The 57,671-nt window shown below is 39.3% G+C and carries 47 protein-coding genes (2 of these 47 cut by a window edge); 22 read left to right on the top strand and 25 right to left on the bottom strand.

Going from position 1 to position 57,671, the window contains the following annotated elements:
* Window positions 1–159 carry the 3' portion of an endonuclease III gene (nth, locus tag H3T57_RS01815; protein WP_230880509.1) on the top strand. It extends 525 nt beyond the left edge of the window, so only the last 159 of its 684 coding nucleotides appear in the window; its start codon lies off the left edge, out of view; the stop codon is at window positions 157–159.
* 1 nt (window position 160) lies between these two features.
* Here the strand turns inward: nth and H3T57_RS01810 are convergent, their stop codons facing one another.
* Entirely contained in the window at window positions 161–2,209 is a 2,049-nt protein-coding gene (locus H3T57_RS01810) for a ComEC/Rec2 family competence protein (protein WP_198192866.1), read from the bottom strand.
* Between the two features lie 180 nt (window positions 2,210–2,389).
* Between H3T57_RS01810 and gltX the strand changes: the two genes are divergently transcribed.
* The 8 genes from gltX to H3T57_RS01770 all read left to right on the top strand — a co-directional run bounded on the left by gltX (window position 2,390) and on the right by H3T57_RS01770 (window position 13,810).
* A complete protein-coding gene (gene gltX / locus H3T57_RS01805) occupies window positions 2,390–3,793 on the top strand; it encodes a glutamate--tRNA ligase (RefSeq protein ID WP_198192858.1) in 1,404 nt (467 codons plus the stop codon).
* Window positions 3,786–4,721: an aspartate carbamoyltransferase catalytic subunit gene (locus H3T57_RS01800; RefSeq protein WP_155565670.1), complete on the top strand. Its 936-nt coding sequence runs from the start codon at window positions 3,786–3,788 to the stop codon at window positions 4,719–4,721. Before gltX ends, H3T57_RS01800 begins: the two co-directional genes overlap by 8 nt.
* Window positions 4,718–6,010, top strand: a complete 1,293-nt coding sequence (locus H3T57_RS01795) for a dihydroorotase family protein (protein WP_198192856.1) — start codon at window positions 4,718–4,720, stop codon at window positions 6,008–6,010. Before H3T57_RS01800 ends, H3T57_RS01795 begins: the two co-directional genes overlap by 4 nt.
* Window positions 6,007–6,651 (top strand): glycerol-3-phosphate 1-O-acyltransferase PlsY, encoded by a 645-nt coding sequence (gene plsY / locus H3T57_RS01790; RefSeq protein ID WP_155567090.1) that lies wholly within the window; start codon window positions 6,007–6,009, stop codon window positions 6,649–6,651. The genes H3T57_RS01795 and plsY overlap by 4 nt, the downstream gene beginning before the upstream one ends.
* A 5-nt stretch (window positions 6,652–6,656) precedes the next feature.
* The gene (dprA, locus tag H3T57_RS01785) at window positions 6,657–7,835 is read left to right on the top strand and encodes a DNA-processing protein DprA (protein ID WP_198192854.1); all 1,179 of its coding nucleotides are present in this window, start codon (window positions 6,657–6,659) and stop codon (window positions 7,833–7,835) included.
* Between the two features lie 171 nt (window positions 7,836–8,006).
* Window positions 8,007–10,577: a type I DNA topoisomerase gene (topA, locus tag H3T57_RS01780; RefSeq protein WP_198192845.1), complete on the top strand. Its 2,571-nt coding sequence runs from the start codon at window positions 8,007–8,009 to the stop codon at window positions 10,575–10,577.
* 220 nt (window positions 10,578–10,797) lie between these two features.
* Complete coding sequence (locus tag H3T57_RS01775) at window positions 10,798–12,354, top strand: S41 family peptidase (RefSeq protein ID WP_232349707.1); 1,557 nt, start codon at window positions 10,798–10,800, stop codon at window positions 12,352–12,354.
* A gap of 298 nt (window positions 12,355–12,652) precedes the next feature.
* Window positions 12,653–13,810 (top strand): OmpA family protein, encoded by a 1,158-nt coding sequence (locus tag H3T57_RS01770; protein ID WP_198192842.1) that lies wholly within the window; start codon window positions 12,653–12,655, stop codon window positions 13,808–13,810.
* Window positions 13,811–13,878: 68 nt separating this feature from the next.
* Here the strand turns inward: H3T57_RS01770 and cysK are convergent, their stop codons facing one another.
* A complete protein-coding gene (gene cysK / locus H3T57_RS01765; RefSeq protein ID WP_198192840.1) occupies window positions 13,879–14,856 on the bottom strand; it encodes a cysteine synthase A in 978 nt (325 codons plus the stop codon).
* 196 nt (window positions 14,857–15,052) lie between these two features.
* Between cysK and H3T57_RS01760 the strand changes: the two genes are divergently transcribed.
* Window positions 15,053–15,502, top strand: coding sequence for an Rrf2 family transcriptional regulator (locus H3T57_RS01760; protein ID WP_110438269.1), 450 nt, complete (start codon window positions 15,053–15,055; stop codon window positions 15,500–15,502).
* A 21-nt stretch (window positions 15,503–15,523) separates the two neighbouring features.
* Here H3T57_RS01760 and H3T57_RS01755 read toward each other — a convergent pair whose 3' ends face one another.
* A complete protein-coding gene (locus tag H3T57_RS01755; RefSeq protein ID WP_198192838.1) occupies window positions 15,524–16,102 on the bottom strand; it encodes a hypothetical protein in 579 nt (192 codons plus the stop codon).
* 376 nt (window positions 16,103–16,478) lie between these two features.
* On the opposite strand from H3T57_RS01755, the gene H3T57_RS01750 reads away from it, so the two are divergent.
* Complete coding sequence (locus tag H3T57_RS01750; protein WP_110438271.1) at window positions 16,479–17,036, top strand: hypothetical protein; 558 nt, start codon at window positions 16,479–16,481, stop codon at window positions 17,034–17,036.
* A 67-nt stretch (window positions 17,037–17,103) separates the two neighbouring features.
* Window positions 17,104–19,125: a DNA topoisomerase IV subunit B gene (gene parE / locus H3T57_RS01745; RefSeq protein ID WP_198192837.1), complete on the top strand. Its 2,022-nt coding sequence runs from the start codon at window positions 17,104–17,106 to the stop codon at window positions 19,123–19,125.
* 112 nt (window positions 19,126–19,237) lie between these two features.
* Here parE and fumC read toward each other — a convergent pair whose 3' ends face one another.
* From fumC to H3T57_RS01695, 10 genes are all read right to left on the bottom strand, one after another.
* Window positions 19,238–20,683, bottom strand: a complete 1,446-nt coding sequence (gene fumC / locus H3T57_RS01740) for a class II fumarate hydratase (protein ID WP_198192836.1) — start codon at window positions 20,681–20,683, stop codon at window positions 19,238–19,240.
* Window positions 20,684–20,802: 119 nt separating this feature from the next.
* The gene (locus H3T57_RS01735; RefSeq protein ID WP_198192835.1) at window positions 20,803–22,344 is read right to left on the bottom strand and encodes an NADH-quinone oxidoreductase subunit M; all 1,542 of its coding nucleotides are present in this window, start codon (window positions 22,342–22,344) and stop codon (window positions 20,803–20,805) included.
* A 131-nt stretch (window positions 22,345–22,475) separates the two neighbouring features.
* Window positions 22,476–24,299 (bottom strand): DNA mismatch repair endonuclease MutL, encoded by a 1,824-nt coding sequence (gene mutL, locus H3T57_RS01730; RefSeq protein WP_198192834.1) that lies wholly within the window; start codon window positions 24,297–24,299, stop codon window positions 22,476–22,478.
* A 60-nt stretch (window positions 24,300–24,359) separates the two neighbouring features.
* Window positions 24,360–24,878, bottom strand: coding sequence for a DUF3035 domain-containing protein (locus tag H3T57_RS01725; protein WP_230873079.1), 519 nt, complete (start codon window positions 24,876–24,878; stop codon window positions 24,360–24,362).
* A gap of 80 nt (window positions 24,879–24,958) precedes the next feature.
* Window positions 24,959–25,465 carry a signal peptidase II gene (gene lspA / locus H3T57_RS01720; protein WP_255549903.1) on the bottom strand — a complete coding sequence of 169 codons (507 nt, stop codon included), beginning with the start codon at window positions 25,463–25,465 and terminating at the stop codon, window positions 24,959–24,961.
* A gap of 20 nt (window positions 25,466–25,485) precedes the next feature.
* A complete protein-coding gene (gene ileS / locus H3T57_RS01715) occupies window positions 25,486–28,362 on the bottom strand; it encodes an isoleucine--tRNA ligase (RefSeq protein ID WP_198192827.1) in 2,877 nt (958 codons plus the stop codon).
* Between the two features lie 116 nt (window positions 28,363–28,478).
* Complete coding sequence (locus H3T57_RS01710; protein WP_198192825.1) at window positions 28,479–29,420, bottom strand: bifunctional riboflavin kinase/FAD synthetase; 942 nt, start codon at window positions 29,418–29,420, stop codon at window positions 28,479–28,481.
* Window positions 29,421–29,476: 56 nt separating this feature from the next.
* On the bottom strand, window positions 29,477–29,734 hold the full coding sequence (locus H3T57_RS01705) for a twin-arginine translocase TatA/TatE family subunit (protein ID WP_198192823.1): 258 nt from the start codon (window positions 29,732–29,734) through the stop codon (window positions 29,477–29,479).
* Between the two features lie 165 nt (window positions 29,735–29,899).
* The gene (locus H3T57_RS01700; protein ID WP_232349706.1) at window positions 29,900–30,367 is read right to left on the bottom strand and encodes a CHAP domain-containing protein; all 468 of its coding nucleotides are present in this window, start codon (window positions 30,365–30,367) and stop codon (window positions 29,900–29,902) included.
* A 6-nt stretch (window positions 30,368–30,373) separates the two neighbouring features.
* The gene (locus tag H3T57_RS01695; protein WP_155567105.1) at window positions 30,374–30,958 is read right to left on the bottom strand and encodes a regulatory protein RecX; all 585 of its coding nucleotides are present in this window, start codon (window positions 30,956–30,958) and stop codon (window positions 30,374–30,376) included.
* Window positions 30,959–31,076: 118 nt separating this feature from the next.
* Here H3T57_RS01695 and H3T57_RS01690 point away from each other — a divergent pair, with 118 nt between their 5' ends.
* The 4 genes from H3T57_RS01690 to H3T57_RS01675 all read left to right on the top strand — a co-directional run bounded on the left by H3T57_RS01690 (window position 31,077) and on the right by H3T57_RS01675 (window position 35,573).
* Window positions 31,077–32,267 carry an aspartate aminotransferase family protein gene (locus H3T57_RS01690; protein ID WP_198192821.1) on the top strand — a complete coding sequence of 397 codons (1,191 nt, stop codon included), beginning with the start codon at window positions 31,077–31,079 and terminating at the stop codon, window positions 32,265–32,267.
* Between the two features lie 9 nt (window positions 32,268–32,276).
* Window positions 32,277–33,260 carry an ornithine carbamoyltransferase gene (gene argF, locus H3T57_RS01685; protein WP_122123811.1) on the top strand — a complete coding sequence of 328 codons (984 nt, stop codon included), beginning with the start codon at window positions 32,277–32,279 and terminating at the stop codon, window positions 33,258–33,260.
* 84 nt (window positions 33,261–33,344) lie between these two features.
* Window positions 33,345–34,265 (top strand): Hsp33 family molecular chaperone HslO, encoded by a 921-nt coding sequence (locus tag H3T57_RS01680; RefSeq protein WP_198192820.1) that lies wholly within the window; start codon window positions 33,345–33,347, stop codon window positions 34,263–34,265.
* A gap of 435 nt (window positions 34,266–34,700) precedes the next feature.
* Window positions 34,701–35,573 (top strand): hypothetical protein, encoded by an 873-nt coding sequence (locus tag H3T57_RS01675; protein WP_198192816.1) that lies wholly within the window; start codon window positions 34,701–34,703, stop codon window positions 35,571–35,573.
* Between the two features lie 2 nt (window positions 35,574–35,575).
* Here the strand turns inward: H3T57_RS01675 and H3T57_RS01670 are convergent, their stop codons facing one another.
* The 4 genes from H3T57_RS01670 to H3T57_RS01655 all read right to left on the bottom strand — a co-directional run bounded on the left by H3T57_RS01670 (window position 35,576) and on the right by H3T57_RS01655 (window position 40,542).
* Window positions 35,576–36,154, bottom strand: a complete 579-nt coding sequence (locus tag H3T57_RS01670) for an LUD domain-containing protein (RefSeq protein WP_110438285.1) — start codon at window positions 36,152–36,154, stop codon at window positions 35,576–35,578.
* Window positions 36,147–37,622: a lactate utilization protein B gene (locus H3T57_RS01665; RefSeq protein WP_198193462.1), complete on the bottom strand. Its 1,476-nt coding sequence runs from the start codon at window positions 37,620–37,622 to the stop codon at window positions 36,147–36,149. Before H3T57_RS01665 ends, H3T57_RS01670 begins: the two co-directional genes overlap by 8 nt.
* Window positions 37,619–38,362 (bottom strand): (Fe-S)-binding protein, encoded by a 744-nt coding sequence (locus tag H3T57_RS01660; protein WP_198192813.1) that lies wholly within the window; start codon window positions 38,360–38,362, stop codon window positions 37,619–37,621. Before H3T57_RS01660 ends, H3T57_RS01665 begins: the two co-directional genes overlap by 4 nt.
* A 98-nt stretch (window positions 38,363–38,460) precedes the next feature.
* On the bottom strand, window positions 38,461–40,542 hold the full coding sequence (locus H3T57_RS01655; RefSeq protein ID WP_198192811.1) for a protein-disulfide reductase DsbD: 2,082 nt from the start codon (window positions 40,540–40,542) through the stop codon (window positions 38,461–38,463).
* 88 nt (window positions 40,543–40,630) lie between these two features.
* Between H3T57_RS01655 and hrpB the strand changes: the two genes are divergently transcribed.
* The 4 genes from hrpB to H3T57_RS01635 all read left to right on the top strand — a co-directional run bounded on the left by hrpB (window position 40,631) and on the right by H3T57_RS01635 (window position 46,861).
* The gene (hrpB, locus tag H3T57_RS01650) at window positions 40,631–43,093 is read left to right on the top strand and encodes an ATP-dependent helicase HrpB (RefSeq protein WP_198192803.1); all 2,463 of its coding nucleotides are present in this window, start codon (window positions 40,631–40,633) and stop codon (window positions 43,091–43,093) included.
* 40 nt (window positions 43,094–43,133) lie between these two features.
* Window positions 43,134–44,306 carry a S1C family serine protease gene (locus H3T57_RS01645; RefSeq protein ID WP_155568306.1) on the top strand — a complete coding sequence of 391 codons (1,173 nt, stop codon included), beginning with the start codon at window positions 43,134–43,136 and terminating at the stop codon, window positions 44,304–44,306.
* Window positions 44,307–44,569: 263 nt separating this feature from the next.
* Window positions 44,570–45,637 carry a hypothetical protein gene (locus H3T57_RS01640; protein ID WP_110438291.1) on the top strand — a complete coding sequence of 356 codons (1,068 nt, stop codon included), beginning with the start codon at window positions 44,570–44,572 and terminating at the stop codon, window positions 45,635–45,637.
* A gap of 150 nt (window positions 45,638–45,787) precedes the next feature.
* Entirely contained in the window at window positions 45,788–46,861 is a 1,074-nt protein-coding gene (locus H3T57_RS01635; protein WP_198192801.1) for a hypothetical protein, read from the top strand.
* Window positions 46,862–46,866: 5 nt separating this feature from the next.
* On the opposite strand, the gene H3T57_RS01630 is transcribed toward H3T57_RS01635, so the two are convergent.
* The 6 genes from H3T57_RS01630 to H3T57_RS01605 form a co-directional block, all read right to left on the bottom strand.
* The gene (locus H3T57_RS01630) at window positions 46,867–47,259 is read right to left on the bottom strand and encodes a DUF3293 domain-containing protein (protein ID WP_110438292.1); all 393 of its coding nucleotides are present in this window, start codon (window positions 47,257–47,259) and stop codon (window positions 46,867–46,869) included.
* A 2-nt stretch (window positions 47,260–47,261) separates the two neighbouring features.
* Complete coding sequence (rodA, locus tag H3T57_RS01625) at window positions 47,262–48,419, bottom strand: rod shape-determining protein RodA (protein WP_110438293.1); 1,158 nt, start codon at window positions 48,417–48,419, stop codon at window positions 47,262–47,264.
* A 12-nt stretch (window positions 48,420–48,431) separates the two neighbouring features.
* Window positions 48,432–50,357, bottom strand: a complete 1,926-nt coding sequence (gene mrdA, locus H3T57_RS01620; protein WP_198192799.1) for a penicillin-binding protein 2 — start codon at window positions 50,355–50,357, stop codon at window positions 48,432–48,434.
* Between the two features lie 13 nt (window positions 50,358–50,370).
* Window positions 50,371–50,952: a hypothetical protein gene (locus tag H3T57_RS01615; protein WP_230873081.1), complete on the bottom strand. Its 582-nt coding sequence runs from the start codon at window positions 50,950–50,952 to the stop codon at window positions 50,371–50,373.
* 2 nt (window positions 50,953–50,954) lie between these two features.
* Entirely contained in the window at window positions 50,955–51,863 is a 909-nt protein-coding gene (gene mreC / locus H3T57_RS01610; protein WP_155568308.1) for a rod shape-determining protein MreC, read from the bottom strand.
* Between the two features lie 136 nt (window positions 51,864–51,999).
* Window positions 52,000–53,046, bottom strand: coding sequence for a rod shape-determining protein (locus H3T57_RS01605; protein WP_110438296.1), 1,047 nt, complete (start codon window positions 53,044–53,046; stop codon window positions 52,000–52,002).
* Between the two features lie 479 nt (window positions 53,047–53,525).
* On the opposite strand from H3T57_RS01605, the gene H3T57_RS01600 reads away from it, so the two are divergent.
* Window positions 53,526–53,855 carry a hypothetical protein gene (locus H3T57_RS01600; protein ID WP_198192796.1) on the top strand — a complete coding sequence of 110 codons (330 nt, stop codon included), beginning with the start codon at window positions 53,526–53,528 and terminating at the stop codon, window positions 53,853–53,855.
* Between the two features lie 31 nt (window positions 53,856–53,886).
* Here H3T57_RS01600 and H3T57_RS01595 read toward each other — a convergent pair whose 3' ends face one another.
* Both H3T57_RS01595 and H3T57_RS01590 read right to left on the bottom strand, forming a co-directional pair.
* A complete protein-coding gene (locus H3T57_RS01595; protein ID WP_155568309.1) occupies window positions 53,887–55,461 on the bottom strand; it encodes a 2-isopropylmalate synthase in 1,575 nt (524 codons plus the stop codon).
* Window positions 55,462–55,753: 292 nt separating this feature from the next.
* On the bottom strand, window positions 55,754–56,659 hold the full coding sequence (locus H3T57_RS01590) for an N-acetylmuramoyl-L-alanine amidase (protein WP_198192794.1): 906 nt from the start codon (window positions 56,657–56,659) through the stop codon (window positions 55,754–55,756).
* Between the two features lie 507 nt (window positions 56,660–57,166).
* On the opposite strand from H3T57_RS01590, the gene H3T57_RS01585 reads away from it, so the two are divergent.
* Window positions 57,167–57,671, top strand: the beginning of a protein-coding gene (locus H3T57_RS01585; protein WP_232349705.1) for a ribonuclease E/G. Its footprint extends 2,015 nt past the window's final position; the window shows 505 of its 2,520 coding nt (coding positions 1–505); the start codon lies at window positions 57,167–57,169; its stop codon lies off the right edge, out of view.

Here is a 57,671-nt window from a genome sequence, read left to right as displayed (position 1 = left end):
AATCTAGTAACAAATATTCCCCGAGAATTGATTGCGAAATCACATCATTGGTTGATTTTACATGGACGCTATTGCTGTAAGGCTAAAAAACCTGAATGCTGGCACTGTCCTGTTGTGCAAATATGCCATTACCAAGATAAAAACATAAGTCCGTTTTGATTTATTCACTCAAAGCTTCGGGTAAATTCGGAATACCACGTTGAATTGGTTCCATAACCCATGGACGATTGCCTCTTAATGACAAATCATTTTTGATCTTGTTTGAATTCAACCATATGCTATGTGATCCATATACCCAGTTTTTTTCTTTATCAACGAATGATATATCAGGACATAAACGCTGTTCCCATAATAAAGAAATTTCCAACCGCATAGCATGACATATTTCAGCTTGGGAAAAGAGATTCTCAGGTTTTTTTAATATGATCAAAACATGTTCATCCAACAATTTGCAATAAAAATCCTTGCAAAGAATATTTCTGTCATGATTGTGAGAAAATTGAATTCTCACTTTTGATACACCCAAGTATTGTTTCCATCCCTCAATCGTATATTTGTTACATCCATGCTGACAAATTACCCATATAAACCCAGTTCGTCGAATGGCAATCATTTGTCCATCCGCAGAGGTTACCAGATCAGGATTTTTACCCCATAAACAGGATATAATCCCTATCGTAATCAGAAGAATACCGATACTTTTTAATCGTGTCACGCATAAACAGATAATACATAATCCAATAAAATAGCATGTCAACCCCCATCCAGGCATATCCTTAACCCATATAATCGCATAAGGGAAATCATTAACAATTCGGGCTGTATTAATTACCAAATTAATTCCATACGCCATCAAATGTAAAAAATAATAATCAATTCCTGTCCCGATAGTTACCAGAGATAGTAATCCAGTTGGCATGATCAAAAACATTGTTACAGGAACCGCAATCAAATTTGCCAAAATAAAATATAAATTCAGTTCATGAAAATGAGCCATAACAATTGGACATACTGCCAAGCCAGCCAAGAAACTGATCCATGCAGCCTCCAAAATATAGAAAAAAAATTTTTTTAAACCACAAGTGTTCTTGGATTTTTTCAAAAAACGGTCATATCCCCAACCATATCCTGCAATTATAGCCATCACAGCTGCCATAGACATTTGAAAGGATACGTTCATGATCGATGAGGGTGAAAAAATCAAAATCATCAATGCTGCCAGCATCAAATTATGCATTGATAAACTTCGACGATCCATAGACAGGGCGAAAACGATCAAACTTGCCATTATCAGACTACGAATTGCCGGCAAATGAAATCCTGTAAGAAGAAGATAGATACAACCTGCAATCCATCCAATTGATAACGCGATCATTTTCACTGGCCAATGCAAGGCAATATATTCACTTCGCAATAAAAGCCAGCGTACTGTACCGCCAACAATCAACATCACCGTTCCCAGATGCAGACCAGCAATGGCCAATAAATGGGCAAGTCCGGCCACAGCAAAAACATGTCTGTTTTCTTGAGATAAATTCGCATCAATTCCGGTTAATAGAATTTGCGCAATTGCACCAGTCTCACCAGGCAATAAAATCCTGATACGACAGGCTATTTTTTCACGTATCAATTGTATTGAGGTTTTATCGCTTTTTCTAATTACGTTAATAGGAGCGATAGCATATCCATAAGCACCAATATTTTTAAACCAATCATGAAATTGCAAATCATAACTCGCCATTCTAACTGGAGGGAATGGATGCTTCAGCATCGCTTTAACCTCTATCCAATCTCCGACATTAATTTGGGAATTATCGGTACGGAATAATGTAATTTGAATATATCGATGCCATTCTTTCTGTTCAGATTCTGGATATGATAAAAAATGAACATGATGTACTAAAATGCGGGTTTTTCCACTTGATAAAATCTCTATTCGACGAATTTTTCCTTTCATTGTGGCCGCATGCGTTGGCAAACGGTAAAAAGGTTCCTGTCGATGTGTTTGTAACCATGCAAGACAAAACCCTGATCCCAATAAAAAAACAACACAGTGAAAAATATAGAGATTCAGTTGAAGGGGATAACGCCATCGAATGACTGCCATTCCTATCAAACCGAATATTGAAAATATAAAACCATATGATAAATCTGGTTCGCTCGTAAGAGTGAAATAAATCAGACTTCCAAGACCCAATAACACAGGCATCCATAATTTCGAATGGTCAGTTTCCCTTGCCAACAGAGCAATGACATTTTTTATGCTGTCTAAGATAGTTCAAAAACTCCATAAAAATATTTTTTTTCTAGACTTCATATCTTTATTTTTAATAATTAATATAAACATTATTTCAATTCACTTTTCATTCTACGTGCAAGAAAGATACCCATGACCGTTCGTACACGTTTTGCTCCAAGTCCAACGGGATTGCTTCATATTGGCAATGCTCGCGCTGCACTATTCAACTATCTTTATGCCAAACATCATCATGGCGAATTCTTATTACGGATTGAGGATACTGACAGAGAGCGTTCCACTCAAGAAGCTGTTGATGTTATTCTTGATGGACTGGCATGGATGGGGTTAACGCCAGACGAACCGCCTGTTTTTCAATCGACAAGAATTAAAAGACACCAGGAAATCGCTCTTCATCTTCTCGAGACAGGAAAAGCCTATAAATGTTTCTGCACACCAGAGGATTTGGCTCAAATGCGTGCCAAGGCACTGGCTGAGGGAAAACCTCCCCGTTATAACGGATACTGGCGTGACCGTGATCCATCCGAGGCACCCTCCAATGCACCTTATACCATTCGCATCAAGGCCCCCAAAGAAGGTGAAACCGTTATTCAAGACCTTGTTCAAGGAGAGGTCACCGTCGCCAATATCGAAATGGATGACATGATTATTCTACGCGCTGATGGAACCCCAACATATCAACACGCTGTTGTCTGTGATGATCATGACATGAATATCACCCACGTCATTCGTGGCGATGACCATTTAACCAATAGTTTTAGACAATTAATGATCTATCGCGCGATGGAATGGAATATTCCCAAATTTGCCCACCTTCCCCTTATTCATGGTCCCGATGGTGCGAAATTGTCCAAACGACATGGTGCAAGTTCGGTTGTTGAATTTCGTGATGAAGGATATTTGCCTGAGGCTTTATGTAACTACCTGCTTAGATTAGGCTGGGGTCATGGAGATGAGGAAATACTTAGTCGGAAAGATCAAATTAGGTTATTTGATCTGGATGGTGTTGGCCGTTCTCCATCTCGAATGGATTATGCCAAATTAACACATGTTAATGGATACTGGTTAAGACAGGCAGATGATGTAAGACTAACCAAAGATGTATTGTCTCGTTTGAAGGGACGGAAAGACCTTGATTTAAGCCAGAATAATGAACAGAAAATCAAACTGTTAATGCCTGGATTGAAAGAACGCGCCAAAAATCTGAATGAATTGGCTGAAAATGCTTCTTTCCTTTGTATGTCAATTCCATTAAATTTTACGGACAAGGCACAAAAATTATTGAATGAAAATAACTGTGCCTTGTTAAGTAAACTTGTCGTGGAACTGAATAAACTACCTGAATTCACAAAAGAATCTATCAATATCTGTTTACATGCATTTGCTGAAAAGGAAAACCTGAAATTGGGTAAAGTTGCCCAGCCTTTACGGGCGGCTGTAACGGGAAGCACCATGTCGCCAGGAATTGATGACACACTTCTCGCATTAGGCAAAAATGAGGTTTTGGCTAGATTAGGAGCCGTAATTAATGGTTAATTCCTTTGGACAGCATTTTCTTGGTATAGAAGGACTTCCCGAAGACCAAATTGAAATATTACTGGACCGGGCAGAAAACTATGCCTTACTAAACCGTTCTCGCAAGACCCCTCGCAATCTGTTGAGAGAACGTACGTTAATCACCCTGTTTTTTGAAAATAGTACTCGCACTCGTACATCTTTCGAACTGGCGGGGAAACGTCTGGGTGCTGATGTCATTAACATGTCCGTTTCCACTTCTTCGGTCAGCAAGGGGGAAACATTACTGGATACGGCCTATACCTTAAACGCTATGCGAGCTGATTTGCTTGTCATTCGACATGCACAATCTGGTGCCCCTGCGCTTCTTGCCCAAAAGGTCGATGCCAGTGTCATCAATGCCGGCGATGGAACTCATGAACATCCCACCCAGGCTTTGCTTGATGCATTAACAATTCGTCGCCACTTTGGAAAATTGACAGGTTTGACTGTTGCAATATGTGGAGATATAGCTCATAGCCGAGTTGCCCGTTCAAACATAATCCTTCTTAACACAATGGGTTGCAATGTAAGGGTTATCGGTCCAAGAACCTTGTTGCCTTCAACAATCGCTAAAATGGGTGCCACCCCTTATTACTCAATGGATGAAGGGGTTAAAAATGTTGATGTTATCATGATGTTGCGTCTTCAAAGAGAAAGAATGAGTGCTGGATTAATTCCAAGTACCCGTGAATATTTTCGTTTCTTTGGACTGGATCGAAGACGGTTAAACCTTGCAAAGTCAAATGCATTGGTCATGCATCCCGGACCATTAAACCGGGGAATAGAGATTGACAGTCATGTTGCCGATGATCCACATCAAAGCGTCATACAGGAACAAGTCGAAATGGGTGTTGCCGTAAGAATGGCAGTTCTTGAAAAATTCTCTCACATAAAGGCGCAGCCATGAAACCAATTCTTTTCACCAATGTCCATTTAATTGATCCTCAATCAGGATTGGATCAACCGGGAAAACTTCTTGTCAAAAATGATAAAATTGCCGGGATAGATCTTCCGGAAACAGAAGGGCAACCATCAGATTGCGATGTCATTGATGGAAAAGGAGCCATTCTTTGTCCTGGTCTTGTTGATATGCGGGTAACCGTGGGAGAGCCTGGATTTGAATATCGGGAAACCATTGCTACCGCAGCAGAAGCGGCTTCTGCAGGTGGGATAACCACCATGGCGATTCTACCCAATAGTAACCCCGCCATCGACAATCCCGCGTTGGTAACCCTGCTAAAGGCCAAGGGTGAAATAACAAAATCGGTGTCCATTCTTCCTTATGGTGCATTAACTGTTGGTTGTGAGGGAAAGGAACTTGCAGAGATAGGCTTGCTTCAAGAGGCTGGCGCCATTGGTTTCACGGACGGGGACAAGGCGCTTGCAGATACCCGCTTGATGATGCAGACCATGGCCTATGCAAGTGGATTTGACGGATTGATCATTCAGCATCCCGAAGATCCCAGTCTGGCCAAAAATAGCAGTGCTACCCAGGGAGAGCTGGCAACAAGACTTGGTTTGCCTTCTGTTCCAACTGCGGCTGAAGCAATTATGATTGCCCGTGATTTACGATTGGCGGAACAAACAAATTGTCGATTACATTTTGGACATATTTCCACCGCGGAGGGACTTAATCTAATTCGACAGGCAAAATCAAAGGGATTGAATATCAGCTGTGATACCGCCCCGGTCTATTTTGACTTGAATGAAGAGGCCATTGGTGATTTTAGAACCTATGCCAAACTTTCCCCACCACTCCGTTCCGAAGCGGATCGTCTTGCAATCTGTCAGGGATTGGCAGATGGAACCATTGATGCAATCGCCTCGGATCATCTTCCAAGAGATGTGGATGACAAACGTTTACCCTTTGCAGAGGCGGCTCCGGGCGGAACAGGGCTAGTTACCCTTTTAAGTGTTACCCTTATTCAAGTCAAAAATGGCAATCTGCCCCTCGCAAAGGCTATTTCACTTTTAAGTAACAATCCCGCGAAAATCCTGCGTCAACCTATCGGAACGCTTGCCAGAGGAAATGTTGCAGATTTATGCTTGTTTGATCCGGATCAAACCTGGCAGGTTGAAGCGGGAAAATTACCAGGACGGGCTCAAAACACCCCATTTGACAATCGTGTCCTTCCAGGTGTCGTCCTTGGAACCTGGAAGATGGGACACTGTATTTACAAAAGAGAGACCCTATGATTTGGCATATACCCCAATATGCATGGACATTAATGGCAGGCATTATCTTTTTGTCCTATCTGATTGGCAGCATTCCTTTTGGAATGTTGGTTAGCTATATTGGTGGAATGGGAGATATTCGCCAAATCGGTTCAGGCAATATTGGCGCCACAAATGTTTTACGTACAGGCAAAAAAAAACTAGCGGTTTTAACTCTTTTACTCGATATGGGAAAAGGTTCTTTTGCAATATGGTGTGCCTATATTTTTGCCATTAACTATACAGTTCAGGCCGAATCACTTGCCGCAATTTTTGTAGTAGTCGGCCATTGTTTTCCCGTTTGGATAAATTTCAAAGGTGGAAAAGGTGTTGCTACGGGGTTAGGTGTCAGCCTTGCCTTAACCCCTATTGCTGGTCTATTATCATGTATTGTATGGTTACTTGCCGCCAGACTGTCCCGAATTTCCTCTATAGGAGGGTTGTCCGCATTTGTTGCATGGCCTTTATTCATTATGATTTTCAATCATCTTGATCTTAAAACCCCTCTTTTATTTCCCGCCCTTCTTATAAGTTTACTGATATTTTTTCGTCATAGAACCAACATATACCGTCTCAGCAACGGTACAGAACCTCGGATTGGTGAAAAAAACCAAAAAAATTAAGTTAAATGTCCAAGAAACCATTATCTTCCACCCTATCTGTAAAACAATTACTTCCATATTTAAAAATTGCCAGAACGGAAGGGATCGGTGGAATCCGTTATCGACAATTACTTGACCATTATCAAACCCCTGAAGCTGTTTTGGAAATTTTACCAAAATTAAAACGTTCAAAAGATTCAACAAAAAAATTTCAAGTTCCTGATAATAAAATACTTCATAGAGAAATTGATCAAACACTTGAATTGGGGGGACAATTCGTTCTTCGTGGAACTCTGGAATATCCGCCCTTGCTTGATATGCTTGAAGATGCCCCTCCTATTCTGATTGCCATGGGCAATATCGAGTTATTAAAAAAGAGAAATGTTGCTATTGTCGGGGCGCGTAATGCTTCTATACATGGCATTAAAATGGCAGAAAATCTTGCGGCTGATCTATCCGTACATCAAATTGGCATTACCTCTGGTCTAGCCAGAGGTATTGACAAAGCAGCTCATAAAGGGGCCTTATACACAGGTTTCACCATTGCCGTAATTGGTTGTGGAATCGATATTTTTTATCCAACAGAACATAAAGACCTTCAAAAATCAATAGCAGAAAAAGGGGTTGTTTTAACTGAATTTTCTATTGGAACCCAACCTCAAGCCATGCATTTCCCACGCAGAAACCGTATTATTGCTGGATTAAGCTGGGGATGTATTGTCATTGAGGCTGCCCAGCATTCCGGCAGTCTTATCACGGCTAAACAAGCGCTTGATTATAACCGTCCCGTTTTTGCAGTACCAGGATCTCCCATTGACCCACGTTGTAAAGGAAGCAATAACTTGATTAGAATGGGGGCTATATTAACAGAAAATGCCATGGATATAATATCCGAACTCCCCCATCCCCTGATCCAAGAAAACACCCCTTCCAATACAGATCTTTTTACCTATTCTCCTGATTCTCCTGAACCTGAAAACATATCCCACCAGAACAAGAATTCTCCACAGGTCAATATACCTGATAAAAACAATTCAAGAACAATTGAAGATGATATTCTCTTCCTGCTTTCTGCCACCCCTACACCTATCGATCTAATCTTGAGAAATGTTCATTACCCTACCAATGAAATTCAGAGTGCTCTTACCTTGCTTGAAATCCAGCAAAAAATTTTTCTTTGCCATAATGGCTATATTTTAAAATGAGGAAATCAAACGAATTCTTGAATTTTTCTTCCATTTTCGTTTTAATATGTAAATCACATCCATTTAAAAAATTAGTTAAAAACCAAAATAGCAGTTGCTTCTTACTAAAGAAAAGATAGTATTCTGTTTCTAATTGAAGAAATCATTTTTACTAATCCGTCTGGAGAGAAAATGACAGACGTCATCGTTGTTGAATCGCCTGCCAAGGCCAAAACCATAAATAAATATCTTGGAAACAAATACACTGTTCTCGCCTCTTTCGGGCATGTCCGAGATCTTTCTCCGAAGGATGGAAGTGTTAGGCCGACTGAAAATTTTGCCATGGATTGGGAAACGGATGAACGTGGAAACAAGCAGATCAAGGCGATTGCCCAGGCCTTAAAAAATGCCAAAACACTTTATCTTGCCACTGATCCCGATCGTGAGGGGGAAGCAATTTCCTGGCATGTCCAATCCATTCTGAATGAAAAGAAATTACTTAAAAATATTAATGTCGAGCGTATTACCTTCAATGAAATTACCAAACAGGCAGTTCAATACGCTATTCAACATCCCCGGAAACTGGACCAACCTTTGATTGAAGCATATCTTGCACGACGTGCACTTGATTATCTGGTAGGCTTTACATTATCACCAATTTTATGGCGGAAATTACCTGGATCCCGAAGTGCGGGACGAGTCCAATCTGTTGCCTTGCGTCTTGTATGCGAACGTGAAGCTGAAATCGAGATTTTTCAATCCAAAGAATATTGGACCATTCATGGCACTTTTATCACTTCATCCAATAAGGATTTCACGGCAAAACTTACCCATTTAAAAAACAAAAAACTTGAACAATTTGATCTAAATACGAAAAATCTGGCAAAAGAGGTTTGTACATATTTAAATAATCAACAGTTTAGCGTTCGTACCATAGAGCGAAAAAAAACAAGAAGGAATCCATCCCCCCCCTTTACCACCTCGACATTACAGCAGGAGGCATCAAGAAAATTAAGAATGAGCGCACAAAACACGATGCGTACCGCACAACAGCTTTATGAGGGAATTGAAGTCAAGGGGGAAACCGTTGGTTTGATTACCTATATGAGAACCGATGGAGTACAAATGGCAAATGAAGCAATTCAGGCCATTCGTAATCATATCAATACCGAATATGGCGAAAAATTTGTACCAAAATCACCACGCAAATACACAAGTAAGGCAAAAAACGCCCAAGAGGCACACGAAGCCATACGACCTACACATATCAATTTCACTCCTGAACAAATCAGTTCTTATTTAACAGCTGATCAGAAACAGCTTTACGATCTTATCTGGAAAAGAGCTCTTGCCAGTCAGATGGAATCCGCAGAACTTGATCAAATTTCCATAACAATAACAGATGAAAAGCAGGAAAATTGCTTTAAAACAACGGGATCAACAATAACATTTGAGGGTTTCTTAAAAGTTTATACAGAAAGTTTTGATGATACAGATAAAGATGAGGCGGAAAATAAAAACAACAAAGGGTCACTCCTACCCACCTTAAGAGAAAAAGAGACTCTTCAAACCAAAGAAATTTTGCCTAGTCAGCATTTTACTCAACCTCCTCCACGCTATAGTGAAGCCTCACTTGTTAAAAAGATGGAGGAACTGGGTATTGGTCGTCCATCCACTTATGCATCCATTCTCGGGGTTTTACGTGACAGAGGTTATGTTACTCTTGAAAATCGTTATTTTATTCCTCAGGATCGTGGACGTTTGGTTACTGCTTTTCTAACATCTTTCTTTAAACGTTACGTTGATGTCGATTTTACCGCCACGTTAGAGGGACAACTTGATGAAATTTCCGATAGTAAAATAGATTGGAAAAAAGTTTTACAGGATTTTTGGAACGATTTTTCCAATGCCATCGAGCAAACAAAAGAACTGAAAATCTCTGATGTTATTGATGCGCTTGATCATGATCTTGGCTCTCACTTCTTTTCCGAAACAACGGACGGGTCCGACCCCAGAAAATGTCCTGCCTGTGAAAATGGCAAACTTCATCTAAAACTGGGTCGCTATGGGGCGTTTATAGGATGTACCAACTATCCTGAATGTCAATATACTAGAAAGTTAAGTCTGGATAATGCTGATCAAGAAGATAATGAGATTTTAAAAGAAGGCAGCAAAATCCTTGGAAATAATCCAGAAAATAATGAAGTAATCTCACTTCGTAAAGGACCTTACGGATTATATATACAATCTGGTGAGGCTGATCCTGAAAATAAAAAGATCAAACCCAAACGTGCCGCTATTCCAAATAATATTGATGGAAACACACTTACCCTGGATCAGGCCATTGCTCTGTTATCTTTTCCAAAATTACTTGGAGAATATCCTGAGACAGGTGAAAAAATCGAAATCGGATTGGGACGTTTTGGCCCTTATATCAAAATGGGAAATATTTTTGCCGCCTTGGATAAAAATGAAGATATTTTATCAGTAGGATTGAATCGAGCCTTGGAGGTTCTTGCAAAAAAAATGGCTTCTATCCGTAATCTGGGGCTTCATCCAAAAGATAAGGAACCTGTTTTATTAAGAAAAGGACGTTTCGGATTTTATATACAGCATAAAAAATCTGTTGCATCCCTACCAAAAGGTGATAACGGAGATAATACAACCCTAGAGGACGCATTGAAACTTCTCGAAGAAAAAGGAAAAGAGTTAAAGAAAACGCCAACAAAAAAGAAAAAAACAGTAAAAAAAACAAAAAAATAATATGATTTTTAACTAGATTATTGTGTTTTTTACGTGACAGATTTTGTTATTTTTATATTTAGGTTTTAATAATCTTAAAGTTGCTATAGCTTTTTTAATATTGGCTAACCTTATATTTAAAATATTTTATTGTCTTTGGAGAACAATCATTTTCCTCCTAATACGACATTTCTGTTTCTTTAGACTGACGCAAAATGCGATATGTTTTCTATATTTCATTTTGCAAAAATACAAACCTTTATTTTATTGTCTGTATATAATTCTTGCATTTAATACCTATACCCCTATATACGCACAATCTACTACATCCACAAAACCAAAAGATATCGCCCCGTTTAATCAACATAGCTACGAAAATGTCATCGCCACCGCATTGACTTTTCTACAACCCAGAATACTGGAAGAACATACGATAAAAGAATTGTCTTTATGGGGACTGAATGGCTTAAATGCCGTTGACCCCTCTTTATCAATTCATGAAATCGAAGATAAGCTTGTTCTTCAACAGTCTCAAAAAATTCTAGCTAACTATCCCTTGCCGGCAGATAACGATATACCCCAATGGGCAAAGACCATAACGGATATTTCTACCAAGGGATGGGAAAATTCCAATTTAATTCAATTGGCAAACAATCAAGGTCTTACCCAAGCTTTTTTTGATGAATTATTTGATCATATGGATCCCTATTCAAGATATGTCGCTCCCAATTTTGCATCCACGGATCGTAATCAACGAGGAGATGGTGAGGCAAATATCGGAATTACCATCTCCAAAGATAAAAACTATATCGTTATCAGCTCTATCAATACCAATGGTCCCGCCTGGTCAGCAGGACTTAACGTAGGTGAACGTATCTATAAAATAGATAGCAAACGTACCTATAAACAATCTGTTGATACAATTAATAACTGGCTAAAGGGCGGCAACAATTCATCTTTGACTCTTGTCTTGGGCTCACACGGTAGAAAAAAAACAAGAATCGTACATTTGAAAAGAGAAATTGTTCCACCAGCGACCGTATTTGCATTTACAAATGATGACATAATTATTTTGAAAATAACCTCCTTTTCAACTTTCACTGCGGAAGAAATCAATCAGTATCTTGATCAAGCTGTTCAAGATATGAAATTAAAGGGCCTGATTCTTGATCTCAGAGGAAATAGAGGAGGTGTTTTGCAACAGGCCATAACAAGCTCTGCATTATTGCTGGATCATGGTATTGCAGCAACGACACAAGGACGAGATCAAGAGTCCAATCACGTATGGGCAGTACAGGGAGGAGACATAACCAATAATGTTCCCATTGTTATTTTGGTTGATGGCAGAACTGCAAGTGCTGCCGAAATTTTAACCGCTGCGTTATCCGATCATAAGAGAGCCGTCGTAATCGGCAGCACAACTTTGGGTAAAGGTCTTGTACAAACCATTGCACAATTACCTGATGGAGGAGAGCTCTTCGTTACATGGAGCAGGGTTATCGCCCCCTTGGGATGGCCAATTCAGGGCTTGGGCATCATTCCGCAAATATGCACAAGTCGTGGAGTTAAATTCACTCAAAAACAAATGAATGAATTAATTAATGATCAATCTTCCTATGCACGTGATGTTATCTTTTCCAAACAATCACGTTTTCCGGTTGAAGCAAAGGACATTCTTCAAATTAGAAATGCCTGTCCCCCTGCCATCGGTTCAGATATTGATCTTGAGATTGCCGATGATTTGCTTCTTAACCCAAAGCTTTACGAAAAAGCACTTGATATGATCCCGAATGATTAAGTTGTATAGACAACCAAATTGGATTTTTCACGGTATTGATATTTTTTTTGATTATTACATTGCTAAATGATAACAATTAAAAATTGCTCTCTTGTATTTATTTAAGTTTGAAAATAGTATATTGCTTCTATTCAAGTAAATTTAAACCATGTGTTGTTTCAATGACATTTGATATATTTTTCGAACAAAAAATTTTTTTTACTTCTTTCTTCACTAAAAAAAGGGTATTTCAGTTCGAAGAATATTTTACTAAAACAATTTGCAGCTGATAGCTAGATTTAAGGAGTGAAAAATTAAGATGAGTTTGAAATTCCCTCTATTTGCTGCATCTATATTTAATATTTCTACCCTTTTATGTTTAACCACTTTTCTCATGCCCTCAACCACGATAAAAGCACAACCGGTTAAAGGTTTGTATGTAACGGGTGCTGGCGGGCTTAGTATCAATCAAGATCAAGTTGTGCGTCAAAATCCCATTATGCCTGATGGTCGTGATAAATATACACTAGGGGCCACTGCAGTAACGAGTCTAGGATATGGTCTTGGAAACGGTTTTCGAGTTGAAGTGGAGGGAAATTATCGCAACAATCCCTTGAAATATCAAAATCTCGGTTCCTATAAAGCCCGTGGTGAGGGACGCCAGCAAACTTATGGATTTATGGTTAACGCCCTTTTTGATATGGATGTGGGAAGCCCTTATATATTCCCATATTTCGGTGCGGGAATTGGTTATGGATGGTCTACAATGAATGGGGTAAAACTTCGCACCGCGGATCATCGTCTTACTGAACACATGGGAGGTACATTCGGGCAATTCGCTTACCAGGGAATTGGAGGGCTATCATTTCCAACCCCTTGGATTGTTGGATTGTCCTTCATTACAGAATATCGATTCTGGACAATGCTGGCACCCCAAAGTCATACCGCCGATGTATGGGGTACCCAAGGAGGAAGAAACATTACCCATCCTTATGGTCATACCAAAGGCAATCGGGATACAACCACCTATTTTAACCATTCCATTTTACTCGGGTTACGTTATGAATTTAACCCTGCCCCTCCTCCTGCAACACCTGTTGATGAAACCCCTGTAGTTCCTAAGGCCAGAAAATCAAGATTATATCTTGTGTTCTTTAACTGGAATAGTTACAGCCTGAGTAATCGAGCGCGACTTATTGTCCGAGAGGCTGCCCAAGCCTACAATAACGTGGAAAACACCCGTATTGAAGCGGATGGTTATACAGATACATCCGCTAGTCCCGATATTAAGGGAAAAAAATACAATATCGAACTTTCCTTAAAAAGAGCCAAGGAAATCAGATCCGAATTGATACGAAATGGCGTTCCGGCCGGTAATATTGATATACATGGATATGGATCACAAAATTTGCGAGTACAAACAGGACCCAATGTACGGGAGGCACGTAACAGACGTGTGGAAATAATTTTACGCTAAATAGTTTCATCGTGGAGGGAATATCACATATTCCGGATTTCCCTTACGATACGATTTTAAATAAGGATTTAAACCAATCCATTGAACAAAGGTGTTGATAGATAACGTTCCGCAAATGAAGGAACAATCGTTACAATGACTTTACCTTTGTTTTCTTTACGGGCTGCCAACTGAATACTCGCAAACAGAGCTGCACCTGAAGAAATACCCACAGGAATACCATCCAATCGAGCAACGCGTCTTGACGTGGCAAGAGCGTCACTTTCTGAAACCATCAGAACCTGTTTAAGTAAATCGGTATCCAAAATACCTGGTTTAAATCCTGCCCCTATACCCTGAATACCATGAGGACCAGGCTCCTCTCCGTTAAGAACAGCACTTTCTGCAGGTTCAACACCAAATATCTCCACCTTTGGATTATGTTTCTTCAATCCTCTGGCAATTCCTGTAATGGTTCCACCTGTTCCGATACCGGCAACAACAATATCGACTTTTCCTTGCGTATCCTGCCAGATTTCTTCCGCAGTGGTATACTCATGGACAAGTGGATTCACGGGATTTTCAAATTGTTTTGGCATCCAGGCATGAGGTGTATTTTCTACAATTTCTTTTGCTCGAGCAATTGCCCCAGCCATTCCCAGATGACCTGGGGTCAGTTCAACCTGCGCATCAAGAAAACGCATCATTTTTCGACGCTCAATCGATGCCTTTTCAGGCATTGTAACGATCAGCCGATAACCTTTCGCTGCCGCTATAAATGCCAAGCCAATTCCTGTATTGCCTGATGTTGGTTCAACTAGTACACTTTTATGAGGACTAATAATCCCTTCTTCTTCCGCCTGATATACCATCGCGGCGGCAATTCGATCCTTGACTGAAGATAAAGGGTTAAAAAATTCTAGCTTTAATAAAATATCAGCTTCGATATTATCCTGCTTTACTAGATTTCCTAGCCTTACAAGCGGTGTCCCACCAATTGTATCAATCAAAGAATTATAAATTTTACCTCTAGGCTGTGCCAACCCAAAACGATTATTTTTTGTCATAACAATTCCCATTACTCGTTGATTAAGGATAATAATCGCTATAAATAACCTATTTATGCAAAATATTTCCACATCACAGATTTTGTTTATAAAAAATACTATTTTTCATCTTAAATAATTATTATATACTATTAATATTAGGATATAAATTTTAAATTAACTAAATATTTCTTTAAAACCTTAGGAAAAATATTTAATGCTCTTAAGACAAGATCGTGCCATTATCGCTATTCTTATTGTAACAGATATCGCCTTTTACTCAAGTCACAATAATACCGTAAGTGCTTCTGACATTTCTTCAAGGACAAAACTACCAAAAAGAAGTATTGAACCGATTTTACAACTTTTATCCAGAGCTTCAATCTTGGAAAGTACTCGTGGACCACGAGGTGGGTATCATCTGGCTAAACCAAAAAGACTACTTTCAATCGCTGATATCATTAAGGCCATTTCGGTTGATGAAAAAGAAAAATATGAAGAATTTACGTTTCCACTTTTTCAACAAGTTATCAAACCATTATGGCAATCTATTGATCAAAAAATCATGAAGGAAATAGCTTCAATAACGATGCAAGATCTCATCAGAAAAGCCGAGGAAAAAGGAATGAAGCGTCCTCGTCCCACAGCTATTAATTTTACTATTTAACGTAATGGTAAATTCAAATCATCATTTAGCTTTTCTTACGGTTTTTCGATGATGGGAGACAGCTCTATGACGTGTTACCTTTTTTCGAGAGGTCGTATTTTTGTTTGCGGGTTCTATAGCGGGTTTAGGAATCTGAACACCTGTATTGTCTACTGTTACATCTACTGACAAAACCGTTTTATTGCCCCCATCCTGATGTAAAAGATTCACAATGAATCTATCTGTTCCTGCATATGCCAAAGATGGCGTGTATCTTATATAGGTTCTTTTATCATAATTATAAACAAATGTCTTGCCATGTTCAGGAACAGTTGCAATACCAAAAGAGATGAAGTTGTTTTTGGAGTCAGGTTGCACAATATTGAATTCACATTGACCATCATCGCTGCGGACTGTCATCGTCGTTTTCCAACTTCCATCCGCTTCTTTGACTATAGGTGTTATTTGACAAACAGATGATTTTTTTGAATATTTAAAAGGATTGGCAGCCTCCCTATCGGGTTGGGCCACTGGTTGCTGATTATGTTGACAAGCTGCCAAAGCAATTCCCAATGAAGCCAAAATAAAAGATGAACGCAAACGCACGAAACTAGCCTCCATTTATTAAATCCTACCTATAACTTGGCAGTTTACAATTACAAACTTGATGAGAATATTAGTTTAAACCCGGATTGGTAAAAAAGATGTAAGAATTTATACCTACCTTTTGTATCAATTACACATCCACTTACAAAGATCACTACCAGATAAAAACAAAATCACCAATAACTTTATGATATTTTAGATGAATTTTAGTATTTTTATTTTCGTTTATTATTGCAAAATGTGAATATAAACTATTGCATTATGTACAATTCCTGTTATATCCGATTTAATAATGTCATATACAACTGCAATAAACTTTTATAGAATAAATCCAATATTCTTTTAACTACCCAACCAATCTTTTTAGTTCATATCCGATTTGGAGCACTCAATGTCTCTATTAGTTAAACGTTTTCTCTTCTCTGGATTAATCGCTGCGGGAATGTTTTCGAATCCATCATGGGCTTCAACGGCCACTTGCAATAATTCCCCTTCTCACGAAGCTTTTAATATAGAAGGCTTGAAAAGCGAATTAATGGTGACAGCCCTTTCATGTCAGGCTCAAAATCAATATAACGCCTTTATCAATCAATTCCGCCCGATTGTTAGCAGTGAGGAAGTTAAATTGAAGGGGTATTTCCGGTCAAGTTACGGAAAACGCTCAGGAAAGGCATATCAAAAAGCATATGATGATTACATAACACAGCTAGCCAACGTACAATCCTCTCAGGGACTTAAAGCGGGAACAATTTTCTGCATTCAAAGAATGTCCATGTTTGATGAAATCAAACCATTGAAAACGGCAAGTGAATTGTCTCAATATGCAGAGGCAAAAGATATTCTCCAACCAGCATCTTATGAAATCTGTCAGGCACCTGCAACACATAAAAAAGGCAAAGTCGTTAGAAAAAGACGAATCACACGCAAAGCGGCTGTTCACAAAAAATAATCTCAAAATTTAAGAGTCATGAAGAAAACATTTTGTAAAAACGTGTTTTTATGCGAAATACACTTATATGAGCGATTTATTTTCTTCAAACAATTCTTCTAAAACCCATTTTGCAGACAAGAAAAATGTAAAAGGGATAAAATCTGTTACCAGCGATTATAACGCCAAAGACATAGAGGTTCTTGAAGGTTTGGAGCCTGTCAGAAAGCGACCTGGTATGTATATTGGTGGTACGGATGAAAACGCCCTGCACCACATGGCAGCTGAAATATTGGATAATGCCATGGATGAGGTCGTTGGCGGTTTTGCAAACACCATTCACATAAAACTTGAACAGGATAACAAATTAACCATTCGCGATAATGGACGCGGAATTCCTGTTGACCCTCATCCAAAATTTAAAAATAAATCAGCCCTGGAAGTAATTCTAACCACGCTTCATGCAGGAGGGAAATTTTCCAATAAAGTCTATAATACTGCTGGGGGTCTTCATGGAGTTGGATCTTCTGTTGTCAATGCCCTATCTTCTTGGATGGAAATCGAAATTGCCCGTGATAAGATGCTGTGGAAACAAACCTATGAACGCGGATTACCGATTACTCCATTAATTGAATGTGGTTATATACAAAATCGCAGAGGAACCCAAATCAGTTTTATTCCTGACATCGAAATATTTGGCAAACTGCAATTTTCACCGAAACAGTTGTATAAACTGTGTCGCTCCAAGGCGTTTCTTTATAAAGGTGTCACCCTAAACTGGTCGTGTGATCCTGAATTAGTGAATAACACTGATATTCCAAGGGAGACAATCCTGCATTTTGCTAATGGACTTGAAGACAGTTTGAAAGAAGAAACCGACTCGGACCAGTTGATCTGTCCTATATGGTCCGGTGACGTCAATTTACCCAATGATTCAAAAGGTGAAAATACAGGCAAAATTGAATGGTCTTTGGCATGGCTGGAAAAAGGTGAAAGCTGTTTGGCATCGTTTTGTAATACCATACCGACGCCATTGGGTGGAACCCATGAACAGGGCTTTAAAAATGCCCTGTTAAAAGGAATTCGGACATGGGGTGAAAACCGGTCCAATAGAAGATCCTCAATCATCACTTCTGATGATATGCTGGGATCTCTTGTAGCAAAATTGTCCATCTTTATTCGGGATCCAGAGTTCCAGGGACAAACAAAAGAGAAACTAAGCTCAAAAAATACAACCAAACTTGTTGAAACCGCACTACGGGATCGTTTTGATCACTGGTTGGCAGCCGATCCAAATCAGGCAGATCAACTTTTCTCTTTCCTTCTTGATAAAGCTGAAGAACGTTTACAACGTAAAGAAAACCGGGAAACAGTAAGAAAAAGCGCAACAAAACGTTTAAGATTACCAGGTAAGCTGACCGATTGCACAAGTTCTAATACCAATCAAACAGAAATCTTTATCGTAGAGGGAGATTCTGCTGGAGGATCGGCCAAACAAGCCCGTAACCGCGAAACTCAGGCAATTTTACCTTTGAGAGGTAAAATTCTTAATGTTGCAAGTGCTTCCAATCAAAAATTAAATAATAATCAGGAATTAAAAGATTTAATAGAAGCCTTAGGTTGTGGCATAGGTTCCGCATTTGATATCGATAAACTACGCTATGGTCGCATCATTATCATGACAGATGCGGATGTTGATGGTGCGCATATTGCTTCTTTATTGATGACTTTTTTCTATCAAGAACTTCCAGAACTTATTCTTCAAGAAAAAATTTATCTAGCTCAACCACCCTTATACCGTCTTAGCCAAGGAGATAAAATTATTTATGCCATGGATGATAAGGATAAAGACCGTAATTTATCAAGGTTGAACCAAAAAAAAGGTAAAATTGAAGTTTCTCGTTTTAAAGGTTTGGGTGAAATGCCACCCAAGGATTTAAAGGAAACGACAATGGATCCCAAACACCGTATCCTATTGAAAGTCATCATTCCTCATGATGAAAAAGAAATCACGGAAACACGTGTTTCTGATTTAATGGGAAGAAAATCAGAAATGCGCTTCCAATTTATACAGGAGCATGCCGGTTCTGTTGATTTACTGGATATTTAATTCAATTATATTATAAATATTCGTTTTATCTGCCATGGAAAGGAATTATTAAATTCCTTTCTATTCGTTGTTAAAACATTTTATCGATGCCTAGAAAATTAAATCTTTTTATTTAGGCACCTTCAACACCATGTCCAGCCATCAACCGAGGTTTTACATGCTCGTCAAACTGCTTTTCATCAATCAATCCCGATTTTAAAGCCGCCTCTTTAAGACTTAATCCTTCAACATCCCCCATATGTGCAATTCTCGCCGCTCCATCATATCCAACGACAGGTGCCAGAGCTGTAACAAGCATTAATGAATTATCAATATATTTTTGAATACGCGCATTATTTAATGTTGTCCCTTCGACTGAAAATTCACGAAAGGCTTTAGCTGCATCCCTTAACAATCGGCTGGCGTGTAGCGTATTCATGATAACCAGCGGACGCGTTACATTTAACTGCAAATTACCCTGTGAGCCAGCAAAGGCAACGGCAGCATCAAGACCCATGACCTGCATGCAAACCATGATCATTGCCTCACATTGAGTCGGATTGACCTTTCCAGGCATAATTGACGACCCCGGTTCATTTTCAGGCAAATGAAGTTCTCCAAGTCCACATCGTGGTCCTGAAGCGAGCCAACGAGTATCATTTGCTATTTTTAATAGAACAACCGCAACGCCACGTAACGCAGACATCGTGGCCACCATAGCGTCAAGTCCACCCAAGGAGGCAAACTTGTTGGGCGCTGTTACAAAAGGATAGCTGGTGATTTGAGCAATTTTTTTAGCAATCGCCTTGGAGAAACCTTTTGGCGCATTCAATCCTGTTCCAACAGCTGTTCCACCTGCAGCCAGTTCAAACAATTCTTTCTCTACCGATTTTAAACGATGTAAACTTTCCTTTAATTGAGCAGCCCAACCAGACCATTCTTGACCAACGGTTAAAGGAACTGCATCCTGTAAATGGGTACGACCGATCTTTACAACATCCATCCATTCCTTAGCTTTATTCTCAATGGCATTATGTAATTTTTGTAATTCTGGAAAAAGATGCCTTTCCAATTCCATTACCATAGCGACATGCATAGCTGTCGGGAAACTATCATTGGAAGACTGTCCCATATTCACATGATCATTGGGATGAACAGGTTTTTTGGAACCGATCTCCCCCCCTAAAAGCTGAATGGCCCGATTGGCAAGCACCTCATTTACATTCATATTGGTTTGTGTACCTGAACCCGTTTGCCAGACACAAAGCGGGAAATGATCATCAAGCGCACCCTTGGCTGCCTCTTCAGCAGCCTGAATGATTGCTTTTGCCTTCGTTTCATCCAAACGGCCCGCTTCACAATTCACCTCTGCGGCGGCATGTTTAACAATACCGTAGGCATGATAGACCTCACGCGGCATGACATCCCCACCAATATTGAAATGATGCAAGGAACGTTCAGTCTGTGCTCCCCAATAACGATCCGCAGGGACCTCTATTTTTCCCATTGAATCACTTTCTTGACGCAATCCTTTTTTATCAATTCCAATTGCCACTTTGCAAGAAACAGATTTGATCATAATTTACCTTTTAAAAAAATTATTAAAATAATCACTATAAATCATAAAAAAAACCCACGCATAAGCCAAGAGAGGCAACGTGGGTATTAATCAAATATATTCGCTTAGACTATCAAATCTTAGCGAACAGAAATACTGTGCATATTATTAATATTATCGGCCACAATATGACCATGATTCATCAATTCTGCTATACGGTCTGAATTTGTAAAGGCAGTCACTACCGGATTAAAAACCGATAAGAAACTGTTTGGATAAATCCCCACCCACAGGATAATTACGGCCAATGGTACCAAGATTGTCATTTCTCTTGCGTTTAGATCCCGAATTGAATTGATAACCGGATTAACAATTTTTCCAAATATGACATTGCGATACATGACCAGCATATAAACAGCACCTAATATCATGCTTGATCCTCCCAGGAAAGCAACCCAGAATGATATATGTAAAACTCCAATCATGACCAGCAATTCACCCACAAACGAACCCGTACCAGGCAGTCCAACATTGGCCATGATAAAGATCATTCCAAGCAAGGCCAGTTTGGGCATTTTACTAGCGATACCTCCAAACGCCTCGATATCTCTTGTACCAATACGATAGGTGACAGCGGCAACACATAAAAAAAGTGCCGCAATTGTTACCCCATGAGTAAGAACCTGTAATAGGGCGCCATCAATTCCCTCTGGTGTCAGAGAGAAAAATCCTATGGCAATAAGACCCATATGAGAAAATGATGAATAGGCTATAATCCGTTTAATATCTGTTTGTTTATAAGCGATTATTGCACCATAAATAATCGCACATATACCCAATCCCATAATCAGCATTGCATAACGGTGAGATGCCTCAGGCAACATTAAAACACAAAATCTTAATAATCCATAGGCGCCTGCCTTAGACATGACGCCAGAAACCAGCAAGGTAGTCGACGCCGGACCCTCAACATATGCGGCTGGTAACCAGGCATGCAGAGGAAAGAGAGGCAATTTGACTCCAAACGCGAGGATAAAACCCAGCAATAACCACCCCTGGACAGCAGGTGAGAAAGATGCGTGCATTAAAACGGGAATATCCGTGGTACCTGTATTCACCCATATCCACAAAATCCCAATCATCATAAATAAAGAACCAGCAAACGTGAATAGAAAGAATTGCAAAGAGGCAAAAATCCGTTTCGGACCTCCCCAGATTCCAATTAACATGCTGCTTGGCAGCAGGGTCGCTTCATAAAAACAGTAAAATACAACCATATCTAGGGCGGAAAACAGGCCAACCAATGTCGTTTCCAACACCAGAATAGCAACCATATAATCACGGATACGATCCGTGATCATCTGCCATGCGGCCATTATTCCAATCAGGGTCAATAAAGTTGATAGGATAATAAAAAATAAACTGATCCCATCCACGCCAACATGATAGGAAACACCAAATCCCGAAATCCATGAATTTTGAATTTCAAATTGATATCCATCGTGTCGAGGATGAAATTCACTCCACATAACAATTGACAGACCAAATGTTATGATACTTGTCCATAAAGCAATCCAACGGGAAGTGCGTGCAACCTCTTCAAAGGATCCACGCATAAGAAAGATGACCAAAGCCCCAAGCAAAGGCAAATACGTTACTAATGTAAGCAGTACTGAATGCACGGTATTCTCTTTTTTAATCTATTTAAACGTAACAATTGTTCGATTATATACAACTTTCTGACCATATTGCCCAGAAAGTTTTTATTTTTGTCAATATTACTTAAAATTAATTTTTCCTTAATATCAATTTATTAAGAGCGATGAAATAATTTTTCCATATCTTTTTTGCTCCATTTCAGCCATGTCGGTCTTCCATGTGAACAGGTTCCTGCCCTTGGAGTGGCCTCCATCTGACGTAAAAGGGCATTCATCTCTTCCTCATTCAAAGAGCGGCCTGCCCTTACACTGTTATGACATGCCATTCTGGCAAGAATAGCATCAAGTTGGGTATGGACAGATTCAATATCATTAACCGACATCTGTTCTTTATCCTGCAATTCTTCGGCAAGATCAATCAAAAGCGACTGTGCGGAAATGCTTCCCAAAAGTTGTGGCAGAGCCCTGACCAGAATCGTTTTTTCACCAAAAGATTCTATTTCTATTCCCAGATCGGCCAAACTGTCCTTAAAACCCATAAGACAACGATAATGAACAGCAGATAATTCAATTGCTTCCGGTATAAGTAAAGACTGTGTTTGTATTCCAGCCTCTAAATACTGTTGACGTAATGCCTCATGAGTTAAACGTTCATGAGCTGCATGCTGATCAACAATGACAAATTCTTCATGTTCTGTTACCGCAACAATATACGTTTTGAAAATTTGTGCCACGGCATATCCCAAAGGTAAGGTTGCTGTTGTTTTTTGATATTTGTTATCAGGTAATCTTGATAACGTATCGCCAACATCCTTGAAAGATAATCCTGCTCCCAATTCAAAACTGTCCCCGGCACATGCATCTTCTTCTTGAATAAATTCTTTATTGTTTATACCCATTCTTTGCTGATACGTGGGATATTGAATAGAAGCTTTTTTGGGATGATATTGTGTGATGGGAAAAACATGCAAAGATTCAGGATTAACATTTGCAACTCCCGCACCAATAGCCAGACTCTTTTGAATGCTACCAATTATCAAGGCTCGAACTGCAGCTTCGTCAGCAAAACGCAATTCAGTTTTGGCAGGGTGTACATTCACATCTACCTGATCCAAAGGTAGCTGCAGAAAAAGAACGGCGACAGGATAACGTCCTTTTTCAAGAACTTGACGATAACCAACACGAATAGCCATTTGCATTACTGGATCAGCAACAGGCCGATCATTAACAACCATAATTTGACCATTTGTTGTTGCCCGATTTACAGATGGAGCACTGATGAAACCGGATAATTTCAAATCCCCCCGATCGAAATTCAATATAATCAGTTCTTCATCATGAATATCAGAAAACACTGCCAAAATACGATCTTTTTGCGATTGAATCGGTAGATTCAAAACGGTCTTACCATCTTTTATGACAGTGAATGAAACATCGGGGTGAGAGATGGCCAAACGCTGTATAATCATTTCACACCGATTATATTCAACTCGAGCGGTTTTCAAGAATTTACGTCGTGCAGGAAGCGCATAAAATAAATCTTCTACAACAACTTGTGTTCCCATTTGACCAGCGGCCGGACTGGGGTTTACAATCTTACCACCTTCAACCGAGATCTGCCACGCACTTTCCGCCGATTTGACACGCGAAATAATTTTTAATCGGGCGGCGGCCCCAATGGAAGGCAGAGCTTCCCCCCTAAATCCCAATGTTTTAATATTTACAAGATCATCTTCAAACAATTTTGAAGTACAATGTCTTGAAACTGCAAGAGGCAGGTCGGCAGCCTCTATTCCACAACCATTGTCAATGACCTGAATATGATCAATACCACCGTTATCAAGATTGATCTCAATTCTGCCTGCCCCTGCATCAAGCGCGTTTTCCACAAGTTCTTTAACAACGGCGGCAGGACGCTCAATAACTTCTCCTGCAGCAATTAAATTAACTGTATGTTCGGATAAAGGGCGAATAATCATTATTCTAATAATGACTTGGAGAATTGCAAATTTTTTTATAATCCTCTTTTGTCAAAAAACCTATTTTTGCGTCGTTGTTGGTGTTGCCCCGTCATCAGGACGCAAACCTAAACTCAAATTATTATGTAATCGTTTATTTTCAGCCGCACTGTCAACAGCCAAATCTGAAGGCTTGCCATTTTTCCAGAACATGACCTGGTCAACAAAACCATTCTGCGTGACCAACTCATTATGACGCTCCTGATCAGCTGATTGATTGGCATCCTGAATCAACCGGGTTTGACCCTGGCTTGGAACATCTTTCATGCCTTCCAAGGCAACATCGGGAGAAAGAATTTCCAATGCCTGCTGACGTATGGACTGTTCTTGAGGTCTGACTCCATTTTCATCAGGCTTCATCAAACTATCATTAGGTGGCATTGATAAAGGCGCGCGAGTCGTAACGGTATATTCATCAGGCATTGATCTTTTGATACCAAATGCACGGGAAACATCCTGACCGGAACAGGCAGAAAGCAAGACAACAATACCGATTAGGGATCCCATGGGCAATAAAAATTTCAAACCTGATTTACGCATTATCATCCGTCTTATTCCTTAACAAAATCCGTAAAAGCAATAATAGTTAATAATATGAATCTATTTCGTATCATATTAAGCTATTCTTCCCAACCAAAAAAAGCATCTATTAACAAGATAATCACACCACAAACAATTGCGCTATCTGCAACATTGAAAACATACCATGACCACCCTGCAACATGAAAGTGAATAAAATCAACCACTGCGCCAAAACGCAAACGGTCTAAGATATTTCCCAACGCTCCGCCAACAATGGCACCCAGACTCATGATAACCCAGATTTTACGGGCACGAATCATCCATATGAATAAACTTGCCGCAATCACAAAGGCGGAAACAGAAAAAATAACGGATCCCCATGAACCAAACTGACCCAACATGCCAAAAGTAATTGCCCTGTTCCATACCATAGTGAAGTTGAAAAATGGAATCACGGGAATAGAACCTTTTTGGGGCAAATTTACTATATTGAGAATACAGTATTTGCTGATCTGGTCCAGCAAGAATATCAGAAACAGCATTCCCAATCCCCAATACCATTTTTTCAAATGATTAACTTGCATGACAACGGAACTTTTATTCATGAAAATCCCTAAACCAAATATTACGAAACAACATCAATGCAACGCAAGCACAATTCTGGATAACTTGAATTGCCTCCCACTTCATCGAGAACTTTCCAGCAACGTGCACATTTATGTCCTGTTGCTACCAGAATACGAGGTGCGGCATGACCCTCTCCACCCTGTTTGGTTTCCACTGAATATAAAGATGCCGAACCCGGTATAATATTGATATCAACCCGGGACACAATAACCAGTTCAGCCCAGTCATAATGACCGAACAAGGCGGCTTCTTTCTCTGAAAAATTCAATTCTACAGCAGCTTGGAGCGAAGACTTGATAATCCCTTCCCGACGCATATTTTCAATTTCCGTCGTAATGATACGACGAATAGAACGTAATTGAATCCAACGTTTTGCCAGATCATCATTCAACCATTTCACAGGTATGAGAGGAAATTCTTCCAAATGAACAGTCGCATTCTCACCAAAGCGAGCAGTCCATGCATCCTCTGCAGTAAAGCATAACACCGGTGCCAACCAAGTGCATAAACATCTATGCAAAACATCCAATACGGTTCGAACCGCCCTACGGCGTATATTCTCTTTTTTATCACAATAAAGTGAATCCTTGCGGATATCGAAATAGAAAGCCGACAAATCACTTGTACAAAAATAGTGTAAAGCAGGATAAACCCCAACCCATTCATGAGTATGAATAGCTTTTTGAATAACCTGATTCATTTCATAAATACGATGCAGAACCCATTGCTCAAGTTCAGGAAGATCTTCATAATCAAGTTTTTCCTTATCTGAAAACCCTTCCAAACCTCCAAGAACCCAACGTAACGTATTTCTTAAACGTCGGTATAATTCACCTTGCTGTTTTAAAATCTCTTTTCCAATTCGAAGATCTTCATTCGTATCAGAGTTCATTACCCATAAACGCAAAATGTCTGCACCAAGTTCATCATTGACATTCTGGGGTGCAATAACATTACCGAGGGATTTTGACATTTTACGTCCCTGTTCATCCATTACAAATCCATTAGTGACAATGGCCTTGTAAGGTGCAACTCCACGTGTTCCCACACATTCTAGCAACGATGACTGGAACCAACCACGATGCTGGTCGGAACCTTCCAAATACAAATCCGCAGGAAAATCAAGTTTGTCCCTACCTAGGACAAAAGCATGCGTTGAACCACTTTCAAACCAAACATCCACAATATCAAACACCTGTTCATATTCTTCACTATTGTAATTTTCACCAAGAAAACGCGAGGGAGAAGAATTATACCATGCATCTGCACCTTCTTTTTTGAAAACTTCTACAATCCGTTGCATAACTTCAGCATCCCTTAAAACCTCACGGGTTGCCTTATTGACAAAAACGGCGATTGGCACACCCCAGGCACGTTGCCGGCTAATACACCAGTCGGGACGCGAGGCAATCATGCTGGTCAAACGGTTACGGATTTGTGCGGGAACAAATGTAACATCCTCTAGAACTGACAATGCATTCTCACGAATTTTTCTCTTATCATCCATTGCTATGAACCATTGCGGGGTAGCCCGATAAATAATCGGGGCCCGTGATCGCCAGGAATGAGGATAAGAATGCACGATGGAGGATTGGGCAACAAGACCAGTAAATGGTTTGTTTGCATTCCTTGCCTCATCTCTGGATAAGTTTAACTCTTCACAGACAGCTTCAGCCGCCTTGAAAACATGGATACCGGCAAATAGAGGGACATCCGAAGCGTAACGCCCATCATCTTCAACATGTTCCGTTACACCAATTTGATGTTGCTGACATAAATAAAAATCATCTTCACCATGTGCAGGAGCACAATGAACCAATCCTGTTCCCGCTTCAGTCGTGACGAACTCGCCTGCTAATAAAGGGACATCAAAATCATAGCCTTTTCCCCGCAAGGGATGCGCTGCAACTGCACCTGCCAACGCGTTTCCTTCAAGCGATGCCTCTTCCTTGAATTCCGTAATACCTGCCTGTTCACAAAATGAGGTCAGCAAATCCTGTGCAATAAGAAAATTAGCTCCAATGGACACGTGGGAATCAGCGTTAACAGCTTTAACACTGATAATTTGATAGGTTATATCGTTATTGTAAGCTATGGCTCGGTTCGCAGGAATTGTCCATGGAGTCGTTGTCCAGATAACAGCCGAGACATTTTCCAATAAATGCTGGGGGGTTGGATCTTTGACAAAAGGAAAAGCTACAAATATAGTTGTCGATGTATGATCGTGATATTCAATCTCGGCCTCAGCCAGAGCTGTTTTTTCAACCGGGCTCCACATAACCGGACGCAGGCCACGATATAAACTGCCATTTAATAGAAAACGACCAATTTCTTCAACAATGGCTGCCTCTGAACTGAAATCCATTGTTGCATATCGGTGATCCCACTCTGCCTGAACCCCAAGTCTCTGAAATTCGGATGATTGAATTGACAACCAGTTTTGGGCATAGCTGCGACATTCTGCCCGAAATTGCAATACTGGGATATCATCCTTGTTTTTACCTGCCTTGCGATATTTCTCTTCTACCTTCCACTCAATGGGCAAACCATGACAATCCCAACCGGGAATATATCGAACAACCTCACAATTCATACGATGGGAACGATTAATCACATCCTTGATAATCTTGTTAAGCGCATGTCCGATATGCAAATGTCCATTGGCATAGGGAGGGCCATCGTGCAGGGTAAAGACCTTTTTCCCTTCCAAAATCCGTTGATCCGATTGCCGGATAATAGCCTCATCCAATCCTATTTTTTTCCAACGTTCCAAAATTTCAGGTTCCCGTTGAGGTAACCGCCCACGCATTGGGAATGAGGTTGAAGGTAAAAAAACTGTATCTCTATACAGATCGGTAGATTTGGATTCAGCCATGATTTCGTTCTAACTGTAAAATTAAAGTAGATTAAGACAATATTTGATTTTATAAAATAAAACCAATTTCTAAAAAATAAAATTTATCATTATTAATAATTCTTTTTTACAAGGAATTATACAGAGTCATTTTTTATTTTAAAAAATTCTTTCGCATTATTTGCATCCCGGGCTATTTGTTTTTTCAATTCATTCAAATCACGAAAACGTTTTTCATCACGAATAAAATGATACAAATAAACAGTAATCTTTTGACCATAAATATCCTGGTTAAAATCAAACAAATGGGCTTCCAGACAGGCTCTGGTCTGTTTTCCAATTGTTGGACGGTATCCGAGATTGGCCACTCCTTCGTGCATTCTCCCATTGGCCAACCGAATTTTAATCGCATAAACCCCGCATTTGGGCTCTACCTGTTCACCCAACTGTAAATTCGCAGTTGGAAAACCAATTGTCCTGCCCCTTTTATCCCCATGCTCCACTATATTCTGAATGCACCAGATCCTACCCAAATAATGGGCAGCCTTTTCAGGATTTCCATTTTTCAGACAGGAACGGATAAGGCTGGAAGAAATTACAGTTCCCTCTTCCTGCAAAGGTTTTACAATCGTAACGCCAATTCCCAGTTTATCCGCTTCAGAAATCAAAAAATCGGTATTTCCTTGACGATTGTGCCCGAATACAAAACCCTCACCGCAAGCTACATGAAAAATCCCGAATGATTTATAAAGAATTTGATGAATAAAATTCTTTGCATCTAGCGCAGCAAATTCTTGATCAAATGTTATCTGAAAAATATTTTCAACACCCAGAGCGGACAAGGCTGCATTTCGTTCTTCTGCATTCGTCAATCGAAATGAAATTTCACTGCCTTCGAAAAGCTGTCTTGGATGAGGTTCAAAAGTTACTACAGATAAAGAACGGTCTGGGAACTGTTTTTTTAAAGTCTCCAATAAATAAGCGTGCCCACGATGCACACCGTCAAAATTGCCCAAAGCTGTTACAGAACCCCGTGCTGATAGCGGAATTGCCTGTCCGTTTGTATAGATAGTCGTCATAAACGGCAAATTTTCTTTCGTTATTAATCTAAAACCTCTTCTGAAACAACAAAACCTTATTTCTGTGTTTCGGATGATACAGGGGTTTTTTCCTTATTATCGTTAAAGGAAACAGAGGTATCCCCTTTGTTATCGACATCTGGCAAAATTGTCTTGCTTTGTGGTGAATGGATTTCATCGTCGGCAATATTTTTCTTGAAAATCTTGATACCCTTGGCCAGATCCCCCATTAATGTTGAAATCTTTCCTGATCCAAAAACCAGCAAAACCACAATCAATACAATCAGCCAATGCCAAATACTCATACTGCCCATAATATATTATTCCTTACACAACTTACACATGCAGACAATTTTCGGAAAATTCAATCGACTTTTTCTAACTTAAACACAGGAAATATCATAATTTAATTAAAATTATCATACTATATTTTACTTTTAACACCAAATTGCAAATCACGCGGTTTTTTGTTGCCTCGATCACGACTTGTTGGGAATGATAAAACCATAAGTCGCATATCGCTTGATCCCGATCTTTCCCGCAGGAGCCCACCAAACCCTTACCAAAGACCAGTCATTACGTGATGAAACATCTATAATTGGCGCCTTGTGATCAATTCTCTGCGCTTCCCAATTGGCATGATCAACAATAATCGTGCGTGAATCCTGAAGTTTTTTTACGACAGAAACATGCCCATAAGGCAATCTGGAAGTTTTACGAAAAACCAATATTGCCCCCGGTTCTGGCCTTTTGGTTCTATAATATTTCCCTCTTGACTGATACCACCAACTATAGGCCGCTCCCTGAAGTTCAACACCAGTGATCTTGCGGGCATAGGGTGCACATTGCAAGGAGCCATGATAGCTTCTTCCCCCTCCACAGGCAGCCAGCAAGGGAAGAATTCCAAAAAACATAATTAAGACGCGAACAAAAAATCCTGATTTCATTTTCCCCTATAAAGAACGTATTTTATTGATACACTCTTCTGCCTCTGCATGGGTCATCGATAAAACTTCTTTTGAGATTGTAAACGAAAATCCACGCCTTGCAAGGATCATTTGTTCACGATCCTTCAGTTCAGCTGTTTTTTTTAACAAACGCTGACGAAATGGTCCAATCTTTCTTTTCCGTGCGTAGGCCAAAGCGGATAGCAGCTCAAGATGATCATCATGATATTCTTGCAAGGAGGACTGAATTAAGGAGGGATTGATTCCCTTTTGTATAAAACGTCCCTGAATTTGTTTTTTGGAACAACCCGCACGGATCAAGGATGGCATTTTGGAAAAAATAAATCTGTCATCATTAATACCGCCATTTTGCTTCAATTCATTGACAATCTGATCAATCTTATCGTATGCCTTCTTGAGAATTTCATCGTAATCTTGATCGTCCTCCTTTTGAATTTGTTTAATCCAACGATTGACTTTCTGCCTTAAAAGTTTAACCAATCCTGCCTCGGTATTATTATAACGGGCAAGATAATTCAGTGCATACTCTTTTAAGTCAGGAAGCTGTATCCTGTTTGACATGATTTGCATCACTTCCCTTTAAACATTATCCAATCAATTACCCTTGATTATATTAGGAATAAATTGACTTTTTTTTCTCAATCATTAATTATGTCTGTTTCCTTCAATAAAATCGACAAGAGAGATTATGATTTCCGCTTTGATGCCCACCTATAATCGTGCAGACCTTGCCTTTGACCATGGAAACGGCGTGTGGCTTTTTACGGTTGATGGGCGACGATTTCTGGACTTCGGGGCTGGAATTGCAACATCATCTCTCGGTCATAATCATCCCCTTTTGTGTAAAGCTATTTCGGAACAGGCAAAAAAAGTCATTCATGTTTCCAATTTATACCAAATTCCTCAGGCAATAAAATTAGCCGAAAGATTAATAGCAATAAGTTTTGCCGATAGTGTGTTTTTTTGCAACTCTGGGGCAGAGGCAAACGAAGGAGTCATAAAGGCTATTCGTCGCGCCCAATATAAAAACAACCATCCAGAAAGAACAGATATCATCTGTTTTAATCACGCTTTTCATGGAAGAACTATTGCAACTTTGAATGCGACAGGCAATCAAAAATATCTGGAGGGTTTCGGGCCTAAAATACCTGGAATCAAACATATTCCAATACATGATATTGACCTGGTGAAAGAAGCCATTGACCAGAATACGGCAGGATTTCTGATCGAACCCATACAAGGCGAAAGTGGAATCACTGTTATTTCTCCTGATTTTCTAAAGGCATTGCGACAAATCTGTGATGAGAATGATCTTTTCCTAGGATTTGACGAAGTTCAGTGCGGAGTTGGCAGAACAGGTAAATTTTTTGCCTATCAATGGACAGATATTGAACCTGATATTCTTTCATTGGCAAAGGGTATCGCCGGGGGCGTACCTATGGGCGCTTTTCTTGCCAAGGAAAAAATCGCCAAACACATGACCTTTGGAACGCATGGATCAACCTTTGGAGGAAACCCTCTTGCATGTGCGGCTGGAAATGCAGTTATGGATATCATATTGAAACCTAGATTCCTGAAAAATATACGGGAAACAGGACTGTATCTAAAGGAACAACTGCAACAATTAACCGAGATTTATCCAGATGTTTACGCTGAAGTTCGCGGAAAGGGTCTTTTATTGGGATTAAAGGGAGCCATTCCTGCAAACGAGATACAAAATGCGGCCCTAGAGCAAAATCTACTGACCGTATTGGCAGGAAATAATGTCATTCGCATAATTCCTCCCCTAATTATAACCAAGGAGGAATGCCTGGATGGTATTCACCGGTTAAGAAATGCTGCCGAGCAATTACGTAAAAACCTGAAATCTGTTCAATGAGTAATTTCTATGAATAACCCAATTATTTCTCAATCAAAAAAAATAAAACACTTTTTAGAACTCAAAGATATTAGTAAACAAAATTTAAGAGATATAATCACCCTTGCCTCTCAAATCAAAGGAATGCAGGAAGATAGAAAATATCCCTCACATCCTGCCCAACCTCTGAAAGGACGTTCAATCGCACTTATCTTTTCCAAACCTTCAACCCGTACACGCGTATCTTTTGAGGTGGGAATTCATCAACTGGGCGGTAATCCAATTGTTTTATCAACCAGTACAATGCAGATTGACCGGGGCGAAACCATTGCCGACACTGCCCGCGTTCTTTCAAGATTTGTGGATGGCATAGTTCTTCGAACAGGCTGTACCGAACATTTGACCGAATTGGCACAATTAAGTTCAGTCCCCGTTATTAACGGACTGACTCCCGCCTCGCATCCGGGACAAGTCATGGCTGATGTCATGACCTTTGAAGAACATAAAGGTCCTATCAAGGGACGTGTAATTGCCTGGGTTGGCGATGGTAACAATGTTGCAAATTCTTTCATTGAGGCTGCCGCACAATTTGATTTTACTCTTAAATTAGCCACCCCACCCGATTTATTGCCCTCAAAAACCATACTGTCATGGGCCAAAGAAATGGGGGCAGACATTCAGCTGACCACAGATCCAAAAAAGGCAGTTAAAGATGCGGATTGTATTGTTACCGATACCTGGGTTAGCATGTCTGATAATGATTCTGAAAAACAACAACGCTTGAAATTATTGCATCCTTATCAAGTTAATCTCGATTTAATGAAACTAGCCGCACATGATGCCATTTTCATGCATTGCTTGCCTGCCCATATCGGTGAAGAGGTAACCGCTGAGGTTTTTGAAAGTAAACAATCAGTTGTTTTCGATGAAGCTGAAAATCGTCTTCATGCACATAAAGCCATTCTGATTTGGGCTTTGATGGGTGATAATTGGCGTGATTACGGCTCCCGTTAATTCCCTTCTTGAAATAGACAATATTTAGCCTATCTTTTTAAAAAAGATTTCTCGGCTATTCGCTTTTTTTTTGAGAAGATAACCATGAAAAACCTTCATCGTTCCAATAATGATCGACCCAATGTTCCAGATATTACCTACGGCAAGGGAGTTACGCCTTTTTTTTTCTCTTCGGCAAGAGGAAGGCTCATTCGTTTGGGACCTGTAGCTCATTCCATTCTTGAACGCCATAACTACCCATACTGTATCACCAGACTGGGAGGTGAAGCTTTGTCATTAGTTGCAGGCTTGGCTTCATCATTAAAATTTGAGGGATCTTTTTCTTTGCAAATCAAGGGAGAGGGAGTCGTGTCAATGTTGGTTGCTGATTGTACCCATAAAGGTGAGCTACGCTTCTATATTCGTTATGACAAAGACAAAATAAATGATTTTACCGAAAATGCATCAGCTAAAACCCTTTTGAAAAAAGGATTATTCGTTCTGACCATAGACCAACATGACAAAAAAGACAATTATCAGGGAATGGTTGAACTGACAGGAGAAACGCTTGCAGAAATGGCCAGTCACTATTTTGAAAATAGTGAGCAGTTTCCCTATTTAATTCAATTATATTGCGAATGCTATCAAAATAAATGGCAAGCTGGCGGCCTAATTCTTGAAAAAATTGCCCATGAAAATTCAATCATTTTGAAGCCAGCCGCTGAAAATGATGAAAAGGAATGGGAAACAATATGTATTTTAGCCAACACTTTAAAAGCTTCAGAGTTATTTGATAAAAATCTGGCTTCAGAAAAATTACTTTATCGTCTTTTCAACAGTTTGGAATTTTCTGTTGGCAAGCCGAAAAATGTCGCTTATGGTTGTCGTTGTTCCCGATCAAGGTTACAAGAGGTCTTGAACAATTTTTCCAAAGATGAACTTGATAGCATGGCAGAAAATGGAAAAATTATCATGACTTGCGAATTTTGCTGTTACGATTTTATTTTTTCTCGTCAAGAAATCTAATAAAAATAATATCGATTAATAAGCAAATTCAAAATAATGTTAAAATTTTCTATTTGTTGAATATAAACAAATGTGAATTCTATAGAATTTTTACTAATTATAATATTCACTTTTTAATTTTTAAATGACCAAAAAACAGATAAAAAACTGTTTTAATAAATAACACCTAATAAAATTATGAATTCTTCGTATTGTTTCAACAAATAAGTTTTTAACTCTCTTGTATCATAATCATTGTCATATTTTATTCTAAACAAATTATATCATTCATAAAATTGGAATAGTAATATGATATATTTTTTTCAAAAGATTTGTTATCATGACTAAATTTTGGAATAGAGTTATATCATGATAAACAGGTTAAATATATACGTATAATTAACCTATTTTAACATAACCAGCAATTAATGAATTTATAAATATCAGAGGGTTATCATGTCATTCGAATTACGCAAATCGTTGTCATATCGATTTAAATTTTATTTATCTGCATTTTTATGGATTAGTCCGGTCGTGATATTATCAGCTTGTGCACATAAAGATACCACTCAATATGCACCACTAACATATGATTACCTAACCCCTATATTCCTGAATGTTGGACAAATAAGCATACAGGATCATTCTAACGCAAATCAATATCCAAGGGATATTTCCAATTTAAGCCCGACCTCTCCCGCCATGGCCCTGAATAACATGGTTAATAATCGTCTTAAAGCAAGAGGCACATCCGGAAAGGCTATATTTACAATCAGCCGAGCTTCTTTGCAAGAAAACAGTGATGATGCCGTTTACGGGCAAATTGATATTCGTCTCGATATTTATAACAACAATAATAGAAAAGTTGGCTCAATTCAGGTCAGTACAAATCATACATACCAGACTGATCATAATAAGGGAGACTTAGATAGCCGAGCAAATTTATATGATATTACCCAAAAAATGATGCAAGATGTCAATGTGGAACTAGAATATCAAATTCGCAATCATTTGGAGCCCTGGATTGTTGATGCCACAGGCACACCAATTTCAGACTCAATTAAAACACAGGATTTGAATGATAAGGCATCTTCAACCGCTGTAAAACATGATATGTCCCCTCCCGATCACAGGACTATAGCACCTGCCACCAACAAACCTTCTGCTTCAAACGCAGATTTAAATGCTGTTTTCCCTGATGGCATTCCCAACAATGAATCTGCCGCACCCCCAGTCCATGATACACAACCTGTTTCTTCAACTAAAGGTAAATATCCTGTTGGGGTATTGGGAACACTGCCTCAATCAGCCATTTCCAAAAAATACTAGATCTAAAGCAATAACAAGGAAAATGAACGTACACCCTGGGCGCCATGGATCAATACCCCTTCAATATCTGCGGTGGCCGAGGGACCTGTATGTAGTGCTGCATAATGATTTCGCCTCCATTCCGGACGTGCATACGCATCATGCAGGTTTTCCACGATTTCAGAGCTGTTCAATAAAACGACCAGATGTTGCGGCAAATAACCCAAAGTATTTACAACCAGATCTTTTTCGGTAAGACAAACAGATCCTGTTTCAGCCACACCAAAACTTGCCCTGACAACTGCATAGTCAATATCATGCAAACTATTCGGAGGCGTTTGATCCGTTATATTATAATCACCCTTTATTTCCTTAACAACAGAACAGATATTCTTTGCGTTTGAAAGTTTTTCATAAATCGACTCAAAAGGATTATCGGCATGATTTTCCAGTAATTCACCCCCCATCTGCTCAAAAACTTTCTTAAATTTTTTTATCAAATCAAGATCATTCTGGTGAAACAAGGGAACAGAAGGAGGCTTAACATATTCATCAACACAGGCCTTGCGAATTTTGCCCAAAATGATATCACGACTATTCATTAACGCTTTCCTTTTTCAGATAATTCTTTTCATACCAGCTATGAAAGGTCTCCTTGGGTGCAGGTGGCAAGTCCCTCTGTTTTCCCCATTTATTGAGATTATTGTAAACAATAAAATGTGGGAAATATTTCAATGCCCGATCGGCATTTTTTATCGCGGCCCTATACAGGACCGGATTGCCCAAAATTTTCCCGGCGGCCTGCATCAATATTCTTTTTGCAAGGGACAATTCACCCTTTTCTGCCAATGTCTCTCGCCACTCAAAAATTTGTTCATGAATATTGATTTTAACAGGACAGACATTAGAACAACTGCCATTCAAGGTTGAGGCAAAGGGAAGATTGCGAAATTTATGGGCATTGTATCCCGGACTAAGTATCAAACCAATTGGCCCTGCATAGGTACTTCCATAACTTAATCCACCACTACGACGAAACACGGGACATGTGTTCATACAGGCACCACAGCGTATACATTTCAAGCCTGCCTTGAATTTCTTGTCAGCTAAACGGATGGAACGCGTATTATCGACCAGTATGACATGCATTTCCCCCCCATGATGTCTGGGCCCCCGGAAATAAGATGTATATTGTGTTATTGGGGAACCTAGCGCACTACGTGACAATAAACGAATGAATACTGCCAGATGTTCAAGTCCTGGAACTATTTTTTCAATTCCGACCGTTACAATATGCAACCCGGGTGTATTGGCAGAAAGATCGGCATTCCCTTCATTCGTGCAAACAACCACCGCACCCGTTTCAGCAACCAAAAAATTTCCTCCTGTCATGCCAGCTTCGGCTTTCAGGATCAAGGGGCGATTTGTTTCGCGCTGGGTTTCGGCAAGATAATGTATATCATTATTGCCCGCCTGTGCCCCAAGAGTTTTGGTAAAAACCCTGGAAACATCCGTACGGGATTTATGAACAGCCGGAACAACAACATGACTTGGATCCTCATTGTCCAATTGCTGGATCCGTTCACCCAGATCCGTTTCAATTACGTTGATCCCCTCCTTTTCCACAGCCTTTCGCAAACCACATTCTTCCCCAAGCATGGATTTGCTTTTCACTAAAATTTTGGTCTGGCGTTTTTTCATCAACTCGATGGCAATCGAATTACACTCTTCAGCATTTTGTGCCCAATGAACATGAATACCATTATCTTTGGCATTTTTTTCAAACATTTCGAGATAATGAGCAAGATGATCAAGCGTGTGCTCCTTGATATCCGAAGCCAACTGTCTAAGTTCCTCCCATTCTGGGATAAGATGCATTTGCGCATCACGCTTTTTACGTAAATCCCATAAACGGTTATCATGCATTTTCTCGTGGGCCTGCGCAGCGATAAAGCGATTGGCGGCTTCAAGCTGATCTATGGGTTTATTACCTTTGACAACCGCACCCCTTGCGCCAACTTCATGTTGAAGCGCCGCATCATTCACGTCTGAATTAATATTGACATTCATTGCAGATCTCCATTCAGAACGCGTGCAATATGGGCATATTTCACGGGAATTTTCATCCGTTGCGCGCATCCCTGCTGATGCATGAGACAAGAGCTGTCTGCGGAAATTACGTATTCTGCACCGCTATTATATTGGTCCATAACCTTATCCTGACCCATTTTTGCTGAAACACCCTCCTCAAAAACTGAAAAGGTTCCCCCAAAACCACAACATTCATCAGGACGTGTCAATTCAACAAATTCAATTCCTCTTACCTTTTCAAGCAAATCCCTGGGTTTTGAGAAATATGGTTCCCTTAATTCTGACATGCTCGCATGTCTTAATCCTCTCAATGCATTGCAATTATTATGAATGGCAACCTTGTAGGGAAAAAACGCCCAGGGAAAAGAATCAATCTTGAGAATATCATGCAGAAACTCAACCAGATCATAAGTATGCGTTCTTACATGTTTTACCTCATCGGTCTGTTCGATAGCATCAAAATTGGAACGAACCTGATGCGTACAGCTTCCCGATGGCATGACGATATAATCAAATTGCGAGAAATTCCTCACAAACAGGGTTTCAGCCGCGGCAGCCTCTTTATGACACCCCGTATTAGTCATGGGTTGACCACAACAGGTTTGATCAAAAGGATATGTAATATCCAGATCAAAACGTTCCAATAACTTTAAAGTTGAAATGCCAACTTCAGGTTCCAATGCATCCATGTAACATGGAATGAATAACCCTACCTTCATTTGTGCAAACCTTGATATCCATTTATAATTATTATATTTTCAATGGCAATTTATCACTTTATGAGTTGTTTCACTACTTGTAATTATTATTTCGATTTTTAATTTTTAACATTTTCAATATTTTTTATCACCAAATCCGGGGTCAGGATTTGGGGCAACACCCTGGGGTTTCCATAGGCAGGATAATAGATATAAAGTGGAACCCCTTCCCGTCCAAACTGTTTTAGAAAACGACTGATATCATTATTGTGATGTGTCCAATCACCAATCACATATTGAATATGATGACGATGGAAATAGTCTCTTATTTTTCGGTTGGATAAGGCAACCTTATCATTAACGAGACATGTTAGACACCAACTTGCCGTCATGTTAACAAATACAGCTTTATGATCAATCTGCAATTGCTGAACATTCTTTAATGAAAATACCATATATTCCCTATTTTCCACTGTTTCATTAGAGGATTGCACAAGATTCATTTCCGTGATCATACCCCCTAACAAAATGAAAATCAGAATAAGCGTGATACTGGAAACCCTTTGAAATACACGTGTAGCAGTTTTATATCGCAATAGCTGATTTTTGCCCAATAACCATGCTCCAAATCCAATTAAAACACAGCCTAACAAAACAGTTAATAAAGATATGGACTGATCATGCTGATAAATTACCCATACCAGCCACACACAACTAAGTAATAGGGGAAATGCCAAAAATTGCTTCAATATTTCCATCCATATTCCTGGTCTCGGTAAAAAACGGGTCAATTTTGGAATAAAAACCAATATCAAATAGGGAAAGGATAGACCCAATCCCATTCCTATAAATATAAAAAAAGTTTTTTCGGCTGAACTATTTAAGGCGGCTGCGACAGCTATACCCATAAATGGCGCGGTGCAAGGTGTTGCAACCAAGACAGCAAGTATACCTGTAAGAAAATCAGAAAGGTAAGAGGATGAATTTGTTCTTGAATAAAATGAAAAATTTATCGTGAAGACATCAAGAAGATTTAAGGCAATGATAAATAATAACCAGCATAGAATTATCAAAAATGAAACCGATTGAAACTGAAAACCCCATGTTATCTGTTTTCCCATCCAGCGCAGACTTATAAATGTAAGCGATATGCCCGTAAAACTGCTCAAGATCCCTGCCGTGTATGACAGACATGACCGGTATTGATAGGCACGATTTTTATTTCCCAAACGACTTAAGGATAACAATTTCATGGCAATGACAGGAAAAACGCAAGGCATGAAATTTAACAGGCACCCACCAAGAAAGGCACTGCTGATCAATAAAAATAGATTCAGAATATGTGAGACAGGTTTCTTTTTAATTATGGGATGAATTGACCAGTAATGAAGCTTGCCATTGTAATCCTTCAATGCCAAGATACCAGCCAGGGACTGATCAAGCGGTTTTTTAGATAATAGGGGCAATTTCAATTCAAAATATTCTGGATTGATTTTAAAATGCTGTTTTTGATCTTGATCAATCAATCCCGATCTTTCTGGCATAAACCAAGCATCCTGCACTTGATCAAACAGAGGAGCTGTTTTATTGCCCCACAATTTTCCATTTGGTGTAATGAATAAATTATATTGCAAAGGCCTGGGTTTATTATTCAGTGATTTTTGAATCAAGATCGCTTCATTTGCCTGATTGATTTTTCCTTTTGGTAGATCAATTGTAAATTCGGCCTGCACGGGAACACAGATATTGGCACAAATCAACCACGTCGCCTTGATATGAAGATGCAGATCTTTGGCACGATAGGATTCTGGAATATGAAGATAAAAAGGTAAAATAACTTCCCCATCATATATGTAAGACAATAAACCTTTTTCAAACAACCTCTTTGGAACAGGCCATTCTATTTTTGGAAATATAATTTTTCTATCATGGTTGATTGAAACTTGTAACGAAGCAGGATCTCCCGCATCTCCCGGATTCAGCCAATAAGTGTGCCACCCTTGCTCCAGTTTGATTTTAAGGGCTAGTAAAGACCGATCAACATCATCATTGAAATCGCTTGCACTGATGATACTTGCCTCAACATGCGCTTTAAAGATTTTATCGCTTTCTTTACCCCAAATAACATGCGTGTTAAACCCTATTACAATCAATAATATAGCAATCCAGAATCGCACTTGATTTAATCCTGTCCCTGTCAATAATATTCCATTTTTATCTTAAAGATGAGATAAACAAAATTAATAATCATTCATGTCACCAAGGCATTTTATCGACTAGTCTCAACCTATGTTTAAACCTGATCCCATTTCCCTACCAATACAGAATACCTTACCAGAACTCCATGATCATCTACTTACCCATCAGAACTGTATTCTTGTAGCTTCACCAGGGTCAGGAAAAACAAGCCTTGTACCCTTGTCATTATTACAGGCTCCATGGCGAAACGGACATAGGATTATCATGCTGGAACCACGACGCATTGCCGCCCGAGCCGCAGCAAAACAGATGGCCTGTCTATATCATGAAACCATTGGCCAAACGATAGGTTACAGAACCCGCATGGAAAAAGTGGCCAGTTCAAAAACCCGTATAGAGGTTGTTACACATGGACTGTTCTTGAGACATCTTTTGAACAATCCATTTCTTGACCAAGTTGCCGCCATTATTTTTGACGAAATTCATGAACGTTCCCTTGAGTCTGACCTCTGTCTTGCCTTGTGTCGTGATCTTCAAAAAAACCTGAGACCGGATTTAAGGCTCATCGCAATGTCGGCTACACCATCCTTGTCTCAACTACAAAAAATATTAAACTGTCAGATTATTGAAAATAAATCAAGAATACATCCTGTAACAATACATCATCGACAAAGAGATATTCATGCAATAAAAGATTTGCCCAAAATAACCGCTGCGGAAATAGAGAATGTTTATTACAAAAATCAGGGTAATATACTGGTATTTTTACCAGGCGTTACCGAAATTCATCGCACAATGAATATACTTGCATTGCCAGATGCTGAAGTTCTTCCTCTGTATGGCGAATTACATTCCACAGAACAGGACAAGGCCTTGCGATCTGTCAGTGCCAAAGATAAAAGGCGGATAGTTTTGACCACTTCCATTGCTGAAACTTCCCTAACCGTTCCTGGCGTAAGGATTGTCATTGATGGAGGTTTTCGTCGTGCTCCTCAATTGGACGGAGACACTGGACTAACACGACTTTTAACACGAAGAATATCCAGGGCAGCAGCTAATCAAAGAGCTGGAAGGGCTGGACGTGAAGCTGAGGGAATTGTCTATCGTCTATGGACCCAAGCGATGGAACGAAGTTTTATCCCGCATGATTCTCCTGAAATATTATCAAGTGAATTAAGTGAATTCTTATTGATTTGCAAAACATGGACAGACCTTATGGGAACCTCAATAAAGGAATTGGTCTTTCCTGATTTTCCTTCCAATGGCCTTCTTGAGGCGGCCAGCAATTTACTGACTTTATTAGGTGCGTTAAATGAAAAAGGGCTCATCACTGATTTTGGTAAAAAAATTATTCAATTCGGTGCGCATCCACGTTTGGCGTCAATGATGTTAAGAGCAACCTCAAATGAAGAAAAGGCATTGGCGGCCGATCTGGCTGCATTACTGGAAGAGCGTGATCCTTTTCGTAAAAATCATGACCAATCCTGCGATATCCAAACTCGTCTGAACTGGCTACAAACCCTACCGCATAATCAACATGATAAGGAATTATGGCACCGTATCCACCATATAGGCCAGGAATATCGCAAAAGATTAAAAATACCACTCACCCAAAAATCTCTTGGAAATCCTGCCAAATTATTATGCGCCGCTTTTCCCGATCGATTGGCACAAAAACGTGATGAAATTGGATCATTCCGATTGGCAGGCGGTGGCAGTGCATATCTTTCTCAACAAGATATACTGGCAAAGGAAAAACTATTAATTGTTGCAAATATCCATACTCAGAAAAAAGCCAGAATCTGTCTGGCAGCACGCATGAATTCCGATATTCTTCCCGATTTTATCCTTAATCGGTCCCGTCAGGTAGAAAATATTTCTATTGACCCAACCAATGGAAAAGTCATTGCCCGAAAACAAGTAAAATTTGGGCGGCTTATTCTACAAGACAGAAACGATATAGCCACAGCCGAAAAGGCTTATCCGGTCTTGCTTGGTTATGTTAAAAACAATTTTTATAAGGCTTTGAACTGGAACGAGGCTACAAAACAATTACAGTCACGTGCTTCATGGGCAAGACAATATTTAACAGAAGAAAAAATTCCGGATTTAACTGATGACAAGCTTGAAGTGCATATTGAAAAATGGTTATCCCCCTGGATCACACAAATCAATAATTTGAAAGATCTAAAAAAAATAGACTTAAAAAATATTCTCGAAGCCTATCTTGGTTATGATATTTGCCAAAAACTAAATCGGTTATTTCCTGAATTTATTATATTGAATCATAATAAATTTTATATTGATTATACACAACCTGCACCCATTATTTCGGCACATGCACAAAAATTTTATGGTATAAAAGATACTCCTTCTATTGCAAAAGGACAAATTCGATTACAATGCTGCCTTCTGTCCCCAGCCAATAGACCTCAAGCAGTAACCAGTGATTTGAAAAATTTTTGGAAAGAGGGTTGGAAAGATATGAGAAAAGATATGAAGGGGCGTTATCCCAAACATCACTGGCCAGAAAATCCCATGAATGACGAATAATAGTTTATTTAATAACTTAAATTTTTTGAATAGATTAATAATGTTTGTACCAATTGAATATTCAAACCAGATAAAAAAAAAGCTAGGTCTCAATCTCAAGACTTATCTCATTATTGTTTTATTCAATTTTCCCGTCTATGCCCAGGATATAAATAAAAAAGATATCGAACCATCAAAAACAGTCATTCCATCCGACACATTTACGGCCTCCGCAACACCACTTGTAGAAAATGGGCCTCTGACCTTCTCCCCGCTAGTGAAAAAAGTTGTACCAGCCGTTGTTAACATTTCGGTTTCCCAAAATATATATACAAAACAATCCAGAAACATTCATATACCACCCTCCTTAAAGGGAACACCATTTGAAAAAGAATTCAGGCAACGTCAACATACCCGCAACCGTAGGGTTACAGAAGCTGGGTCTGGTTTTATCATTGATCCCCATGGGATCATAGTAACCAATACGCATGTAATCGGGACTTCCAACAACATAACAGTATATCTTGCGAATGGAAAACGTTTCACAGCAAAAGTTATCGGTAATGATTCTCTCACAGACATAGCAGTCATCAAAATTGATAGCGATCATCCCCTTCCCTATGTACAATGGGGTGACAGTCGCAAAGTGGAGGTTGGTGACTGGATTCTTGCTGCAGGAAACCCTTTTGGCCTTGGTTCTTCCGTCACTGCCGGAATTGTATCAGCTCGTGGTCGCGATATTGGTTCCAGCCCTTTTGACGATTTTTTTCAATTGGATGCTCCAATGAATCCGGGAAATTCTGGAGGACCATCCTTTAACCTTGCCGGACAAGTTGTCGCCTTGAATACCGCAATTGTTTCCCCTACCGGAAGTTCTGTTGGAATTGGTTTTGGTATCCCCTCTGAAATCGCCGCCCCCATTGTTACTCAACTATGTAAAACAGGATTTATTGACCGCGGATGGCTTGGTGTTACCCTTGAAGAGGATTCTGGACACAATGGAGTGAAAATCATTGATCTTGATCTGGATGGCCCGGCCTACAAGGCAAAAATCAAAATTAATGACCGCGTTGAATTAATTGACGATCAGCATGTAGACACAATTCGTACTTTTATTAAAACAGTGGCCATTGCACATCCTGGATCAAATTTACAACTGACAATAAGGCGCAACAAGAAAACTATCAAACTTGATGTTACGGTTGGTCATCGACCAAAAGATGATGTAGAATAACAAATTTTTTTTATCTCTTGCTAAAATAAAATTTTTTTATAGATTGATATCATGAATACGAATAATTTTATTACATTGGTGATCAATTTTATCTTAAGATAACAATTAAATGAATATTTTAATCCGTTTAACAAATATAATATTTAATCTTTACTAATTACAAATGGTTATAAATACTATTAATTGATCACTTGAAATTATTTAATCATAAAAAATCGTTATAATTTATGTTTTCCCCATAACTTTGATTGAGGAATTTTTTGATGCATCGTCGTTTCATACAAACCCCTGTATCTCAATTTTTATTGTTTTGCAATAATACTAAAATAAATTTTTCGTTAATTTGCATCTCTGTGATATTTACTTCACATTACACATATGCAAGCAATGCATCTAAATCCGATATAAACAATTCATCAATCAATAATATATCCGACAGTGTCAATGTATTGGATGAACAACGATATACGGGTTCCCTTCTTTCCCCTTCAGGTGCCATTACCAAGGCAGGTATCCTTGCTTTGGAACCGTATCTCCAATCTACAATCAGCCGTGGGGCCTATCAATCCGATGGCAGTGTCAAAAATAGCAAACACAGGACAGATTCAGCGGACAGTTTCCTTTTGATCAAATACGCCATTACCGATAATCTGACCATTCAGGCAACCCCACAGGTTAATTATGCCTGGAACGGTAAAACCACATCCAGCAGTGTACATATTTCTGACTTGCCTGTAGAATTTCAATATCGCTGGATTGACCAGGATAACGCACATTATCGACCCAGCTTCACGACTTTCCTGGGCATGAATTTTCCTACCGGCAATTTTGATCAGTTGAACCGTTCCCTTGATGCTTTTGGAAGTGGACAATATACCCTACGTTTTGGTCTTCATTCCCAAGCAGCCTATGAAATATTTCATCGCGCCATACGCTTCCGCTGGTGGGGTGTAGGTCGAAAACCTATTGGTCACCGAAATATCAAGGGGATAAGCAACTATGGTACAGATCAGGGTTTTGCAGGCACAGTCAGAGGTGGCTTATTTGGCAACGCCGGATTTTCATTTGAATTTGGAATAACCAAAGCATGGGTATTGGCCTTTGACTTTCAGTATGATTGGGCTCAGGGGACACATATTAAGGGAAATTATAATCACCAGCGTTATTTACGCCATATCACAGGTGCCTCTCATGATTTTCAAATCGCTCCTGGTATAGAATATAACTTTACACCGGCCGTTGGACTTATCGCTGGTGCGGCATTGACCGTTGACGGCCATAATACCAATGATTTCATTCAACCTCAATGTGCCGTGAACATCGTTTTTTAATCTGATAAAATTTAACTTTTCATCAATATTGCAACCGTAAGCGATTGAACTATATAGAATAAGCAACTATCTGATAACCTTATAATTTATAACAATTATAAGGTCATTCTATAGAAGCATTATGAATTATCCCTGACTAGGAGCCATTTTATGACTCAAATTTTCAGCAATTCCTGTATTCTATTTCGTATGCTTAAAAACAGAATTAAAATTAGTTATTTTTGTTTTGTTTTTTTCGGTTTACTCAACCCTTTTGTAAACGTATACGCTGTCCCGAACGACATTGCGCTTGAAGCTACACAAGAGGAAAACAAGGAAGATACAGGTTCCAAAATTTTACAGGAACAAAGATATACGGGTTCCTTGTTGGCACCATCCGGGGCATTGGTCAATGCCGGGACTTTTGTTATCGAACCGTATTTGCAAAACACAATAAGCCGTGGTGCCTATCAGGCAAATGGAAAAAACAAAAATTCCAAACATAGAACTGACAATACCCTGAATTATACATTAGTTAAATATGCAGCAACCGATCGCCTGTCAGTTCAGATTGTGCCCCAGATCCGCTATACCTGGAACGGTCACACAACAGCTAGTACAGTTCATTTCTCAGATTTACCTTTTGAGATTCAATATCGTTGGATTGATCAAGAAGATGCCCATTACCAACCTAGCCTAACTACTGTCCTTGGCATGATCTTTCCAACAGGCAATTATAACAATCTTGGTCGTCATTTGGACGGTGCAGGAACAGGCAATTATACGCTGAGATTTGGATTGCAGTCCCAAGCCGCATATCAGGTATTTGATAAAGCCATTCGAGTTCGTGTTTGGGGTATGGGCAGGGAACCTCTGAATTCCGTTAATCTCCGCAATATTAGCAGTTACGGCACTGATACTGGATTTCGTGGAAATGCAAGATCAAAACTTTTTGGCAATACAGGTTTTTCCCTGGAGTATGGTCTGGACAAAAAATGGTTAATGGCTTTTGACCTTGTTTATGATTGGGCAAAGGGCACTCGAATAAAAGGGAGTTACCTTGATAAACCCAATTCCTATCAACATAAAGTAAATGGTGCCTCCCATGACATTCAGGTTGCACCAGCAATCGAATACAACCCCTCCACCCGCATAGGTATTATTGTTGGAACGGCTTTAACCGTGGATGGGCATAATACAAATAATTTTGTTCAGCCTCAAATGGCGGTGAACTTTGTTTTCTAGTTCCATCAATTCAGAAATACCAAACGCGATAATCGTTGATCTTGTATAACAACAATCGCGTTTTGACGAAACTTTCTTGCCAATACGATCGCCTTTCTAGGATCCATGACAACCATAAATAATGGCTCTGAAAAATTTCTTAAAGTTCCTGTCCCTTTTCTGTAATCATAGCCTGACAAATACAAGGAAAGTTTTTGCATCATGCGCTTGTTCCATCCCTTGGCCTTTATTCTTCCTCCCGGATTACAGGCACTCATCATAACCAGTTTCTCACTTTTATAGCGTTTTGGTAAATTTAAAGGATAGTGCCCTATTCTGATTTTAACAGTTCCAGCCTGATATATACTTTTAATATAGTTAGATCTAATTTTATTTGTCGCAGGTAATATTCCAGTCATTATTATATCTTTTTATAAGATTGATCCTCACCAAATGTTGAATTTTTATGAACTTGTACAGATAATAAAAGACCAAATCCAAACATTACCGTCAGCAGGGCTGACCCTCCATAGGATACCATTGGTAACGGCACACCCCCCACGGGTATGGCACCCATAACCATTGAAAGATTAACTGCACAATAAAAAAAGAAATTCATCGTGATCCCCAATGCAAGCAAGCGACCAAACTGATTACGTGACCGCATGGCGATAACCATGCCACCCACAATAATTAATAGTAATAACCCTATAACACAGATTCCCCCCACAAAACCCCATTCCTCTGCAATCATCGTAAAGATGAAATCAGTTTGTTTTTCTGGTAAGAAATTCAATTGCCCCTGTGTACCATGCAAATATCCCTGTCCCCACATTCCACCAGATCCCAATGCTATTTTTGACTGGATGATATTATATCCCGCTCCTAATGGATCATTTTCAGGATGCATGAAAGTGGTAATCCTCGCTTTCTGATAATCATGCAAATGATTATAAACCAACTTTATGACAAACGGGATCGGTGTTAGTAACAAAAGAATCAAATACCAGCGCATACCTGCCGCAAAAAAAATAACAGCCCCTATACAACCTATAATAACCGCTGTGCCCAAGTTCGGTTCTTTTAATACAAGAACAACAGGTAATAATACAAGGATTGCAGGAATAATCAGGCGTAATGGATTTGCCATCTGCTTCCAGCTAATTTTGTAAAACCAGCTGGACAATAAAAGAACCAAGGCAATTTTCATTAATTCAGAAGGTTGCAAGGCAATACCGCCAATTATAATCCAGCGCTCTGCTCCTTTACCCACATGCCCCATATGCAATACTGCAACCAATAACATTACAGCCAGTCCATAAAGAGGCCAAGCCAGTTTTACCAATATTTGCGGAGGAGTTAACGCCAACCCTATCATGATTATAAAACCCACGCAAAATTTAACAAATTGTGAATGAGCATAAGGATGGGAAGATCCTCCCCCAGCGGAATATTGGGCAAAATAACCAACCATTGCAAGAAGGCAGATCAATCCAACAAACAGCCAGTTAACTCGCCAAAGCTTGCCCAGAATTCTAAAATTTGGTTCTGCTCTTAATAAACGTTTCTCAAAAACCATTATGTCTATACTTCATTCAACTTCAGATGGTTTTGAATCACCTGTTTCCGTTCTTGTATTTTTAGACTGATCTTTTTTCCAACTTTTTGCAGGATCACACTTTAATGTTGCAACCATCATCTCACGTGCCAAAGGCGCCGCAACAGAAGCCGCAGCATTACCATGTTCTACAATTAAAGAGATAGCATATTGTGGATCATCATAAGGTGCAAAACAAATAAACAGCGCATGAGGACGATATTTCCATGGCAAATTAGCAGAGTTGAAATGGCCACTTTCTCTCAATGCACGGGAAACACTCTTTACCTGTGCCGTACCCGTTTTTCCAGCCAGTAACATACCATGATAGTCCATTTTTGCTTTTGCACCCGAACCTTTGTTTTCATTGACAACAGCATACATTCCAAACCTGATCATTTTTAGAAAATCAGGCTTGATATCCAGTTTTTGCCAATAGTTTGGATCTGCTTGCGGAACCAAAATATTATTGCGCTTCCTAATAAGATGCGGATCAATTTTTTTACCCGTGGCAATTCTCGCCACATAAGTGGCAAGCTGCAATGGGGTTACATGAACAAATCCCTGTCCAATACCGCTGACGATTGTATCACCTACATTCCAGTGATGTCCTCGGGACTCACGCCATTTAGGAGTGGGAATTAACCCGGAACGCACATGAGTCAACTCAATCGGCAACTCCACTCCCAAACCGAGCTTATCACATGTGGCATGAATTGCTTCCATTCCCGTCCTGCGGGCAACCTCGTAAAAATATACATCACAAGAATATTTTAGGGCACCATGCAAATCAAGTGACCCATGTCCATATTTATTCCAGCAATGAAACCGGCTTCCCCCATAATCATAATAACCCGGGCAATGAATACGCGTATTTTCCGTAATCGTTGAAGCTTCAAGCGCAGCTAGGGCAACAGCAGGTTTAAAGGTTGAACCGGGAGGATAAGAACCTGCCACTGCCTTGTTTGTTAAGGGACTCCTTTCATCTTGAATCCAGGTCTTCCATTGTGCATGACTGACACCACTGTCAAATAAGGAAGGATCAAAAGATGGATTACTGACCATTGCCATCACTTCCCCATTCCGACAATCTAAAACAACTGCGCTGGCGGATTGGTCCGCGACGATTGAGGAAATTTCCTTTTGCAATTCAACATCAATGGTCAAGGCCACATCCTGGCCCTGGATACTATCAACATGGCCTAATTCTGTAATGATATGTCCCACGGAATCTACTTCAACCTGAACCTCACCGGCCTTTCCACATAGATCATTTTCCTGAGTCTGCTCGATCCCGGACCGACCCACTCGCATACCTGGCAAAGCCAAAATGGTATTCTGTGCAATGTCTTTATCATTTGGGGGCGCTACATAACCGACAATATGAGCCAACAAACCTTCCAATGGATAAAGTCTTTTAGTACCCACATCAATGACAATACCTGGTAGGGAAGGCGAATTCACCTCGATAATCGTCATTTCGTCACGAGACAGAAAATCTTTCAACATAATGGGTATAAAACGACGTTGATGATCCAAATTCCATTGTATACGGGCATAATCATGCTCATCCAAGGAAATTAAATCAGCAAACCATTCTATCACATCAGAAACATTGTCTGTTTCTTCAGGTATAAGCATGGCCCTCCAATTTATCTTGTTATTGGCAAGAATGGCCCCGAAACGATCAAGGATACGTCCACGAGGTGGAGACAATAACCTTTTGCTTATAAGGTTTTTCTTGGCCATTTTTATATATCGATCGCCATTTACAACCTGCAATTTATAAAGACGATTAGCCAATAAAGACAAGATCCCTGTTTGAGCCGCTAGAATCAAAATTGCCCGCCGCGTAAATACACGTCGCGAATTCGTATCTGACAATACATTTCTGATACGATAGGGTAATCTTTTCTTCATTTTACAAGTTGTTCTACACCTGTTCGGGATCAGCTATGGTACGATGGGCCCAGGTAAACATGATTGATAAGAGCGGATAAAATCCTATAGCAAAAACCATCTCAAATATAAAGTATGAAACTGAAACCAGCTTTAAACTTAACAAAGAAATCAACAGCCATTGTATAAAAAAAACACTCAATGCAATTATTGAGAAAATTAACCAGACTATTAAAAAATTATATCTTGCCAGACGAAAACGCTGCGTGATTGCCATTCCATAAACAATAAGTAAAATGAAAATCACAACACCAGGTGAGGAAAAGTTTAGGAGATCAATAAGAAACCCCAGAAAAAAAACACCAATTGCCGGCATGGAAGTTGGACGATAAATTGACCAAAAATAAACCGATGATATCACAATAGCCAATAAAAGCTCATTACGGCCAGGAATATTCAAGGGAACTGAAAAGATTAAAATTACAAACAGATTAAATCCCATAGGAACCATCCAACGAATGACAGCATCAATTTTTTGACACCTCGTTAAAGAAGGACGTATCCCTGGATGCCTTTTATGTGTTTTACTTTCAGATGATTTTTCTTTTTTAATCATTCCTAATCATGGCCTAGTAATTCAGGATTGGCGACGGGCCTGGTTTTCATCTTCTTTTTAGCTAGATTTACACGTCCCGGTGCATCAGGTGGAATGATATCATAATTTTTAAAATCAAAAATTCGAACAATTCTCAGACTTTCCAATGAAGTGTAAGGCACAACAACGGGATGTCCAGGTTCAAGATAATGTACGAAACCAACAGGGATTCCAGTCGGAAAAGCGTTTCCTTTATTGTCAGTCAAAACTTTCTCCCCTTCAGTTGGAGGTTTATCTTCTGGGTAAAAAATCAATTTGGGATAAAGACTGTTATCACCAGCCATAATCGCCTGTACATGTGAACTCATTAAATTAACAGGAATTCGACTGGCAAGATCATTGATTAAGAGTATCCTGGCAGAACGATCACCAATTTCTGTCACTCTACCTATCAAACCGAAACCACTCAAGGCAATTTCACCGGCGTGCACGCCATGCCCCGGTTGTAGCATCACCAAAACTGCCTTATGATAAATTCCGCTTCCATCTGCGGCAACATGTGCGGTAATATAGGATATTGTCGGATCGGGTATCCAATGCAATTGATTTTTCAATTCAACATTTTCCTCTGCCAATCCTATTGCAACATGATACCATCCTTTAAGTTGCGCATTTTCCTCTTCAAGTTTCTTTTTTTCCTGAGAAATATTTTTAACTGTATTAATATTCAGAAAAAAACCATGAACAATATCAAACGGTCTCTCCACCAAAACATAGGCAGGCAAAAGAAAATCAATAACTTTTAACCGTATATCTTCTATTAATTTGGGTTTTGCCTGACCAAGCAACATGATTAAACTCGCCATTACAAATAAGAATGGTAAGATTAATTTTGCCAACGCTTGCTTGATTTGAATGGATATAGGAATCATTATCGTAATATTTTTACGTTATTTTTCATTTTAAACCAGCTACTTAATATATAAGATGAGCAATATACCAAACTGTATATTGCTTATTAATATTAACGCTATTTTTTATATTTTCTCAATTATGTTGACGTAACAACTAATACATAGTTGTTAAAACATTCCTAAGCTTTTTCATTTCCTCCAATGCACGTCCTGTTCCCAAAGCCACACAGTCCAATGGATTTTCTGCAACAATAATAGGTAACCCTGTCGCCTGTCGCAAAACATCATCCAGTCGAAGCAATTGACTGCCCCCACCTGTCAACATAATCCCTTTATCAACAATATCAGCAGCCAGTTCTGGAGGGGTATTCTCTAAAGCAACGGATACTGCCTCGACAATTTGAGAAACCGGTTCAGCCAAACTATCGGCAATTTGCTCCTGGGAAACCAAAACTTCCCTTGGCACTCCATTCATCAAATCTCGACCTTTTACTTCACGCCAAGGACCGCCATCCTCCTTGGAGGAATCGGGAATAGCGGCTCCCAGTTCCATTTTCAATTTTTCCGCTGAACTCTCTCCAATTAAAAGATTATGATTACGACGTATATAGGCAATGATGGCATCATCCATTCGGTCACCACCAACTCGAACGGAACGCGCATAAACAATTCCCCCCAGGGAAATTACTGCAACCTCGGTCGTACCTCCTCCGATATCAACAATCATGCTGCCAGAGGGTTCCGTAACTGGCAAACCGGCCCCAATTGCAGCAGCCATAGGTTCTTCAATCAGCTGAACCCGTCGAGCACCTGCACTTTCTGCGCTTTCCTGGATAGCTCGCCTTTCAACGGCCGTTGATCCCGATGGAACACAAATTACGATTTGCGGGCTGGCAAACATACGACGATTATGCACTTTATGTATGAAATGCTTAATCATCTCCTCCGCAACTTCAAAATCCGCAATGACACCATCCCGCATTGGCCGTATAGCAGTTATATTACCAGGCGTTCTTCCCACCATATTTTTGGCCTCTTCCCCAACGGCCAAAACCTGCTTTTTCCCACGAACATCAGCAATGGCAACAACTGATGGTTCATTCAATACTATTCCACGACCTTTGACATAGACTAGTGTATTAGCCGTTCCAAGATCAATTGCCATGTCTGCAGACATAAAACCAAACAGACGAGAAAACATCCAAAACTCCCGACAACAAACTTATAATTCTAACAAAAATTTGTCTTAAATTTCTATCATCACAATTTGATAGAAATTACCAACCCCTACTTTTCACAGTATTTCCTTTCGACTTACTCATTTACAACCAATGGAGCAAGCGTTATCTGGCAAATGCTATATAGCCTTATATATTATTTTTACCTTAAAGTATCGTTCACTAAAAAAAAATGTAAAAAAATCATTTCCTACAATGTAATTACCTAATTTTGACTAATATTTTTCTCATTTAAATAAAAAATCATTTTAAAAATAAAAACGAATCGAAAATATAATTATTTAAACCCCCTTAGCATATTATTTATGTTTCACTGTTTATACGTTTTATTCTGACTTTTTTATGTCTTTTTAAAAATTTATTTTAATAATCAAAAATCAAATTTTCATAAAAATGACAAAAAACATGTTTTATATAAATAAATAACAAGGAGAATTTATAAATGTTTAGAGTTAGCAAACAAACTTTTTTGGGGTTTTCAATCGTTATATTATCTGTTTCTTTTTTAACTGCCTGTGATAATGGCTATAGTGCTGGTGGAAGGGCAGGAACTGGTGCACTTATTGGTGGTGGAACCGGAGCAGCCATCGGGGCCCTTGCAGGAGGGGGAAGAGGAGCCGCTATTGGAGCTTTATCTGGTGGAGCGTTAGGGGCGGGTGTTGGCGCTTTGACAACACCTAATCGTCCAGGACCCAATTATAATAATCAGTACTATCAAAACCAACAATATCGTCAGCAACCAGTTAATAATTACAATTCATCCCGTCGTTAATCAAAAACGGCGTCAAAACGCCGTTCCATTTTTAAGAAACGTTTTCTGGTTTCTGTCGCTGACGCTTTGTTAACAATTTATTTAAAGCATGGACATAGGCCTTAACAGCAGAAACCACGGTATCAACATCTGTTCCTTGACCATCAACTGTTTTGCCATTTTCTTCCAACCTTACAGTTGTTTTTGCCTGTGCATCCGTTCCCTGCGTAACAGCCCCGATCGAAAATAGGGATAATGTTGCTTCAGGATGAGGGAAAATTTTCCTAATCGCATTGAAAGCTGCGTCAACCGACCCGCTATTTCCCGTAAATTCGATTTTTTTATTTTGTTTGTCAACTTCAAGAGTCAATAAAACCTCAGAAGCTCTTATCCCACTTTTAATTGACATATCAATAAACCGGATAAATTCATGATCTCTGACTTCATCATCAACCAAAGCCGAAATATCATCATCGTAAACCGTCTTCTTTTGATCAGCCAACGTCTTGAATCGCTGAAACGCCTCGTTTAATTTCTCATCAGAAAATTCATCATATCCCAATGATTTTAATTTGTCCCTAAAAGCAGCTCGACCCGAATGTTTGCCCAAAACAAAAGAGGAACGGTTCCAGCCTACACTTTCAGGTGTCATGATCTCATAGGTTTCTGCATTTTTCAACATTCCATCTTGATGGATACCACTTTCATGTGCAAATGCGTTTCTACCTACAATTGCCTTATTCGGTTGCACATCAAACCCGGTAATCGTTGATAAAGTCCGCGAGGCATTTAATAATTTTTTTGAAATTATCCGGTTATCATAAGGAAATTCATCGTGACGTGTCCGTAAAATCATTGTTATTTCTTCCAGGGCAGCATTCCCGGCCCGTTCACCAATTCCATTGATCGTACACTCAACTTGCCTTGCTCCACCTTGCAGTGATGCGATAGTATTAGCCACCCCTAATCCCAAATCATTATGGTTATGACAAGAAAAAATGACCTGATCAGCACCTGGAACCCGTTCCAACAAATCTTTAAATATACGACGCATATCTTCAGGAGTTGAATAACCAACCGTATCAGGAATGTTAATTGTTGTCGCTCCATTTTTAATGGCCACTTCAACACAGCGACATAAAAAATCTGGGTCTGTGCGTGATCCATCCTCCGCTGACCATTGAACGTCATCTGTAAATTGTCTGGCCTTTTTATTTCCATCGGCAATAATTTCCAAAACGGTTTCAGGTTCCATACGCAATTTATATTTCATATGCAGTGGAGAAGTCGAAATGAAATTATGAATACGTTTACGCTTGGCCGGTTTTAAAGCTTCCCCCGCCTTTTCAATATCATTTTTACCACCTGAACGTGCCAAGCTACAAATAACTGAATCTTTGATTAGCTCAGCAATTCTGTAAACACTTTCAAAATCTCCTGTTGACGCAACGGGAAATCCTGCCTCGATTACATCAACTCCTAATTCAGTCAATATTCTAGCCATTCTCAGTTTTTCATCCAAATTCATTGAAAAACCAGGGGACTGTTCACCATCACGTAACGTTGTATCAAAAAAAATAACTCTATTTTTGTCAATTTTTCCAAATGATGGATGATTTATATTCATATCCGATGAACCTTCATAATCGTTTACAGGCATATTCTGGACGCAACTCACGCCCTCAGTTTGCCTATGAAAAAATAAATTTTTAAAGGAAATTAAAAAAAAACCCCTAAATAAGATAACCTATTTTACAAGGTTACCTTACCTAGGGGCTGCTAAGTTGAAAGATCAAACAAAACACAGATATCCGTTCTCTATTTTTAAAATAGAAAAAATTTTTTTCCATAAGAGAGAATACCATAAATTTCATGCTGATATGACATCACTTTTCCCCAAAAAAAGCAAGTCCTATTTTTTAGCCCGTTAAATGTGTTACACTTCCGCCAATTGTAAAATACCGATCAACAGCATTTTTCATGGACATGGCTATTAACTGTCTATATGAAGACTGACGTAAAGCGGCCTCATCTTTACGATTAGATATAAACCCCATTTCAACAAGAATTGATGGAATGTTTACCGATTTTAAAACCACAAAAGCGGCATGTCTTTTGGGATTAGGCAATAAACCAACACGGGAATTAAACGATAAGACAACATTTTGCGCCATTGCTGCTGATTCTTTTTTTGTTTCCATTTTAACCAGACTGGCCAATATCTTTTCCACCGCTGGAGAAGTTACATGAATATTGGGGCCACCATAACGATCAGCTTGATTTTCAACTGAAGCCAATGCAGCAGATTGTGCATCAGATGCATGATTGGATAAAGTATAGACACTTGCACCTCGCACAGATGAATTCCGCAAGGCATCCGCATGCATCGATATGAAAAGGTTCGCCCCTTTTTTCTGGGCAAAATCTACACGTCCATTCAAGGGAATAAAATGATCTGAGCTTCTTGTCAGATAAACTTGATATCGTCCGGAGCGTCTCAACTGATTGGCAAGTTCCACAGCCGTAGCGTATGCAACATGTTTTTCATAGGTTCCAGAATATCCTATGGCTCCAGGATCCTTTCCACCATGACCAGGATCCAGCACAATTAATGGTAAAGCAGGTCTGGCTTTGCCAATGATAGCTGGCGTCTTGGTTTTACCTTTGAATGTCCTCACCTTGGAAGTGGATTTAACTTGATTACGACCTTTTCCAATTGTTCCAATTCTTTTTTGCCTTTTTTGTTTCATGGCAAATGAAAAGGAAGGAAACAAAACTCCTATTGACATTAATAACGTATTTCGTCTGGAAAAATTTAAAGCCATTTCAATCTATATTACCTTATCAAAATGTATATTAATAATGTTAATTCATGTCTAAAAATCTGTATACCCGAAATAGGATTCAGTGTATAATTCGACATTATTGCAATAATTCTACATTTTTTTTGATCAAAAGCCATAAATCACGTTTTTAGCAACAAAAAACCTTTGCTTTCATAACGCGTTTTGAGATATTAAAATAATTGTAGGTCTTTATTTTTAATAACAAATCAATAACCTATAAAGTCCTATAAATTATTGTTTATTTTTGATAGCGAAAATATGTCCATTTAATATTTACGAAAATTTAATGAAAGCAATCTAGAATTTAAAATTATTTTAAATCTTATAACAATTCAGAAATAAACAAAAAATGATCGAAATTCCTAATTAAAAATGCTTCATGGTTACATTTCCCTTAAGACGATAATTAAAAACATGTTTCCAACAAAAAGCATTTCTTCAAAAAACTATGGATTGTGACTACAATCACCGGAGTATTAGTAAAACATGAATAAAAAAATGCTGATTGATGCCAGCTATAAAGAAGAAACACGCGTCGTGATCCTTGATGGCAATTACATCGAGGGATATGATATTGAAAATTCCGCAAAGAAACAAATAAAAGGTAATATCTACCTAGCCAAAGTAATCAGAATTGAACCCAGTCTACAGGCTGCTTTTGTTGATTATGGTGGAAATCGCCATGGTTTTTTAGCTTTTAATGAAATTCACCCTGATTATTATCAAATTCCCGTTGCAGACCGAAAAAAACTGCTGGAAATCCAAGAATTAAATAAAATGGAGGAAGAACCAAATCCGGATCAAGAATTGGATCCAGATCAGCCTTCCTATTATGAAGACATGGTTCATTCCCATAATAGCATAATCAAGAACTATAAAATTCAGGAAGTTATTCATAAAAGACAAATTATCCTCGTTCAAGTGGTAAAAGAAGAACGTGGAAATAAAGGCGCGGCATTAACAACCTATCTATCTTTGGCAGGACGCTATT

It is taken from the genome of Commensalibacter sp. W6292M3 (assembly GCF_016101315.1).
Lineage (GTDB): Bacteria > Pseudomonadota > Alphaproteobacteria > Acetobacterales > Acetobacteraceae > Commensalibacter > Commensalibacter melissae.
The sequence above is the reverse complement of the archived record's forward strand: the minus strand, read 5'-3'. Positions and strand labels throughout refer to the sequence as shown.

Excerpts from the sequence above, each read along its gene's own strand:
- H3T57_RS01810 (WP_198192866.1), bottom strand. The coding sequence starts at position 2,209 with ATGCCTGTGTTATTGGGTCTTGGAAGTCTGATTTATTTCACTCTTACG.
- gltX (WP_198192858.1), top strand. The coding sequence starts at position 2,390 with ATGACCGTTCGTACACGTTTTGCTCCAAGTCCAACGGGATTGCTTCAT.
- H3T57_RS01800 (WP_155565670.1), top strand. The coding sequence starts at position 3,786 with ATGGTTAATTCCTTTGGACAGCATTTTCTTGGTATAGAAGGACTTCCC.
- H3T57_RS01795 (WP_198192856.1), top strand. The coding sequence starts at position 4,718 with ATGAAACCAATTCTTTTCACCAATGTCCATTTAATTGATCCTCAATCA.
- plsY (WP_155567090.1), top strand. The coding sequence starts at position 6,007 with ATGATTTGGCATATACCCCAATATGCATGGACATTAATGGCAGGCATT.
- dprA (WP_198192854.1), top strand. The coding sequence starts at position 6,657 with ATGTCCAAGAAACCATTATCTTCCACCCTATCTGTAAAACAATTACTT.
- topA (WP_198192845.1), top strand. The coding sequence starts at position 8,007 with ATGACAGACGTCATCGTTGTTGAATCGCCTGCCAAGGCCAAAACCATA.
- H3T57_RS01770 (WP_198192842.1), top strand. The coding sequence starts at position 12,653 with ATGAGTTTGAAATTCCCTCTATTTGCTGCATCTATATTTAATATTTCT.
- cysK (WP_198192840.1), bottom strand. The coding sequence starts at position 14,856 with ATGACAAAAAATAATCGTTTTGGGTTGGCACAGCCTAGAGGTAAAATT.
- H3T57_RS01760 (WP_110438269.1), top strand. The coding sequence starts at position 15,053 with ATGCTCTTAAGACAAGATCGTGCCATTATCGCTATTCTTATTGTAACA.
- H3T57_RS01755 (WP_198192838.1), bottom strand. The coding sequence starts at position 16,102 with ATGGAGGCTAGTTTCGTGCGTTTGCGTTCATCTTTTATTTTGGCTTCA.
- H3T57_RS01750 (WP_110438271.1), top strand. The coding sequence starts at position 16,479 with ATGTCTCTATTAGTTAAACGTTTTCTCTTCTCTGGATTAATCGCTGCG.
- parE (WP_198192837.1), top strand. The coding sequence starts at position 17,104 with ATGAGCGATTTATTTTCTTCAAACAATTCTTCTAAAACCCATTTTGCA.
- fumC (WP_198192836.1), bottom strand. The coding sequence starts at position 20,683 with ATGATCAAATCTGTTTCTTGCAAAGTGGCAATTGGAATTGATAAAAAA.
- mutL (WP_198192834.1), bottom strand. The coding sequence starts at position 24,299 with ATGATTATTCGCCCTTTATCCGAACATACAGTTAATTTAATTGCTGCA.
- H3T57_RS01725 (WP_230873079.1), bottom strand. The coding sequence starts at position 24,878 with ATGCGTAAATCAGGTTTGAAATTTTTATTGCCCATGGGATCCCTAATC.
- lspA (WP_255549903.1), bottom strand. The coding sequence starts at position 25,465 with ATGAATAAAAGTTCCGTTGTCATGCAAGTTAATCATTTGAAAAAATGG.
- ileS (WP_198192827.1), bottom strand. The coding sequence starts at position 28,362 with ATGGCTGAATCCAAATCTACCGATCTGTATAGAGATACAGTTTTTTTA.
- H3T57_RS01710 (WP_198192825.1), bottom strand. The coding sequence starts at position 29,420 with ATGACGACTATCTATACAAACGGACAGGCAATTCCGCTATCAGCACGG.
- H3T57_RS01705 (WP_198192823.1), bottom strand. The coding sequence starts at position 29,734 with ATGGGCAGTATGAGTATTTGGCATTGGCTGATTGTATTGATTGTGGTT.
- H3T57_RS01700 (WP_232349706.1), bottom strand. The coding sequence starts at position 30,367 with ATGAAATCAGGATTTTTTGTTCGCGTCTTAATTATGTTTTTTGGAATT.
- H3T57_RS01695 (WP_155567105.1), bottom strand. The coding sequence starts at position 30,958 with ATGCAAATCATGTCAAACAGGATACAGCTTCCTGACTTAAAAGAGTAT.
- H3T57_RS01690 (WP_198192821.1), top strand. The coding sequence starts at position 31,077 with ATGATTTCCGCTTTGATGCCCACCTATAATCGTGCAGACCTTGCCTTT.
- argF (WP_122123811.1), top strand. The coding sequence starts at position 32,277 with ATGAATAACCCAATTATTTCTCAATCAAAAAAAATAAAACACTTTTTA.
- H3T57_RS01680 (WP_198192820.1), top strand. The coding sequence starts at position 33,345 with ATGAAAAACCTTCATCGTTCCAATAATGATCGACCCAATGTTCCAGAT.
- H3T57_RS01675 (WP_198192816.1), top strand. The coding sequence starts at position 34,701 with ATGTCATTCGAATTACGCAAATCGTTGTCATATCGATTTAAATTTTAT.
- H3T57_RS01670 (WP_110438285.1), bottom strand. The coding sequence starts at position 36,154 with ATGAATAGTCGTGATATCATTTTGGGCAAAATTCGCAAGGCCTGTGTT.
- H3T57_RS01665 (WP_198193462.1), bottom strand. The coding sequence starts at position 37,622 with ATGAATGTCAATATTAATTCAGACGTGAATGATGCGGCGCTTCAACAT.
- H3T57_RS01660 (WP_198192813.1), bottom strand. The coding sequence starts at position 38,362 with ATGAAGGTAGGGTTATTCATTCCATGTTACATGGATGCATTGGAACCT.
- hrpB (WP_198192803.1), top strand. The coding sequence starts at position 40,631 with ATGTTTAAACCTGATCCCATTTCCCTACCAATACAGAATACCTTACCA.
- H3T57_RS01645 (WP_155568306.1), top strand. The coding sequence starts at position 43,134 with ATGTTTGTACCAATTGAATATTCAAACCAGATAAAAAAAAAGCTAGGT.
- H3T57_RS01640 (WP_110438291.1), top strand. The coding sequence starts at position 44,570 with ATGCATCGTCGTTTCATACAAACCCCTGTATCTCAATTTTTATTGTTT.
- H3T57_RS01635 (WP_198192801.1), top strand. The coding sequence starts at position 45,788 with ATGACTCAAATTTTCAGCAATTCCTGTATTCTATTTCGTATGCTTAAA.
- H3T57_RS01630 (WP_110438292.1), bottom strand. The coding sequence starts at position 47,259 with ATGACTGGAATATTACCTGCGACAAATAAAATTAGATCTAACTATATT.
- rodA (WP_110438293.1), bottom strand. The coding sequence starts at position 48,419 with ATGGTTTTTGAGAAACGTTTATTAAGAGCAGAACCAAATTTTAGAATT.
- mrdA (WP_198192799.1), bottom strand. The coding sequence starts at position 50,357 with ATGAAGAAAAGATTACCCTATCGTATCAGAAATGTATTGTCAGATACG.
- H3T57_RS01615 (WP_230873081.1), bottom strand. The coding sequence starts at position 50,952 with ATGATTAAAAAAGAAAAATCATCTGAAAGTAAAACACATAAAAGGCAT.
- mreC (WP_155568308.1), bottom strand. The coding sequence starts at position 51,863 with ATGATTCCTATATCCATTCAAATCAAGCAAGCGTTGGCAAAATTAATC.
- H3T57_RS01605 (WP_110438296.1), bottom strand. The coding sequence starts at position 53,046 with ATGTTTTCTCGTCTGTTTGGTTTTATGTCTGCAGACATGGCAATTGAT.
- H3T57_RS01600 (WP_198192796.1), top strand. The coding sequence starts at position 53,526 with ATGTTTAGAGTTAGCAAACAAACTTTTTTGGGGTTTTCAATCGTTATA.
- H3T57_RS01595 (WP_155568309.1), bottom strand. The coding sequence starts at position 55,461 with ATGAATATAAATCATCCATCATTTGGAAAAATTGACAAAAATAGAGTT.
- H3T57_RS01590 (WP_198192794.1), bottom strand. The coding sequence starts at position 56,659 with ATGGCTTTAAATTTTTCCAGACGAAATACGTTATTAATGTCAATAGGA.